Genomic DNA, 46,722 nt, shown 5'->3' on the forward strand with positions numbered 1-46,722 from the left:
ACGCCCGGTTACATTCCGAACCCGGAAGCTAAGCCTTACAGCGCCGATGGTACTGCAGGGGGGACCCTGTGGGAGAGTAGGACGCCGCCGAACAATTATTGATAGGGCTGGTCCCGGAACTTTTGTTCCGGGACCAGCCCTTTTTTGTTTTCTGTCACCTGTCGTTCACGTTCCGCAACAACCATCCATCGCATGGGTACTGCAGCAATGCTCAGGGCCGCCGGTGTCGGAGTCGGTGACGAGGTCGTCGTGCCGGCCTTCGGGAACGCGGAAGTCGCCGAGGCCGTCGCCCTCGCCGGTGCGATGCCGGTCTTCGCGGACATAGATCCGGTGACCTACTGCCTCGATCCCGCCGCCGTCGAGGCGGTCGTGGGACCGCGGACCGCGGCCGTGGTGGCCGTCCATCGATTCGGTCGGTCGGCCGACCTGAAACGGCTGCACGACCTGGGGCAACGGCACGGACTGCTGGTGTTGCAGGCCGGCGAGCCGGGAGCGCCGTCCGACGAGATAGCGCAGCGCAGGCAGCGGGCCGCCTACCTCGATGCGAGGCTTCGGGGTGTGCGCACGCCCGATGGCGGGGACGGGCACACCTACGGCCAGTACGTGGTGCGGGTGCTCGGGAACGGGCGGCCGGACCGGGACGCCTTCGCGCGGGCCGTGCGCAGCCGGGGCGTGGAGTGCCGGGTGCCGGTGAAGACGCCCGTGCACCGACTGCCCGAGTTCCGGCGCTGTGTGCGGCTGCCGGAGACCGAGCGGGCAGCCGACGAGACCCTCGCGTTGCCGGTCGACGCCTCGCTGACCAAGCGGGACATGCAGCGGATCGTCTCCGCGTGCAATGCCCTCGGAGGGCTGCTCCAGACCGCCATGTGAGGCGGTTGGGAGCACGGCTGTGTTCGGGGTATGATCTATTCCGTTGCCGCGAGGGAAACCTCGAAAGCGACAGGCCCCTATAGCTCAGTCGGCAGAGCGTCTCCATGGTAAGGAGAAGGTCAACGGTTCGATTCCGTTTGGGGGCTCAGAGAAGAAAAAGGCCCCGCCCAATCATTTGGGCGGGGCCTTTTCGCATGTCCTGGGCGTTCCTGCCCTAGTCGTTGTGCGGCTCCGGTACACGCATCGCCAGAATCGCCATGTCGTCGGACGGGGCATCCGACGCGAAACGCTCCACCGCGCGCATGATGCGGGCCGCCACCGCGCCGGCCGTCAGGCCCGTGCAGGTGGTGAGGACGTCGGCGAGGCCGTCGTCGCCCAGCATGCGGGTGCCTTCGCGGCGCTCGGTGACGCCGTCCGTGACACAGAGGAGGACGTCGCCCGGGTCGAGGGTGACCGTCTGCTCGTACAGCTCCAGGTCCTCTATGACGCCGAGGAGGGGCTGAGGTTCGGCGGCCGGTTCGACCGTGCCGTCCTGGCGCAGGCGGAGGGGGAGCGGGTGGCCGGCGCAGACCACCTTGAGTTCGGCGCCGCCGGCCGCCAAGGGGCGCATCTCGCCGTAGAGGAGGGTGAGGAAGCGGCTGCGCGCTCCCTCGTCGAGGATGGCGGAGTTCAGCCGCTCCAGGACCGCGGGGCCGCTGAGGCCTTCGCGGGCCAGGAGGCGCAGGGCGTGCCGGGCGAGGCCGGTGACCGCCGCCGCGTTCGGGCCCGTACCGCAGACGTCGCCGATGGCGAAGCCGTAGGCGCCGTCGCTGATGGGGAACAGGTCGTAGAAGTCGCCGCCGACCTCGTTGCCCTCGCCGGCCGCGCGGTAGATGACCTCGACCTCGACGCCGTCGATCTGCGGCAGTTCCGGCGGCAGGAGGCTGCGCTGGAGGGACTGGCTGATGGCCGTGCGCTCCGAGTAGAGGCGGGCGTTGTCCAGGGCCAGGGCGGCGCGGCGGGAGAGGTCCTCGGCCAGTTCCAGGATCTCCTGGCGGAAGTGCTCGTCGGTGGGCTTGCCGAGGGTCAGCATGCCGATGACGCGGTTGCGGGCGACCAGCGGGAGCACCACCGTCTCGCCGCCGACCGCGGAGGCCGTGGCGAGGGTCGGGCCGATGCCCGGGGTGACCTGGCGGGTGGGGGTGCTGCTGAGGCCGAGGCTGCGCATGGAGCTGCGCAGGGCCGCCTGGTGGGCGATCTCGGCGGGGATGGTCCAGACCCGGGCGCCGGGAGTGGGGACCGGGTCGGGCGGCGGGACCTTGGAGAGGAGGGACTTGATGCCGTCGATCAGTTCCTCGTCCTCGTGCAGGACGTAGGAGAGGTACGGCTCCGAGGCCTGGTCGGCGATGGTGTAGACGGCGCACCAGGTGGCCAGCGTGGGGACCGTCATCTGCGCCATGAGGGCGAGGGTCTGGTCGCGGTCCAGGGTGCCGGCGAGCAGGTCGGAGGCCTCGACGAGGAAGCTGAGGGAGCCTCGGCGCAGGCGTTCCAGTTCGCCGAGGCGGGCCGACTCGACGGCCAGGGCGATGCGGTCGGCCGCGAACTGCAGGCGCAGGGCCTCCTCGTTGGTGTAGCGGCCCGGCGCCTCCGCGGCGACGCCGAGGGAGCCGGTGAGGCGGCCCTCGACCTTGAGCGGGACGGTGACGACCGAGCGCATGCCCGTGCCGTTGAGCAGGGGCACGGCGCCCGGTACGGCGGCCAGGTCGTCGTGGACGGCCGGCATGCGGGCCGAGCCGTAGCGGCCGGGGCCCGCCTCCACGGGGACGCGGGCGAAGCGCTGACGGGCCGAGGGCAGGCCGGTGGAGGCGCGGACCTCCAGTTCCGTCTCGTCGTCCGTGGCGAGCAGCAGGAAGGCGGCGTCGCCGTCGAGCATGTCGCGGGCCCGCTCGACCGTGCGCTGGAGCAGGCCGTCGAGGTCGTCCGGGGCGGGGGAGCCGATGAAGACCTCGAAGGGGTCGGTGCTCTGGCCCTCGGAGGTGGTGTTCTTGTCGGAGGCGGGGACCCGCAACGGGGTCTGGAGGACCGCGCGTTCGTGGTCCCGTACGAGGAGGCAGACCGTGGACGGTTCGCCGCCGGTGTCGCGGACCCGCAGGTGGGAGGCGTAGACCGGGGTGACGCGGCCGTTGGCGCCGCGGATGCCGTAGCTGCCCTCCCAGCGGGACAGGCGCAGGGCCTCGGCGATGCCGGTGCTGGTGCCCGGGGTGTGCGGCCAGGCGGCGAAGTCGGTCAGGGGTTTGCCGGTGACCTGCTCGGCCTGGTAGCCGAAGAGCTCCTCGGCGTCCTCGTTCCAGGCGGTGATGGCACCGGCCCGGTCGATCTGGACGACGGCGACCCGGACGCGGCCGTCGGCGAGCGGCAGCAGGGCGGCGGGGAGGGCGGGGCCGGCGGCGCGGGTGCCGACGGGGCGCTCGGGCAGGATGAGGCGGAACCAGACGGTCTTGTGCGTGGGCGTGTAGTCGACGCCCCAGCGGTCGGCCAGGGCGGCGCAGAGCTGGAGGCCGCGCCCGCCCTCGCGGTCGGGGCTGCCCATGTCGGCGGGCGACGACTGGAGCGGGACCTCGCGTTCCGGATAGTGGTCGGCCACCTCGATGCGTACGCCCTCGTCGCTGCGCAGGCAGACGACGTCGGCGGCGGTGCCCGCGTGCACCACGGCGTTGGTGACGAGTTCGCTGGTCAGCACCACGGCGTCGTCGACGATGTCGGAGTGTCCCCAGCCCTGGAGCGTGTCCCGGACGAAGGAACGGGCGCTCGCGACCGATCGCCCGACGGGCTCGAAGCTGGCGGCCGCACGCGCGGTGATCACAGAACTCCTCGACCCTCTCTGTCCCTGCAGGGCTACGCCGCCGGCCGGGTCGTGCCGCTGCTGCGGCAGGCCTCCCGTCGGCTGGGGTTCCGGGGGCTGTCCCCCCGGCATCAGTCCGGTGGTCATGGTTCGGCCGCCCCTCCGATGCCCGCTCGTCTCGTGCCACCGCCCAGGCCGGACGGCACCGGCACGGCTGGACAGCCGCATGCAAGGGTACTTACCTTCGCCGTCCGGGCGGATGCCGGTCCGCTGTGTTTCCGCCCAGAGGGTGTGCGGACGGTGTGCGAAGCTGCCGAACTGTTATGGCCGGGTTCGGCCGGGGTGAAACACTGGGCAGGCTTGCAGTGACGGTTCCGGCGGACCGAGTGCCGGCGGCGCGCGGCGGGCAGCAGCCCTGGAAGCGGCCCCGGTGGAACGGCGGGAGCGTGCGACAGCACAGGAAGTACCAGGCAGTAACCGGTACGCCGAGACGTGTAACCGGGGCACAGCGGTAACGGTCGACCCCTGCGGGAGGGACACAGTGGAGTCTGGCGCAGCGACGCGGGGCACGAAAACGCGCGCGAAAGGCGGACAGTCCCTGGGTAATCAGGGCAAGAGGCGCAATGGGACCACTGTCGTGGACACGGCCTCCCTGAACCGGCTGCTGGCCGCTCTGGTGACCATGCGGGACGGGAACTTCCGACGGCGCCTCACGGTGTCCGGGGACGGCGTGATGGCGGAGATCGCGGCCGTCTTCAACGAGGTGGCCGACCGCAATCTGCATCTGACGGGCGAGCTGGCGCGGGTGCGGCGGATGGTCGGGCGTGAGGGCAAACTCACGGAGCGGCTGGAGACGGGGGCGTGCGAAGGGGCGTGGGCCACCGCGATCGACAACTCCAACGCGCTGGTCGACGACCTCGTGCGCCCCGTCTCCGAGGTCGGCCGGGTGCTGACCGCGGTCGCCGAGGGCGATCTGTCGCCTCGGATGGAACTGCGTACGCAGGCGGCGGAGGGGACGGGGCTTCCGCTGCGCGGCGAGTTCCTGAAGGTCGGGCGGACCGTCAACAACCTGGTCGACCAGCTCTCGACGTTCACCGACGAGGTCACGCGGGTGGCCAGCGAGGTGGGCACCGAGGGGAAGCTGGGCGGGCAGGCCCGGGTGCGCGGCATGTCGGGCTCCTGGAAGGACCTCACGGACTCCGTCAACACGATGGCGTACCGGCTGACCGCGCAGGTGCGGGACATCGCGCTGGTGACCACCGCGGTGGCCAAGGGGGATCTGTCGCGCAAGGTCACGGTCGACGTGGCCGGCGAGATGCTGGAGCTGAAGAACACCGTCAACACGATGGTCGACCAGCTGTCCGCTTTCTCGTCCGAGGTGACGCGCGTCGCGCGGGAGGTCGGTACCGAGGGTGAGCTGGGCGGACAGGCCCGGGTGCCGGGGGTGGCCGGCGTGTGGAAGGAGCTGACCGACTCCGTCAACACGATGGCCGGGAACCTGACCGCACAGGTGCGCGGGATCGCCGAGGTGACGACGGCGGTCGCCAACGGTGATCTGTCGCGGAAGGTGACCGTGCCGGCCCGGGGCGAGGTCGCGCAGCTCGCCGAGACGATCAACCAGATGACCGAGACGCTGCGGATCTTCGCGGACGAGGTCACGCGCGTGGCCAACGAGGTCGGTGCCGAGGGGCAGCTCGGCGGGCAGGCGAACGTGCCGGGCGCGGCGGGGACGTGGAAGGACCTGACGGACTCCGTGAACACGGTGTTCCGGAACCTGACGACCCAGGTGCGGGACATCGCCGCCGTGACGACGGCCGTGGCGAACGGTGATCTGTCGCAGAAGGTCACGGTGGACGTGGCCGGGGAGATGCTGGAGCTGAAGAACACCGTCAACACGATGGTCGACCAGCTCTCGGCGTTCGGTGCCGAGGTGACGCGCGTGGCGCGCGAGGTCGGTGTCGAGGGTGAGCTGGGCGGGCAGGCGCAGGTGCCGGGGGCGGCGGGGACCTGGAAGGACCTCACCGATTCGGTGAACACCGCGTTCCGCAACCTCACCGGGCAGGTGCGCAACATCGCCCAGGTGACGACGGCGGTGGCCAACGGTGATCTGTCGCAGAAGGTCACCGTGGACGTCTCCGGTGAGATGCTCCAGCTGAAGAACACCGTGAACACGATGGTCGACCAGCTCTCCAGTTTCGCCGACCAGGTGACGCGGATGGCGCGGGACGTGGGCACCGAGGGGCGGCTCGGCGGTCAGGCGCGGGTGGACGGGGTGTCCGGGACCTGGAAGGAGCTGACCGACTCGGTCAACTTCATGGCCGGGAACCTGACGTCCCAGGTGCGGCAGATCGCCCAGGTGACGACGGCGGTGGCGCGCGGTGACCTGTCGCAGAAGATCGACGTGGACGCGCGGGGCGAGATCCTGGAGCTGAAGAACACCATCAACACGATGGTCGATCAGCTGTCGTCCTTCGCCGAGCAGGTCACGCGGGTGGCCCGTGAAGTGGGTACGGAAGGGCGGCTGGGCGGGCAGGCGCAGGTGCCCGGCGTGGCCGGTGTCTGGCGGGACCTGACCGACTCGGTGAACGGCATGGCCGGGAACCTCACCGCCCAGGTGCGCAACATCGCGCAGGTCGCGACCGCGGTGGCGCGCGGTGACCTGTCCCAGAAGATCACCGTGGACGCGCGCGGCGAGATCCTGGAGCTGAAGAACACGCTGAACACGATGGTGGACCAGCTGTCGTCGTTCGCCCAGGAAGTCACCCGCGTCGCCCGTGAGGTCGGTACGGAGGGCATTCTCGGCGGCCAGGCCGAGGTGCAGGGCGTCTCCGGCACCTGGAAGGACCTCACCCAGTCGGTGAACGGCATGGCGAACAACCTGACGCTCCAGGTGCGCAACATCGCCGAGGTCACGACCGCGGTCGCCAAGGGCGACCTGTCGAAGAAGATCACCGTCGACGCCAAGGGCGAGATCCTGGAGCTGGTCACCACCGTCAACACGATGGTCGACCAGCTGTCGTCCTTCGCGGAGCAGGTCACGCGCGTGGCCCGCGAGGTGGGCACCGAGGGCATCCTCGGCGGGCAGGCGCACGTGCCGGGCATCACCGGCATCTGGAAGGACCTCAGCGGCAACGTCAACCTGATGGCCAAGAACCTGACGGTCCAGGTGCGGAACATCTCCCAGGTGGCCGCCGCGGTGGCCAACGGCGATCTGACGCGGACGGTGACGATCGAGGCGCGCGGCGAGGTCGCGCAGCTGGCCGACACCTTCAACACGATGGTGAAGACGCTGAGTTCCTTCGCCGACCAGGTCACCAAGGTGGCCCGGGAGGTCGGTACGGACGGCATCCTGGGCGGGCAGGCGCACGTACCGGGCGTGGCCGGCACCTGGAAGGACCTCACCGAGTCGGTGAACCAGATGGCGTCCAACCTGACCGGTCAGGTGCGCAACATCGCCATGGTGACCACGGCCATCGCCAAGGGCGACCTCACCAAGAAGATCGACATCGACGCGCGCGGGGAGATCCTGGAGCTCAAGACGACCATCAACACCATGGTCGACCAGCTCTCGTCGTTCGCCGAGGAGGTCACCCGGGTCGCCCGCGAGGTGGGCACCGAGGGCCAGCTGGGCGGGCAGGCACGCGTGCGTGACGTCGACGGCACCTGGCGGGACCTGACGGAATCCGTGAACGAGATGGCCGGGAACCTCACCCGGCAGGTGCGCGCCATCGCGCGCGTGGCGACCGCGGTGACCCGCGGTGACCTGAACCTGAAGATCGACGTGGACGCCTCGGGGGAGATCTCCGAGCTGCAGGACTACATCAACAAGATGATCGCCAACCTGCGCGACACCACGATCGCCAACAAGGAGCAGGACTGGCTCAAGGGCAACCTGGCGCGCATCTCGGCGCTGATGCAGGGCCGGCGCGACCTCCAGGACGTCGCCTCGCTGATCATGAGCGAGCTGACGCCGGTGGTCTCCGCGCAGCACGGGGCGTTCTTCCTCGCCATGCCGCTCGTCGACGGGCAGGAGCCGACCGCCACGGGGGAGGACCAGTACGAGCTGCGGATGCTCGGCTCGTACGGCTACTCGATGGGGTCGATGCCGACCTCGTTCCGGCCGGGGGAGGCGCTGGTCGGGACGGCCGCGCAGGAGAAGCGCACGATCCTGGTGGAGAACGCGCCCAGCGGCTACCTGAAGATCTCCTCCGGGCTCGGTGAGGCGCCGCCCGCGCAGGTGATCGTGCTGCCGGTGCTGTTCGAGGGCAAGGTGCTCGGGGTCATCGAACTGGCGTCGTTCACGCCGTTCACGCAGATCCAGAAGGACTTCCTCAACCAGATCGCCGAGATGATCGCCACCAGCGTCAACACCATCTCGGTCAACACCAAGACCGAGGTGCTGCTGAAGCAGTCGCAGGAGCTGACCGAGCAACTGCGGGACCGGTCGGAGGAGTTGGAGCAGCGGCAGAAGGCGCTCCAGGCGTCCAACGCCGAACTGGAGGAGAAGGCCGAGCTGCTGGCCCAGCAGAACCGTGACATCGAGGTGAAGAACACCGAGATCGAGGAGGCCCGGCAGGTCCTGGAGGAGCGCGCCGAGCAGCTCGCCGTGTCGATGCGCTACAAGAGCGAGTTCCTGGCCAACATGTCGCACGAGCTGCGTACGCCGCTCAACTCGCTGCTGATCCTGGCCAAGCTGCTCGCCGACAACGCCGAGGGGAACCTCTCCCCGAAGCAGGTCGAGTTCGCCGAGACCATCCACGGGGCCGGGTCCGACCTGCTCCAGCTGATCAACGACATCCTGGACCTGTCCAAGGTCGAGGCGGGCAAGATGGACGTCTCGCCGACGCGGATCGCGCTGGTCCAGCTCGTCGACTACGTGGAGGCCACCTTCCGGCCGCTCACCGCCGAGAAGGGCCTCGACCTGTCGGTGCGGGTCTCGCCGGAGCTGCCCGCCACGCTCCACACCGACGAGCAGCGGCTGCTCCAGGTGCTGCGCAACCTGCTGTCCAACGCGGTGAAGTTCACCGACTCCGGCTCGGTCGAGCTGGTCATCCGGCCCGCCCGGGACGACGTGCCGCAGCGCATCCGGGAGCAGCTCCTGGAGGCCGGTTCGCTGACCGACCCGGGGGCCGCCCTGATCGCCTTCTCGGTGACCGACACCGGGATCGGCATCGCGGCCGGCAAGATGCGGGTGATCTTCGAGGCGTTCAAGCAGGCCGACGGCACCACCAGCCGCAAGTACGGCGGTACGGGCCTCGGGCTGTCGATCTCCCGGGAGATCGCCCAGCTGCTCGGCGGCGAGATCCACGCCCAGAGCGAGCCGGGCCGCGGCTCGACGTTCACGCTGTACCTGCCGCTGCACCTCAGCGAGCTGCCGCCGCAGGGCTACCAGCAGCCGGCGGCCGCGCTGGAGGCCGGTGACCTGGTGTCGGCGGCCGAGCGGGACGAGGAGGCGGAGGCGCCGGTCGAGACGCCCGCCGAGGTGAAGTCGTACCAGGAGACGCAGAACGGTCCCGCCGCGCTGTTCCGGCGCCGCCGCAGGGCGCTGCCGGAGCTGCCCGAGGCCGAGTTGCGGCCCGCGCCGCAGGAGGCCCGGCCGGCCGCGGAGCCGGAGGTGCCGCAGTCGGTGCGGGGCATCCGGTTCGGCGGCGAGAAGGTGCTGATCGTCGACGACGACATCCGCAACGTGTTCGCGCTCACCAGCGTCCTGGAGCAGCACGGCCTGTCCGTGCTGTACGCGGAGAACGGGCGTGAGGGCATCGAGGTACTCGAGCAGCACGAGGACGTCGCCGTGGTGCTGATGGACATCATGATGCCCGAGATGGACGGGTACGCCACGACCACGGCGATCCGCCGGATGCCCCAGTTCGCCGGGCTGCCGATCGTCGCGCTGACCGCCAAGGCGATGAAGGGCGACCGGGAGAAGGCGATCGAGTCCGGCGCCTCCGACTACGTGACCAAGCCGGTCGACCCCGACCATCTGCTGACGGTCATGCAGGAGTGGATGAGGGGGGCCTGAGCGGTAGGGGCGAGTGGTGTCTCGGGGGTGCGCGCGTGCGGGTGAGCAGTGCCTCGGCGGTACGGACCGGGGGTGGCTCGGCGGTGGGTCCGGTGGACGTGCGAACGTAGTACCGACGGACCACCGAGGGGCCGGGCGGGAACCTTCGGGCGGCACGCGGAGTTGCTGACTCAGTGTGCCCGAAGCCGTGTAGAGGCACGGGATTCGGGGAACCTTCTGGTCCCCCGCTGCGTTTCTGCTACGTGCACAGTGACATCTCGGTGACAGGGTGTGGCGACAGGCGGGGTGCGGCTACGATGACCGGCACAAGGACGGGCGGCGCAAGGGAGTCGTTCCCAGGGGCGGCACCGGTCGGTGCTTCCCCAAGTCCTGCGGACAGGGGAGGCCCCACGCCGGGGCGAGGAGGGCGGGCCATGGTGCAGAAGGCCAAGATCCTCCTGGTCGATGACCGGCCGGAGAATCTGCTGGCGCTGGAGGCGATCCTCTCGGCGCTCGATCAGACGCTGGTACGGGCATCGTCCGGGGAGGAAGCGCTCAAAGCACTGCTCACGGATGACTTCGCGGTCATTCTGCTGGACGTCCAGATGCCGGGCATGGACGGTTTCGAGACCGCGGCGCACATCAAGCGGCGGGAGCGGACCCGGGACATCCCGATCATCTTCCTCACCGCGATCAACCACGGACCGCACCACACCTTCCGCGGTTACGCGGCCGGCGCGGTGGACTACATCTCCAAGCCGTTCGATCCGTGGGTGCTGCGGGCGAAGGTCTCCGTCTTCGTCGAGCTGTACATGAAGAACTGCCAGCTGCGGGAGCAGGCCTCCCTGCTGCGCCTCCAGTTGGAGGGTGCGGGCGGCAGGTCCGTGCCCGGTGAGGCCAAGGAGCCCGCGGGGCTGCTCGCCGAGCTGTCGGCGCGGCTGGCGGCCGTCGAGGAGCAGGCCGAGGCGCTCTCCAAACAGCTGGGCGACGAGTCGGCGGACGCCGCGGCGGTGGCCACGGCGGCCCATCTGGAGCGCAAGCTGACCGGGCTGCGGCGGGCGCTGGACGCGCTGGAGCCGGGATCCGGCGGCCAGAGCGCGCCCAACTGAGGTCCGGGCTCCGACGTTCCGGTAAGCGCAGTGTGATGACGACGGCTCCGAGCGGCGCTTTGACAGCGATGTCATGTGAGGCCGCGTCAGGGTGCGTAGCGGACGCGTCAGTTCCGGTGCCCCGCGAGGGCGACACGAACGGGTGAAGCAGGAGGCACACGTGTCCGCTGCCGTCTCCCCCGGTAACCTCACACCCATGGCCTCACGTCCCTCCGCAGCCAAGAAGCAGCCCGCGAAGAAGGCGGCTCCCGCGAAGGCTCCGGCGAAGAAGGCCGCTGCGAAGAAGGCGCCCCCCAGGAACCCGAGGAAGGCGCCCGCCAAGAAGGCCGCGGTGAAGAAGCCCGCGCCCACCCCGGCCCCCAGCCCGACCAGCGGTGTCCTGCGGCTCGTCCGCGCGCTCTGGCTGGGCCTGGCGCACGCCGTCGGCGCCGTCTTCCGCGGCATCGGGCAGGGCGCCAAGAACCTCGACCCGGCCCACCGCAAGGACGGCGTCGCGCTGCTGCTGCTCGCCATCGCGCTGATCGTCGCCGCGGGCACCTGGGCCGACCTGAAGGGCCCGGTCGGCGACCTCGTCGAGATCCTGGTCACCGGCGCCTTCGGCCGGCTCGACCTGCTCGTGCCGCTCCTGGTCGGGACCATCGCCGTGCGCTTCATCCGGCACCCGGAGAAGCCCGAGGCCAACGGCCGTATCGTGATCGGCCTCTCGGCGCTCGTCATCGGCGTGCTCGGCCAGGTCCACATCGCCTGCGGCTCGCCCGCGCGCGGCGACGGCATGCAGGGGATAAGGGACGCCGGCGGGCTGATCGGCTGGGCGGCGGCGACCCCGCTGTCGTACACCATGACCGATGTGCTGGCCGTGCCGCTGCTGGTGCTGCTCACCGTCTTCGGGCTGCTGGTCGTCACCGCCACGCCCGTCAACGCCGTACCGCAGCGGCTGCGGCAGCTGGGCGTGCGGCTCGGTCTGGTCCGCGAACCGGAGGCGGAGGGGTTCAGCGACGACGAGCGGTACGAGGAGCCGTGGCGCGAGGCACCGCCCGCCCGGTCCCGCAGGCGCCCGGCGCCCGCCCCGCAGACGTACGACCCCGACACGGCCGAGGAGGAGGCGCTCACCAGGCGCCGTGGCCGGCCCCGGCGGGCCGCCGCCGCGCAGGCCGGCGGGAACCGCCGGATGGACGCCGTGGACGTCGCCGCCGCGGCCGCCGCCGCGCTGGACGGCGCCGTCCTGCACGGGATGCCGCCGTCGCCGCTGGTCGCCGACCTCACCCAGGGGGTGAGCACGGGGGAACGGGAGCAGACGACGCCCACTCCCGTGCCGGCCCCCGCCCCCGCCGCGGAGCCGGTCCCGGGGGCCCGTCCCGAGCAGGGCAGGACGCGCGGCGGCGCCGTCCCGGACCTCACCAAGGCCCCGCCGGCCCAGGAGCGCGAGCTGCCGCCGCGCGCCGAACAGCTCCAGCTCTCCGGAGACATCACCTACGCCCTGCCGTCGCTGGACCTGCTCACCCGCGGCGGCCCCGGCAAGTCCCGCAGCGCCGCCAACGACGCCATAGTGGAGGCGCTGACCACCGTCTTCACCGAGTTCAAGGTCGACGCCGCGGTCACCGGCTTCACGCGCGGGCCGACGGTCACGCGGTACGTGGTGGAACTCGGCCCGGCCGTCAAGGTCGAGCGGGTCACCGCCCTCACCAAGAACATCGCGTACGCCGTCGCCAGCCCGGACGTGCGGATCATCAGCCCGATCCCCGGCAAGTCCGCGGTCGGCATCGAGATCCCGAACACCGACCGGGAGATGGTCAACCTCGGCGACGTGCTGCGGCTCGCGGAGTCCGCCGAGGACGACGACCCGATGCTGGTCGCCTTCGGCAAGGACGTCGAGGGCGGCTACGTCATGGCCTCGCTGGCCAAGATGCCGCACATGCTGGTCGCCGGCGCCACCGGCTCCGGCAAGTCGTCCTGCATCAACTGCCTGATCACGTCGATCATGATGCGGGCGACCCCCGAGGACGTCCGGCTGATCCTGGTCGACCCCAAGCGCGTCGAGCTGACCGCCTACGAGGGCATCCCGCACCTGATCACGCCGATCATCACCAACCCCAAGCGGGCCGCCGAGGCCCTCCAGTGGGTCGTACGGGAGATGGACCTCAGGTACGACGACCTGGCGGCGTACGGCTACCGGCACATCGACGACTTCAACCGCGCGGTGCGCGAGGGCAAGGTCAAGCCGCCCGAGGGGAGCGAGCGGGAACTCCAGCCGTACCCGTATCTGCTGGTGATCGTGGACGAGTTGGCCGACCTGATGATGGTCGCGCCGCGGGACGTCGAGGACGCGATCGTGCGGATCACACAGCTGGCGCGCGCGGCCGGCATCCACCTGGTGCTCGCCACCCAGCGGCCCTCGGTGGACGTCGTCACGGGGCTGATCAAGGCGAACGTGCCCTCGCGGCTGGCGTTCGCGACCTCGTCGCTGGCGGACTCGCGGGTCATCCTCGACCAGCCCGGTGCCGAGAAGCTGATCGGCAAGGGCGACGGGCTGTTCCTGCCGATGGGCGCCAACAAACCGACGCGTATGCAGGGCGCCTTCGTGACCGAGGAGGAGGTCGCGGCGGTCGTCCAGCACTGCAAGGACCAGATGGCGCCCGTCTTCCGGGACGACGTCACCGTGGGCACCAAGCAGAAGAAGGAGATCGACGAGGACATCGGCGACGACCTGGACCTGCTGTGCCAGGCGGCCGAGCTGGTGGTCTCCACCCAGTTCGGGTCGACGTCCATGCTCCAGCGCAAGCTGCGGGTCGGCTTCGCCAAGGCGGGGCGGCTGATGGACCTCATGGAGTCGCGGAACATCGTCGGGCCGAGCGAAGGCTCGAAGGCTCGTGACGTTCTTGTGAAGCCTGATGAACTGGACGGCGTGCTGGCCGTGATTCGGGGGGAGTCTGAGGGGTAGGGGGTGTCCGCGAAGGCCGGGCGGACGCCGTGACCCATCCGCAATCGATCAGTGGGCAACCGTTTCCCGGCGGTGTACGTCACATTGACGAAAGCGACGAACAACTGCTCCATCATCGGTCTGCCGGGCCAGACCGATGGCCGGACCGCCAGTCCGATGGTCATTCCCATGACCATTCCTATGGCGTACAAAGTACGACTGCCCGGTTGCCCCACCCGTTCGTACCCCCCCTAGACTGAACGTCCAGCACAGGCGGCCAACCGCTCGAAAGGCGCCCCCGTGTCCATCGGCAACTCTCCCGGTAACTCTCCTGAAGACGAGCGTCCGTTCGAGGACGTGTCCGACGACGTTCCTGAGGAAGCCCGCCCCTCCATCGGCCATGTCCTGCGGCAGGCGCGGATCGCCGCCGGGCTGACCGTCGACGACATCAGCAGTGCCACCCGGGTGCGGATCGCCATTGTGCACGCCATCGAGGCCGACGACTTCGCGCCGTGCGGCGGTGACGTCTACGCCCGAGGGCACATCCGTACGCTGGCCAGGGCCGTCGATCTCGACCCGGCGCCCCTGCTCGAACAGTTCGCCGCCGAGCGCGGCGGACGTCCCGCGCCGACCCCCGCGGCCCCCCTGTTCGAGGCGGAGCGCATCCGCCCCGAGCGGCGCGGGCCCAACTGGACCGCGGCCATGGTCGCCGCGATCGTGGCCGTGATCGGCTTCGTCGGGTTCACCATGGTCAAGGGCGGCGGTGACGACGGCGCCTCCGAGGCCAACGTGGCCGAGGGCGCCGAGCCCACCGCCGGCAAGACCGCCTCCGCCTCCGCCGAGCCCGAGAAGCCCGCCGCCCCCGAACCGACCGACAGCGCCATCGCCGCCGTACCGCAGGACAAGGTGACCGTCCAGGTCAGCGCCACCGACGGCCGCAGCTGGATCTCCGCCAAGGACCACAACGGCCGGTCGCTCTTCGACGGGACGCTCGACCAGGGCGAGTCCAAGACGTTCCAGGACAACGAGAAGGTGGACCTCGTCCTCGGTGACGCCGGCGCCATCCAGCTCCATGTGAACGGCAAGGAGATCGAGGACGATTTCCAGCCGGGTGCGGTGGAGCGGCTGACCTACACCAAGGGTGATCCGCAGGCCGGGTGAGGGAGCGGACGAACGGGTCGGAAGAGGGACCCGGCGAGGCGAGTCAGTACGGGGTTGGCCAAGATCGGCCAACCCCGTCGACGTGGGCTGTCGGTGGGACGAAGTAGTCTTGAGCCCATGCCTGAAAGCCGCACCGTCGCACTCGTCACCCTTGGCTGCGCCCGTAACGAGGTGGACTCGGAAGAGCTCGCAGGCCGTCTGGAGGCGGACGGCTGGAAGCTCGTCGAGGATGCCGAGGACGCGGATGTCGCCGTGGTGAACACGTGCGGCTTCGTCGAGGCCGCCAAGAAGGACTCCGTCGACGCCCTCCTGGAGGCCAACGACCTCAAGGGCCATGGAAGAACCCAGGCCGTGGTGGCGGTGGGCTGCATGGCCGAGCGGTACGGCAAGGAACTCGCCGAAGCGCTCCCCGAGGCGGACGGGGTGCTCGGCTTCGACGACTACGCCGACATCTCCGACCGGCTGCGGACCATCCTCGGCGGCGGCATCCACGCCGCCCACACCCCGCGCGACCGGCGCAAGCTGCTGCCGATCAGTCCGGCGGAGCGGCAGGGCGCCGGGGCCGGGGTGGCGCTTCCGGGGCACGGATCGGGTGCGGCTTCGGGCTCGGGTTCGGCTACTGGTCCGGGTTCGGAGGAGGCGGTCGCGTCCGCGCCCGCGGATCTTCCGGAGGGGCTCGCTCCGGCATCCGGGCCCCGCGCGCCGCTGCGCCGCCGCCTGGACGGCGCCCCGGTGGCCTCGGTGAAGCTCGCCTCCGGCTGCGACCGGCGCTGCTCCTTCTGCGCCATCCCCTCCTTCCGCGGCTCCTTCATCTCGCGCCGCCCGAGCGACGTGCTGAACGAGACGCGGTGGCTGGCCGAGCAGGGCGTCAAGGAGGTCATGCTGGTCTCCGAGAACAACACCTCCTACGGCAAGGACCTCGGCGACATCCGCCTGCTGGAGTCCCTGCTGCCGAACCTGGCCGAGGTCGACGGCATCGAGCGGGTCCGCGTCAGCTACCTCCAGCCGGCCGAGATGCGCCCGGGCCTGATCGACGTACTCACCGGCACCCCCAAGGTCGCCCCGTACTTCGACCTCTCCTTCCAGCACTCCGCGCCCGGCGTGCTGCGGGCGATGCGCCGCTTCGGGGACACCGACCGCTTCCTGGAACTGCTCGACACCATCCGGAGCAAGGCGCCCGAGGCGGGCGTGCGCTCCAACTTCATCGTGGGATTCCCCGGTGAGTCCGAGGCCGACCTGGCCGAGCTGGAGCGGTTCCTGAACCACGCGCGGCTGGACGCCATCGGCGTCTTCGGTTACTCCGACGAGGAGGGCACCGAGGCGGCCGGTTACGACGGCAAGCTGGACGAGGACGTGGTCGCCGAGCGGCTGGCGCGGGTCTCCCGGCTGGCGGAGGAACTCGTCTCGCAGCGCGCCGAGGAGCGGGTGGGCTCGACCGTGCGGGTACTCGTGGAGTCCGTGGACTCCTCCGACGGTGGCGAGGGCGTGTACGGGCGGGCCGCGCACCAGGCGCCCGAGACGGACGGCCAGGTGCTGCTCACGAGGGGCGAAGGGCTGGCCGTCGGTCGTATGGTCGACGCGAAGGTGGTCGGCACGGAAGGTGTCGACCTCGTGGCGGAGCCGCTGGAGGGCTCGTTCGGCGACGGTTCGTTCGGTGAGGGCCCTGTCGCGTGTACTGAGGAGGCGGGCAGATGACCGGAGTACCGGCGTCCGCGGCGGGAGGCCCCTCCGGCGCGCGGCGGGCCGGCCCGCGTACGGCGGCACCGGGCGGGGCTGCGGCTGGGGCTTCGGGCGGGGCTTTGGGCGGCGCTTTGGGCGGCGCTTTGGGCGGGGTGCAGCGACCGGGTGTGCTGGAGCGCACCGGGCAGGGGGCAGGAGCCGGCGGGAGCGGTCGCGGTGATGCCCGCCGGGGCGGTGCGCAGCTGAGCGGCTCACAGCGGAGCGGTGCGCAACGGGGCGGTGCGCAGCGGGGCGGTGCCCAGCGGAAGATCGTGGCCGCGGCCGTCGACCAGGCGAGTGTCTGGAACGTGGCCAATCTGCTGACGATGCTGCGTCTGGTCCTGGTGCCGGTCTTCGTCGCGCTGATGCTCGGCAACGGCGGATACGACCCGGCCTGGCGCTCGTTCGCCTGGGCCGCTTTCGCCATCGCCATGATCACCGACCTCTTCGACGGCCATCTGGCGCGTACGTACAACCTGGTCACCGACTTCGGGAAGATCGCCGACCCCATCGCCGACAAGGCGATCATGGGAGCGGCGTTGATCTGTCTTTCCGCCCTGGGGGATCTGCCGTGGTGGGTCACGGCCGTCATCCTGGGCCGGGAACTCGGGATCACCCTGCTGCGTTTCCTGGTCATCCGGTACGGGGTGATCCCCGCCAGCAGGGGCGGCAAGCTCAAGACGCTCACCCAGGGCGTGGCCGTCGGGATGTATGTGCTGGCGTTGACGGGGCCGCTGGCGACCCTGAGGTTCTGGGTGATGGCCGTGGCGGTCGTCCTCACCGTGGCGACCGGTCTTGACTATGTGAAACAGGCCATTGTGCTGCGCAGACAGGGAATCGCCGAGCGCGAGACGGCGTTGAAGGAGACGGAAGTTTGAGTTCCGAGGCCGCCGACGTGGTGCGACTACTGAAGGTGAGCGGTGAGACCGTCGCGGTCGCCGAGTCACTGACCGGTGGCCTGGTCGCGGCGCAGCTCACCTCGGTGCCCGGTGCCTCGAAGGTGTTCCGGGGCTCGGTCACCGCCTACGCCACCGAGCTGAAGCACGAGCTGCTCGGGGTCGACGCTGCTCTGCTGGCGGCGCGTGGCGCGGTGGACCCGCAGGTCGCGCTCGAGATGGCGGCAGGCGTACGGAAGGCTCTGGGCGCGGACTGGGGTGTCGCGACAACGGGCGTCGCCGGTCCGGACCCGCAGGACGGCCAGGCAGTCGGAACCGTCTTCGTGGCCGTCCACGGCCCGGTCGGAGCGGCCACCGGTTCCGCCCCTGGCGGAAAAGTGGAGGCGCTGCGGTTGAACGGTGACCGTGCGGAAATCCGTAGGGAGAGTGTACGGAGCGTACTCGCCCTCTTCTTGAGGGAGCTGGCGGGCGAACAGACCGGGAATGAGCGGGCACAGGATACGGAACAGAACGGGGGGTTTTGATGTTTGCAGCCCTGAGTGAACACGACATCGCTCCCCGCACGGCCGCAGCGCGAGGCGGTACGGTGGGGCGAGAAGGATGCGGCTACGCGGTCCGAGGAGGGAGCCACCGATGATTCTGCTCCGTCGCCTGCTGGGTGACGTGCTGCGTCGGCAGCGCCAGCGCCAGGGCCGTACTCTGCGCGAAGTCTCCTCGTCCGCCCGAGTCTCACTCGGCTATCTCTCCGAGGTGGAGCGGGGGCAGAAGGAGGCTTCCTCCGAGCTGCTCTCCGCCATCTGCGACGCGCTGGACGTACGGATGTCCGAGCTCATGCGAGAAGTGAGCGACGAACTGGCCCTCGCCGAGCTGGCCCAGTCCGCCGCGGCCACTCCCAGCGAAACCGTTCCCACGCCGGTGCGTCCCATGCTGGGCTCCGTGTCGGTGACCGGTGTGCCACCGGAACGGGTCACGATCAAGGCGCCCGCCGAAGCGGTGGACGTCGTCGCCGCCTGAGTCGGCGTCGACAGCGTCGACATGTGAAGAGTTGTGCAAGGCCCCGGCCGGGGCTTCTCCGGAGATCCGGAGAGGCGCGGTCGGGGTTTTCGCATGTCCGGGGGGTGGTGAGCGTGGTGGGTGGTGTGAGCGTGGTGGGTGGTCGGCGTGCGGGTGCGTTGGCCGGCGAGGAGTGCGTTTGCCGGTGAGGGGTGCGTTTGCCGGTAGGGGGTGCTGCCGTCATCGTGGAGGGACATGGCGGGGGCAGTGGACGGGGGCGGCCCACGGAGGTGCGGATGTACGTCGTGAAGAGCCCGTTGTCGGACGCGGACCTGAAGACCGTGTCGGAGGCGCTGCAGGGTGCCCTGGTCGACCTGGTGGATCTGGCCCTGGTGGCGAAGCAGATCCACTGGAACGTGGTGGGGCCGCGCTTCCGGTCCGTGCACCTTCAGCTCGACGAGGTCGTCAGCACCGCCCGTACGCACTCCGACACGGTGGCGGAGCGTGCGGCCGCGCTGGGCGTCCCGCCCGACGGGCGTGCCGCGACCGTGGCCGTCGGCAGCGGGATCGGGGTGACGCCGGAGGGCTGGGTCGACGACTCGGCGGCGGTGGGCGCGATCGTGGTGGCGCTGGGCGCCGTCATCGGACGGATGAGGGAGCGGATCGCGGCCACCGGTGATCCCGATCCCGTGTCGCAGGATCTCTTCATCCAGGTCACCGCCGACCTGGAGAAGCAGCACTGGATGTTCCAGGCCGAGAACGGGTGAGGCGGGTCCTTCCGGGGCGTACACGGGGCCTGGAGGTGACGGAGCATGCCGGGACGGATAGTGCGCCGGGGGGCTGCGCTGGGGCTGGGAGCGGTGTGGTGGTGGGCGGTGCTGCGGCTGACGCTGACGTCCGACGCCGGTGTGCTGGAAGGAGCGGTCGCCGCCTCGGGGTGGGGGCTGAGCGTGCTGCCGGTGCACTGTGTGGCGCGGCGGAGGGCGGAGGGGGCGGTGCCTGCGGGGCGGTGGCGCGGGGCTTGGCGGGAGTGGCGGGAGTGGCCGGAGCGGCCGCAGGGTGGTGGGGGTGGGGACGGGCGCGGCGCTGGGCGTGGTGGTGGGGACGGTGGCGTGGACGGGCGTGGTGGTGGGGGCGGTGGTGGTGGCAATGTCGGTGGCGGGGGCGCGGCGGGGCGTTCGCTTTGACCGGAGCGGCTGTCACCTGCGGGTGCGGGAGCCGAGGCGGCGGGTGGCCGGGGACGTGGGGGACGGGGCCGGGCCCTGCTGGCAGGTGGGGCACCAGTAGGTCGGGCGGTCGCGAGAGCCGTCGTCCTGGTCGGCCACCCGGATCGAGGTGCCGCAGCGCAGGCACGGGCGGGGTGCGCGGCCGTACACGAACAGGTGCGGGCTGCGGCGGCCCGTGGTGTTGCGGACCGGGCGGTCGCGGTTCGCCGCCAGGAGCCGTACGGCGAGGGCGGGCAGGGCGGCGGCGCGGTCGGCGGGCAGGTCGCCGACGGGCAGCCACGGGGTGACGCCGAGCAGGAAGCACAGCTCGCTCTTGTACACGTTGCCGATGCCGGCCAGGTTGCGCTGGTCGAGCAGGGCGTCGCCGAGCGGACGGGCGGGGTCCGCGAGCAGGTTGGCCAGCGCCCGGTCGGCATCCCAGTCGGGGCCCAGCAGGTCGGGGCCCAGGTGACCGACGGCCCGGTCCTCGTCGGCGGTACGGAGGAGTTCCAGGACCGGGAGGCGGTAGCCGACGGCGGTGCGGTCGGCGGTGCCGAGCACCACGCGGATCTGGTGGGCGGGACCGCCGCTCCAGCGCCGGCCGGGGGCGAACACCTTCCAGGCGCCGTCCATCCGCAGGTGCGAGTGCAGGGTCAGACCGCCCTCGATGCGGGTGAGCAGGTGCTTGCCGCGCGGGGTGACGTCCAGGACCGTACGGCCGGTGAGGTCGACGGTGGCGTACTGGGGGACGCGGAAGTCGGTGACGGTGAGCACCTTGCCCGCGAGGGCGTCGTGCAGCCGTTCGGTGGCCTGCCAGACCGTGTCTCCTTCGGGCATGGGTCAAGGGTGGCACGGGGAGCACGGGCGGGGTGTGTGTACCGGGGTGCGCGGAGGCGGATGGGTTGGCCTCATGCGCGGATCCGCAGGCCCCGGGGGGTGGCGATGAACCCCGCTTCTTCCAGGAGGGCGCCGAACGGGGAGGTCAGCGCGGCGGTGCCGTTGATCCGCTCCACGGTGACCGTGCCGACGGAGCCACCGCGCGCGGCGGTCGCGAGCGCCTCGGTGGCCGCCCGCAGCCGGGCGTCGTCGGTGACGGGGGTGTCGTGATCGGCGGGCCAGGCCAGGAGGGTCTTGCCCCCGCGCTCCATGTAGAGGGCCAGATCCCCGTCGACGAGCACCACCAGGGAGCCCGCCTTGCGGCCCGGCTTGTGCCCCGCGCCGGTCGGGGGCTCGGGCCACGCGAGCGCCGCGCCGTACGCGTTGGCCGGGTCGGCGGCGGCCAGGACGACGGCGCGGGAGGCCGGGGCGGCGGGCCGGTCACGGTGACCGGGGTGACCGGGGACGCCGGGATGCCCAGGGTGGCCGGGGCGCGCGGGACCGCGGGAGCCGCGGGGGAATCCGTCGCCGTAGGGGCGGCCGGTACCGCGGGGGCCGTCGGCGCCTGGGGAAGCGGGGTCGCCATAGGCCTCGTAGGCCTCGTAGGCCTCGTAGCCCCCGTGGCCGACTGCCGGGGCCGGGGCGGCGAAGTCGGTGTCGAGGGCGGGGAAGAGGTCGCCGGGGCGCGGGGACGCGCCGTTGGACCAGTCGGGCTCTCCGGCGGCTTCCGGGGTCGTGCGGGGCCCGGCGCTGTCCTGGGGCGGGGAGCCGTCGGGGCGTCCGCCGCCGCGCTCGCGGGCGCTCGCGACCGCGCGGAGCCGGTCCACGGCGCCGTCCATCGCGAACTGGGCCGCGCCCAGCCCCTCCACCACGTAGCCGCGCCTGGCCTGGCCGCTCTCCTCGAAGACCGACAGCACGCGGTACGTCGCCGAGAAACCGCCCTCGACGCCCTCCGCCGCGACGGCACCCCGGGTCACCACACCGTGCCGGTCGAGCAGGGTGCGGGCCAGCGCGTGGGCCCGCACGGTGGGGTCGGCCTCCTGGGCGGGCAGCAGCGACCAGCGGCCCGCGACGGTCGGGGGGCCCGTACGGGAGGCGGGGCGGGCGGCGGCCGTGAGGGAGCCGTAGCGCCCGCGGGGGACTGCGCGTTTGGCGCGGTGCGCCGTGGAGCCCGCCGTGCGGCCCGAGCCGAGGTAGGAGCGCAGGGGAGCGAGCGTGTCGTTGGTCAGCAGGCCGGACCAGGCCAGGTCCCACAGGGCGTCGGCGAGCTGCGGGTCGGTCGCCTCCGGGTGGGTCGTCGCCCGGACCCGGTCGGCGATCTGCCGGAAGAAGAGGCCGTAGCCGCCGGAGAGGGCGTCCAGGACGGACTGGTGGAGGGCCGTCGTCTCCAGGGGGTGCGGTGGGGGCAGGAGGAGCGGGGCCGCGTCCGCGAGGTAGAGGGAGAGCCAGCCGTCCTTGCCGGGGAGCGAGCCCGCCCCGGCCCACACCACCTCGCCGGCGGCGGTCAGCTCGTCGAGCATCGCGGGGCTGTAGTCGGCCACCCGGGACGGAAGGACCAGCTTCTCCAGCGCGGAGGCCGGGACCGAGGCGCCTTGCAGTTGTTCGACCGCGCGCACCAGGCCGTCGATGCCGCGCAGGGTGTGGCCCTTGCCGATGTGCTGCCACTGGGGGAGGAACTGGGCCAGCGCGGGCGGCGGCACCGGCTCCAGTTCGTGCCGCAGCGCGGCCAGGGAGCGGCGGCGCAGGCGGCGCAGTACGGCCGCGTCGCACCACTCCTGGCCGATGCCGGCCGGATGGAACTCGCCTTGGACGACCCGGCCCGCCGCCGTCAGCCGTTGCAGCGCGCCGTCGGTGACGGCCACACCGAGACCGAAGCGGGTGGCGGCCGTGGCTGATGTGAACGGTCCGTGGGTGCGGGCGTAGCGTGCCAGGAGGTCGCCGAGCGGGTCCTTCACCGGCTCGGTGAACGCCTCGGGGACACCGACGGGGAGTGCCGTGCCGAGCGCGTCGCGCAGCCGGCCCGCGTCCTCGATCGCCGCCCAGTGGTCGGCACCCGCGATCCGGACCTTGAGGGCGCGGCGGGCGGCGGCCAGCTCCTGGGCCCACTGCGGTTCGGCGCCGCGCGCGGCCAGTTCGGTGTCCGTGAGCGGGCCGAGGACTCGGAGGAGGTCCGCGACACCCTCCACGTCCTTGATGCGGCGGTCTTCCGTCAGCCATTGCAGCTCTTGTTCCAGCTCGGTTAGCACCTCGGCGTCGAGCAGCTCGCGCAGTTCCGCCTGGCCGAGCAGCTCGGCCAGCAGCCGGGAGTCCAGGGAGAGCGCGGCGGCGCGGCGCTCGGCGAGCGGGGAGTCACCCTCGTAGAGGAACTGGGCCACGTAGCCGAACAGGAGGGAGCGGGCGAAGGGGGAGGGCTCCGGTGTCGTGACCTCGACCAGACGGACCTTGCGGGCTTCCACGTCACCCATCAGTTCGACGAGTCCGGGGACGTCGAACACGTCCTGGAGGCACTCGCGGACCGCCTCCAGCACGATCGGGAACGAGCCGAACTCGCTCGCCACCTCCAGGAGCTGGGACGCCCGCTGGCGCTGCTGCCACAGGGGGGTGCGCTTGCCGGGGTTGCGGCGTGGCAGCAGGAGCGCGCGGGCCGCGCACTCGCGGAACCGGGACGCGAACAGGGCCGAGCCGCCGACCTGGTCGGTGACGATCTGGTCGACCTCGCCCTTGTCGAAGAGGATGTCCGCGGCACCGACGGGGGCCTGGTCGGCGTCGTACTCGGTGCCCGCCTTGCGCGGTTCCTGGTCGAGCAGGTCCAGGCCCATCAGATCGGCGTCCGGCAGGCGCAGCACGATGCCGTCGTCGGCGTGCATGACCTGCGCGTCCATGCCGTACCGCTCGGACAGGCGGGCGCCGAGGGCCAGCGCCCAGGGGGCGTGGACCTGGGCACCGAAGGGGGAGTGGACCACGACCCGCCAGTCGCCCAGCTCGTCGCGGAAGCGTTCGACCACGATGGTGCGGTCGTCGGGGACGTGGCCGCAGGCCTCGCGCTGCTCGCCGAGGTAGGTGAGGACGTTGGCCGCGGCGCGGTCGTCCAGGCCGGCGGCGAGCAGGCGCAGCCGGGCGTCCTCCTCGGTGAGCGAGCCGACCTCGCGGAGGAAGGCGCCCAGGGCCCGGCCCAGCTCCAGCGGGCGGCCCAGCTGGTCGCCCTTCCAGAAGGGCAGTCTGCCCGGTACACCGGGGGCCGGGGAGACCAGCACCCGGTCGCGCGTGATGTCCTCGATGCGCCAGGAACTGGTGCCGAGCGTGAAGACGTCCCCCACCCGGGACTCGTACACCATCTCCTCGTCCAGCTCGCCGACCCGGCCGCCGCCCTTCTTCGGGTCGGCTCCGGCGAGGAACACGCCGAAGAGTCCGCGGTCGGGGATCGTGCCGCCCGAGGTGACGGCGAGGCGCTGGGCGCCGGGGCGGCCCGTGACGGTGCCGGCGACCCGGTCCCAGACCACGCGCGGGCGCAGCTCGGCGAAGGCGTCGGACGGGTAGCGGCCCGCGAGCATGTCCAGGACCGCGGTGAACGCCGACTCCGGCAGCGAGGCGAAGGGGGCGGCCCGGCGGACCGTGGCGAGCAGGTCGTCGACCTGCCAGGTGTCCAGGGCCGTCATCGCCACGAGCTGCTGGGCGAGGACGTCCAGCGGGTTCGCGGGGATCTTGAGGGACTCGATGGAGCCGGTGCGCATCCGCTCGGTGACCACGGCGGCCTGGACGAGGTCGCCGCGGTACTTCGGGAAGACCACGCCCGTGGAGACCGCGCCGACCTGGTGGCCGGCCCGGCCGACGCGCTGGAGGCCGGAGGCGACGGACGGGGGTGACTCGACCTGGATCACCAGGTCGACCGCGCCCATGTCGATGCCGAGCTCCAGACTGGAGGTGGCGACCACGGCGGGCAGCCGTCCGGCCTTGAGGTCCTCCTCGACCTGGGCGCGCTGCTCCTTGGAGACCGAGCCGTGGTGGGCGCGGGCGATCACGGGCGGGGCGCCCTGGGCGGCGCCCGAGCCGCCCATCAGCTCGGCGGGGGAGTGGTGCTCGTCCAGGGGGACGCCGGTGGCGCGTTCGTAGGCGATCTCGTTGAGTCTGTTGCACAGCCGTTCCGCCAGGCGGCGGGAGTTGGCGAAGACGATGGTGGAGCGGTGGGACTGGACGAGGTCCGTGATCCGCTCCTCGACGTGCGGCCAGATCGAGGGGCGTTCCGCGCCGTCGTTGCCGTCTTTGCCGTCGGAGACCGGGGAGCCGCCCAGCTCGCCCAGGTCGTCGACCGGGACGACGACGGAGAGGTCGAACTCCTTGCCGGACGGGGGCTGGACGACTTCGGCCTTGCGGCGCGGGGAGAGGAAGCGGGCGACCTCGTCGACCGGGCGGACCGTGGCGGAGAGGCCGATGCGGCGGGCGGGGCGGGGGAGCAGCTCGTCGAGGCGTTCCAGGGAGAGCGCGAGGTGGGCGCCGCGTTTGGTGCCGGCGACGGCGTGGACCTCGTCGAGGATCACCGTCTCGATGCCGGTCAGGGCGTCGCGGGTGGCCGACGTGAGCATCAGGAAGAGGGACTCGGGGGTGGTGATCAGGATGTCCGGGGGGCGGGTGGACAGCGCGCGGCGTTCGGCGGCCGGGGTGTCGCCGGAGCGGATGCCGACCTTGACCTCGGGTTCGGGCAGGCCCAGGCGGACGGATTCCTGGCGGATGCCGGTCAGCGGGCTGCGGAGGTTGCGTTCCACGTCGACGGCGAGGGCCTTGAGGGGGGAGACGTAGAGGACGCGGCAGCGTTTCTTGGGGTCGGCGGGCGGAGGTGTCGAGGCCAGCTGGTCCAGAGCGGCGAGGAAGGCGGCCAGGGTCTTGCCGGAGCCGGTGGGGGCGACGACCAGCACGTCCGAGTCCTCCGCGATGGCCTTCCACGCGCCTGCCTGGGCGGCTGTGGGCGCGGAGAATGCCCCCGTGAACCAACCGCGGGTCGCGGGGGAGAAGCCGTCCAGGGCTCGGTGTGCGGAGCTGACCATGCGTCCATCGTGCACCCGGGCACTGACAATCGGGCCGGATGCGAGTGCTGCCTGCGGTGCCTGTGCGGGTTCGGCGGGGGCGGGGGAGCGCCCGGGGGGTGGGGGCGTGGCCGCGGGCCGGCGCGTTCCCCGGGCGGGGAGAATGGGCGCATGGAAGACGGCGAGCGGGCGCGGCACTGGCGGTTCGCCGCGTTGCCCGGTGTCGATCTGCTGCGGGCCCGGTACATACGGCAGACGTTCGTGCGGCACACGCACGAGCACTTCGTGATCGCGGCCATCTACGGCGGGGTGGAGGTCTTCCACCACGGCGGGGGCGACGTGTACGCGGGGGCCGGCGATCTCGCGCTGGTCAATCCGGACACCCCGCACACCGGCCGGGCCGGGGTGCCGGAGGGGTGGCGGTACGGGGCCGTGTACCCGTCGCCGGAGGTGGTGGCGGCGATCGCCGGGGAGACCACCACGGTGCGGGGGACGCCCGGGTTCGTCCGGCCGGTGGTGAGTGATCCGTACACCGTGGAGCTGGTGCGGCGGGTGCTGCGGGCCGCCGACGAGGGGGAGGCGCTGGCCGCCGACACGCTGCTGCGGGTGGCCGTGACCCGGTTGCTGCGGCTGAACGGCGGGACGCTGCCCGGGCGGGAAGTACGGTCGGCGGGGGCGCGGGTCGCGGCACGCGCGCGTGGCGTGCTGGAGGAGCGGATGGCCGATCCGCCCGGTCTGGAGGCGCTGGCCGCGGGGCTGGGGACCGGGCCGTTCGCGTTGCTGCGGGCCTTCCGGGACGCCTACGGCATGCCGCCGCACACCTGGCTGACGGATGCCCGGGTACGTCGTGCGCGGCGGCTGCTGGACGCCGGGACGGCCCCGGCCGAGGTCGCGGCCTCGGTGGGGTTCACGGACCAGCCGCATCTGAACCGGCACTTCACGCGGATCGTGGGCGTTCCGCCAGGGGCCTATCAGCGTGAGCGCAAGAACGTACAAGACGCTCGGCGGTGACCGGTCCTACCGTCCGGGGCGTGGCAGCAGAACAGTCGGTGGTTCAAGAGAACGTGAGGAAGCCCGACGCGGCCGTCGTGCGGGACGCGCTGGGTGTCGGTGTCGCGGTGGGTCTGTCCGGGTTCGCCTTCGGGGTGACGTCGGCGGGTGGCGGGCTCAGCCTGGCGCAGACCTGCGCGCTCAGTCTTCTGGTGTTCACCGGGGCGTCCCAGTTCGCGCTCGTGGGGGCGCTCGCGGCCGGCGGGAACCCCTTCACGGCCGCGGCCGGGGCCTTCTTCCTGGGGGTGCGCAACGCCTTCTACGGGCTGCGGCTGTCGCAGTTGCTGGCCCTGCCGCGGGCGGTGCGGCCGTTCGCCGCGCAGTGGGTCATCGACGAGACGGCCGCGGTGGCGCTGGCCCAGCCGACGCGGCGGGCGGTGCGGATCGGGTTCACGGTCACGGGCCTCAGCCTCTACGTGCTGTGGAACCTCACCACGTTGCTGGGCGCCCTTGGCGCGGAGGCCATCGGGGACACCGATGCCTGGGGCCTCGACGCGGCCGGGCCCGCGGTGTTCCTGGCGCTGCTCGCGCCGATGCTGAAGACGTCGGTCGAGCGGGCGGTCGCCGGGCTCGCGGTGGTGCTGGGGCTCGGTCTGCTGCCGGTGCTGCCGGCCGGGACGCCGGTGCTGGTCGCGGCGCTGGCGGCGCCGGCCGTGCTGTGGGCGCGGGGGCGTCGCGGGCGGGAGGACGCGCGATGAGCGTCTGGATCGCGATCGGCCTGACCACGCTGGGGTGCTACGCGGTCAAGCTCGTCGGGCTGCTGGTGCCCGCGGAGGCCCTGGAACGGCCCGTGGTGCGCCGGCTGGCCGCTCTGCTCCCCGTCGCCCTGCTCGCCGCCCTCACGGCGCAGCAGACCTTCGCCGACGGACGGGTGCTCGTGCTGGACGCGCGGGCCGCCGGGGTCGCGGCGGCGGCCGTCGCGCTGATCCTGCGCGCGCCGTTCCTGCTGGTCGTCGGTGTGGCGGTGGCGGTGACCGCCGGGGTGCGGGCCCTGGGCGGGTGAGCGGGTCCGGGTCAGGTGACGGGGCGGCCGTGGGCCTGGAGGGTGCGCAGGGCGCTGATGGTCGCCCCGGGGCGGGCCTCCAGGGCGGCGGCCGGTGTCAGGCCGGGCCGGTGGACCGGCCAGCCGCCGTCGTCCTCCTGCGCGGACGCGAGGAAGTCCAGGGAACGCGCCATCTCGTCGTCGGTGAACCACGCGCGCGCGAGGGAGCGTGGAGTGCGGGCGTAGTCGTGCGGGAGGAGGCGGCCCTCGCCGGACGGGCGGCGGGAGTCCGGGTCCAGTGCCGCCAGGTGGTGCGCGCGCAGCAGGCGGCCCAGGCGGTCGGCGGTCGCCTCCGCGCGCGGGCGGTCGGGTACGGAGTCCAGGAAGGCCACCGCCGCCTGGATCTCGTAGGGGTCCCGGCCGCGCAGTGACTCGGCCCTGAGCCAGCAGAACTCCGTGGCCCGGAAGAGCCAGGCGTGCCACACCCCGCTGCGGTGCAGCAGGCCGACCACCGGTCCGGTGGCGGTCAGCGCGCCGGGGAGGGCGCCGTCCGGGGTGGAGACGGACGTCAGGTAGCGGCACGTGTGCTCGGTGTGCGGTCCGGTGCGGCGTCCGACGGCGTCCAGGACGCGCAACGCGTACACGGTGTGGGGCACTTGGCTGTCCGGACCGCGCAGCGCGGGTTCCAGCGCGTGGCCGTACCCGCCGTCCGGGTTGCGGTAGGCGTCGAGCGCCGTCTCCACCGGGGCCGTGCCGGCGGCCCGGAAGTGGTGCGCGAACAGGTGTCGTTCCAGCACGCGCGCGGTGAGCCACACGAACTGCTCGGCGCGGGCCAGCGGGGAGTGTGCCGTGGGAGTAGGGGGGAGTGGGACTGCGGTTTCGGCCATGCGACAGACCGTAGGGCGCACAGCGGTCCCGGCAGGTGCCGTGGGAAGGGTCCGCACCCGGGGGCGGGATACTGGGGGCATGCGGTTGACGGTCTTCTGGCAGCGGATGGCGGAACACTTCGGTTCGGGCTACGCCGACACCTTCGCGCGCGACCACGTGATGGCGGAGCTGGGCGGGCGCACGGTGAACGAGGCGCTGAACGCCGGCTGGGACGCCAAGGACGTGTGGCAGGTGGTCTGCGAGGTCATGGACGTGCCACAGGAGAAGCGCTGAATCGTCACGAAGATCGCCGGACGGCCCCCGGCTGTCGGTGGCATGGGCGAAACTGGGGCCGTGGCATCCACTGACGAGACCGGGCGGGAATCCCCGCACTCATCCCCGTCCGGCCCGACGCCGCCCGCCGGGCCCCCGGCCGGCCCCGCCGGACCGGCCGCCCGCATGCCGAGCTGGCTGCCCAGGGCCATGGTGCTGGCCCTGACGCTGTACGCCGTCTTCCAGCTGAGCAGTTGGGCCTTCCACCAGCTCACCGGACTGCTGATCAACATCCTCATCGCGTTCTTCCTGGCGTTGGCCATCGAGCCCGCGGTGAGCTGGATGGCCGCGCGCGGCCTGCGCCGGGGACTGGCCACCTTCCTCGTCTTCATCGCGGTACTGATCGCCGCGGCCGGGTTCGTCACCCTGCTCGGTTCCATGCTCGCCGGGCAGATCGTCAAGATGGTCGAGGACTTCCCCGAGTACCTCGACTCCGTCATCAACTGGATCAACGGCCACTTCCACACCGAGCTGAGACGGGTCGACATCCAGGAGGGCCTGCTCCGCTCCGACTGGCTGCGCAACTACGTGCAGAACAGCGCCACCGGGGTCCTGGACGTGTCCGCCCAGGTCCTCGGCGGCCTCTTCCAACTGCTGACGATCACCCTGTTCGCGTTCTACTTCGCCGCCGACGGCCCACGGCTGCGCCGCGCGCTCTGCTCCGTCCTGCCTCCCGCCCGGCAGGCCGAGGTGCTGCGCGCGTGGGAGATCGCCGTGGACAAGACCGGCGGTTATCTGTACTCGCGCGGTCTGATGGCGCTGATCTCCGGCCTGGCGCACTACGTCCTGCTGGAGGTCCTGGAGGTGCCCTACGCGCCCGCGCTCGCGGTGTGGGTGGGGCTGGTGTCGCAGTTCATCCCGACCATCGGCACCTACCTCGCGGGTGCCCTGCCGATGCTGATCGCCTTCACGGTCAATCCCTGGTACGCGCTGTGGGTGCTGGGCTTCGTGGTGATCTACCAGCAGTTCGAGAACTACGTGCTGCAGCCCAAGCTGACCTCGAAGACCGTCGACATCCATCCCGCGGTCGCCTTCGGCTCGGTCGTCGCGGGCACCGCGCTCCTCGGCGCCGTCGGCGCCCTGATCGCCATTCCGGCGGTCGCCACGCTCCAGGCGTTCGTGGGGGCGTACATCAAGCGGTACGACGTCACGGACGACCCCCGTGTCCACGGGCGCCGGAGCCGGGGACCGGGGCCGGGAGCGGTCACGCGCGCGCGACGGCTGTGGGCCAGGTGGTCGGCGGCGGGGCGGTCCGGGAAGGGGTCTTCCTGAGCGGTCGGAGGGGCCCGGAGGGCTGCGGCGCAGCCGTCGTGTGCCTGGCCGTCGCCCTCTCGAAAGGCCGGGCGATTCCGGGTGTGAGACTCGGTCCATGTTCGTCCAGCTCTTTGCCGCCATGGGTGTGCTCGCCGTCCTGACCATGGTTCCCGGCCCTGACATGGCGGTGGTGACGAAACGATCCCTCGCGGCCGGCCGGTCGGACGGCCTGCGCACGGTCGGAGGCATCACGGCGGGGCTGCTCATATGGGGCGCGCTCACCCGCGGCGGGGCTGACCGCGGTCCTGGCGGCGTCCGGCACGGCCTACACCGTCGGCAAGCTGCTGGTGCGGTGTACCGGTGAGCCCGGGGCGGCCGGGGTCCCGGCACCGGCACCGGACGGCAACCCGTGGCGTACGGGACTCGCCGGCAACGTCCTGATCCGAAGATCGCCGTCCTGATCGGATTCGGGATCAAGGTCGCCGCCTCCCGGTCCTGAACCCGGGTACCCGCGGTGTGCGTCCCGCTGGGGCGGCAGCCCCTGGCAGGGGTGCGGGGTGCGCTTGACACAAAAATCGAACATGCATTCTCATGAGAGCGTCGGCGGGCACCCGCGGTGGGTGGTTCGTCTGGCTATGGACGGATATGCACCCGAGTTATCCACAGGTCGGACCTGCGTCGGGGCGCATTGTCAGTGGCAGGCGTTAGCGTCTTTGACGTGAAGCGATCGACTCAAGCAAATCGGGTGGAACCCATGGCAGGAACCGACCGCGAGAAGGCGCTGGACGCCGCTCTCGCACAGATTGAACGGCAATTCGGCAAGGGTGCGGTCATGCGCATGGGCGACCGCACCCAGGAGCCCATCGAGGTCATCCCGACCGGGTCGACCGCGCTCGACGTGGCCCTCGGCGTCGGCGGACTCCCGCGCGGCCGCGTCGTGGAGATCTACGGCCCCGAGTCCTCCGGCAAGACGACCCTGACCCTGCACGCGGTGGCGAACGCGCAGAAGGCCGGCGGCCAGGTCGCCTTCGTGGACGCGGAGCACGCCCTCGACCCCGAGTACGCCAAGAAGCTCGGCGTCGACATCGACAACCTGATCCTCTCCCAGCCGGACAACGGGGAGCAGGCCCTGGAGATCGTGGACATGCTGGTCCGCTCCGGTGCCCTCGACCTCATCGTCATCGACTCCGTCGCCGCGCTCGTCCCGCGTGCGGAGATCGAGGGCGAGATGGGCGACAGCCACGTCGGTCTGCAGGCCCGCCTGATGAGCCAGGCGCTGCGGAAGATCACCAGTGCGCTCAACCAGTCCAAGACCACGGCGATCTTCATCAACCAGCTCCGCGAGAAGATCGGCGTGATGTTCGGCTCCCCGGAGACCACGACGGGTGGCCGCGCGCTGAAGTTCTACGCCTCGGTGCGCATCGACATCCGGCGCATCGAGACGCTGAAGGACGGCACGGAGGCGGTCGGCAACCGCACCCGCTGCAAGGTCGTCAAGAACAAGGTCGCGCCCCCCTTCAAGCAGGCCGAGTTCGACATCCTGTACGGCCAGGGCATCAGCCGCGAGGGCGGCCTGATCGACATGGGCGTGGAGAACGGCTTCGTGCGCAAGGCCGGCGCCTGGTACACGTACGAGGGCGACCAGCTCGGGCAGGGCAAGGAGAACGCCCGTAACTTCCTGAAGGACAACCCCGACCTCGCCAACGAGATCGAGAAGAAGATCAAGGAGAAGCTGGGCGTGGGGGTGCGTCCCGAGGCCCCGGCCGCCGAGCCGGACAAGGACGCCGTGGCCCCCGCCGTTCCGGCCGCGGCCACGCCGGTGACGGCGCCCGCCGCCAAGGCCACCAAGTCCAAGGCCGCGGCTGCCAAGAGCTGACCCGTGACGCGACGAACCGACTGGGCCGAGTACGACGCCTACCCGGCCACCCCGGCGCGTCGGCGCGGCCGCTCGTTTCCGTACGGTGACCCGTCCCCGTACGACGAACCGCCCCCGTACGGCGCCGAGGAGCCGTACGGGGAGTCCAAGTCCGGCGGGGGCCCCGGGCTCGACGGTGGTCACGCACAGGGCGGGCCGTACGGGGAAGGAGTGGAGGGCGGCGGGAGCCACGGCGGCGGTTCAGGCGGAGCCGGCGGTGGGGCGCGTCGGGGCGGTGGCCGCGCACGGGCCCGGGGTACGGGCGGTTCCCGGGGGCGCCGTGCGCGCGACCGTGGTGACGGGCCCGCAGAGGACGGAGGCGCCCCTTCCTCGTCGAGGGCCGAGAAGGGGGAGCCTCCGCGGGACCCGGTCGAGCAGGCACGGGCGATCTGCCTGCGCCTGCTCACCGGGACCCCGCGCACGCGCAAGCAACTCGCCGACGCCCTGCGCAAGAAGGAGATCCCGGAGGACGCTGCGGAGGAGGTGCTGTCCCGGTTCGAGGAGGTCGGCCTGATCAACGACAGTGCCTTCGCGGACGCCTGGGTGGAGTCCCGGCACCACGGCCGGGGGCTGGCCCGGCGCGCGCTCGCCCGTGAGCTGCGGACCAAGGGCGTCGACTCCGCCCTCATCGACGAGGCGGTCTCCCAGCTCGACTCCGAGCAGGAGGAGGAGACCGCGCGGGAACTGGTCGCGCGGAAGCTGCGCTCCACCCGCGGGCTCGACCGGGACAAGCGGCTGCGCCGGCTCGCGGGCATGCTGGCCCGCAAGGGCTACTCCGAGGGCATGGCCCTGAGGGTGGTCCGCCAGGCGCTGGAGGAGGAGGGCGAGGACGCAGAGGTCCTCGGGGACTGGGACGGGGACGCGGACACGACGTCGTTCTGACCGGGGTGGGCCGCAGGCACTTTCGACGCACGATGACCTGGTGGGCCGACCTCGACGCCGAAGGCCGGCCGGCGACGTCCGGGTGGTCGCCGGCCGACCCCGCCTGCGCGACGCCGGAGTCGAGGGCCGGGATGCTGCGGCCGTGACCCGGACACCGCTGATCACCAGGGGCCCGGCGGGCACGGCACCGTTCTAGGGTGAGTCCGGCGCCGGAACCGGTGGGTGCAGCACGGGCAGCCCCGCCGCCCGCCAGGCCTGAAAGCCACCGGTCAGATCGGTGGCCCGGCGCAGCCCCAGGCGGTGCAGGGACTCCGCGGCCAGGCTGGAGGCGTACCCCTCGTCGCAGAGGACGACGATCCGCAGGTCGTGACCAGTGGCCTCGGGGACGCGGTGGCTGCCCCGGGGGTCCAGCCGCCACTCCAGTTCGTTGCGTTCGATGACCAGGGCGCCGGGGATCAGGCCGTCCCGCTCGCGCAGTGCGGCGTACCGGATGTCGACCAGGAGCGCCTCGCCCGCCTCGGCGGCCCGGTGCGCCTCGCGTGGCCCGATACGCTCGTAGCCCTGACGCACCTGCTCCAGCAGAGTGTCGATCCCGACCGGTCCGTTGGCCCCGGCCGGTCCGTCGGTCCCCACCAAGCCCTCGTCCTCCACCGGCCCGCCGTTCCCGGCCGGTCCGTCATCCTCCACCGGCCGCCCCTCGATCCCCTCGCGTCCGTCCAGGCCGCTCACTGCCAGTCCTCCGGGCGTTCGACGTGCTCCAGACGGAGGACGGGGCCGGTGCGGCTGTAGCGGCGCATCAGCGGCAGCGGCGGGTAGTAGGCGTGGACCGAGACGGCGTGCCGGTCCGGGGAGTCGTTGAGCACCTCGTGCACATGGTGCCGGCCGAAGGCACGCCCCTGCCCCGCCGACAGTCGGCGTTCCCGGTCCACGCCGTCGGCCAGTTCCAGGGTGCGCCAGGCGTGGGTGGGCAGCCGGGCGGCGAGCGCGTTCTCCTTGAGCTCGCCGGCCGCGGTCACGAACGCGCCCACCGAGTCGGCATGGTCGTGCCAGCCGGTGCCGGTGCCGGGCGGCCAGCCGATCAGCCACGCCTCGCTGCCGGCCGGCCCCTCCAGCCGTACCCAGGTACGGCCCTCGGGGTCCAGCGGGAGCGAGGCGATGAGCGCGGTGTCGGCGGCGGCGCGCCGTGCGAAGGCGAGGAGATCCGCCTGGGTGGGCGCCGCGACACGGGCGGGCGAAGGGCCGGCGGAGGAGGAAGAAGAGGGGGAAGACGGGAGGGAAGGGAACGAGACAGACACGGTTACCGTCCGGGGAGTTCGCGGGAGCGCGCGGCGGCGTGCGAAACGGCGCGCGCGGGAGAAGGAAGGCGAATTCAGCAGGACGGACGACACACACAGCCCGCGTAGCGGACGAGGTCCATGTGGACCCTCCGCCACAGGCGCACGTCGGTGTCGGTCATGGTCCGGAGTACACCACGACCGCGCGGACCGGTCAACTCACCGTCACCACGCGGACGGTGCGGTGACGGTGAGTGGTGTCTCAGCCGGAGGCCGCCGACGCCTGGGCCGCGGACGCCGAGGCCGATGCCGAGGCCGCAGGCCGTGCCGCCCCGCCCAGCGCCGCCTCGGCCGCCGTGTACAGGTCGGCCGGGCGGACCCCGTTCAACGCCGTGACCAGGTGACCGTCGGGCCGCACCAGCAGCACGGTGTGGGCGCCGGCGCCCGGGTAGCTCTCGGCGACCAGCAGCTCGGCGCGGCCCGGCAGCGCGGTCACCGCCGCCGCCAGCCGGGGCATGATGCCGGCGGTCACCCAGTGCCGGCGCTCCCACACACCGGTACCCGGCGCGACCAGCACCACCAGCAGCGCCCCGCGCCCCAGCCGGTCCCGCAGCCGGACGAAGGTGCCGTCCTCCGCGGTCACCCGTACGTCGCTGACCTGCTCGCCCGGTGCCGTACCGACCGCGATCTCTCCGTCGAGGAGCGGAGGCGTGAGCGGCGAATCGGTGTACGCCCCCGGCGCACCGAGCGTTCCGCGCCCCAAGTGACCGTCCGTGAGCAACGCGTCGTGCCCCCGGGACGAGCCGGGGACGTACCCGCGCAGTCCGCCGCCGCCGCGCAGCAGGGGCAGGGCCTGGTCGGCGGCGCGCAGCCGGGCGGCGACCGCCGTGCGCCGCTCCGCCTGGTAGCTGTCGAGGAGCGCCTCGTGCGGCCCGTGGTGCCAGGCCAGCGCCAGTTTCCAGGCCAGGTTGTCGGCGTCCCGAAGCCCTTCGTCGAGCCCCTGGGTGCCGAGCGCGCCGAGCAGGTGTGCCGCGTCCCCGGCGAGCAGCACGCGGCCGGCCCGCCAGCGGCGGGCCAGACGATGGTGGACGATGTGGACGCCGGTGTCGAGGAGTTCGTACGCCGGCGCGGTCCCGCCGTGCCAGCCGGCGAGGGTCTCCCGGACGCGGGTGACCAGCAGTTCCGGCGTGACCAGGTCCTTGCCCGGCGGCAGCAGCCAGTCCAGGCGCCACACCCCGTCGGGCAGGGGGCGGCCGGTGATCTCGCCGGCCGACGGGCCCGACGTACGCCACGGCGGCGACCGGTGGAGCAACGCTTCTTCACCCCACGGCAGCTCGGTGCGCAGGGCGGCGACGGCGTGCCGTTCCACCGCGGTGCGGCCGGGGAAGCGGATGTCCTGGAGTTTGCGCACCGTGGAGCGGGGGCCGTCGCAGCCGACCAGGTAACTGCCGCGCCACCAGGTGCCCTTGGGGCCGCGGGTGTGGGCGGTGACCCCGGAGGGCTCCTGCTCCACGGCGTCCACGCGGCTGTCCACGGCGATCTTCACGTGGGACTCGCGGGCCAGGGCCGTGCGCAGCGCGCCGGTCAGCAGGTGCTGGGCGATGTGCAGCGGGGCCGGATCGGTGTCGTCGAAGGTGATCTCGCGCGTCACCTGCCTGCGCCGCATCGACCGCCATCCGGCCCAACGGAATCCGGCCCGGCCGAGCGGCGCGCCCGTGAGCCGTTCCAGGAGGGCGACGGTGTCCTCGGGCAGGACGACGGTGCGCGCGGGGCGGGGTTCGTCCTTGCCCGGTCCCTCGTCGAGGACGACGCAGGGCACCTCTTGCCGGGCCAGGGCCAGGGCGAGCGTGAGCCCGACGGGCCCCGCTCCGACGACGATCACCGGGTCCACGGCGCGGCGCCCCCTGCCCGCTGCGGTGTCCGCGGGGACACAGGTGAACAGGACATTGGAGCAGGGTGCACGATCACAGAACGTATGCAACCCATTGCCGGTGTCCCCGTCAAGCGACGGAGGCAGTGGCGATCATGCCACTGCCTCCGTATCGGCCATGCCGATGGTCGTACCGATACTCGCACTGACGGCCGTACTGACGGTCGTACCGGCCGTACTGACGACCGTGCAGACCGCACTGACGGTCGTATCGGCCGTACTGGCGGTCGCACTGTCGGCCGTGCCGGTCGTACTGACGGTCGCGCCGCCGTACTGGTGGTCCGGCGAGGTGACCGGCCGTCAGACCGTCGTGGCCCCGGCGTTCGCCTGGTCGTCGGTCGCCTTGAGGACCGCGCCGGTCGACTTCTTGCCCTGCCGCAGCCGGCGCTCCAGCCAGCTCGCGAAGCTGGTCAGGGCGAAGTTGATCGCGATGTAGATCACGGCCACCACCGTGAAGCTTGCGATGGTGTTGGCGCCGTAGTAGCCGCTCATCGTGTTGGCCGAGGACAGCAGCTCGGGGAAGGTGAGGACGGCGCCGCCGAGGGCGGTGTCCTTCACGATCACGACGAGCTGGCTGACGATGGCCGGCAGCATCGCGGTGACCGCCTGCGGCAGCAGGATCAGCCGCATCAGCTGGCCCTTGCGCAGACCGATCGCCATGGCCGCCTCGGACTGCCCCTTGGGCAGGGTGAGGATGCCCGCCCGGACGATCTCGGCGAGGACCGAGGCGTTGTACAGCACCAGACCCGTGACGACCGCGTACAGCGGACGGTCGTCCGAGCTGACGTCGGTGTACTCGGCGAACAGCGCCAGACCGAAGATCATCAGGACCAGGACGGGGATGGAGCGGAAGAACTCCACCACGATCCCGGCGGGGATCCGCACCCAGGCGTGGTCCGACAGCCGGGCGATGCCGAACACGGCGCCGAGCGGCAGCGCTATCACCACCGCGAGGGCGGCGGCCTTGAGAGTGTTCTCCAGGCCCGGCCAGATGTACGTCGACCAGGCCTCGGTGCCGGTGAAGAACATCTCCCACTTCGCCCACTCCAGCTGGCCCTTGTCCTGGAGAGTGGTGATGACCCACCAGAGCAGGGCGGCGAGGGCGACCACGAAGACCGCGGTGAGGACGACGTTGCGCCGCTTGGCCCGGGGGCCCTGGGCGTCGTAGAGAACGGAGCTCATCGCTTCACCGCCACCTTCTTGCCCACCCAGCCCAGGATCAGGCCGGTCGGCAGCGTCAGAATCACGAAACCGAGGGCGATGACCGCGGAGATCAGCAGCAGCTGGGCCTCGTTCTCGATCATCTCCTTCATCAGCAGCGCCGCCTCGGCGACGCCGATCGCGGCGGCCACCGTGGTGTTCTTGGTGAGTGCGATCAGCACGTTCGCCAGCGGCGTCACCGAGGAACGGAACGCCTGGGGGAGCACCACCAGGCTCAGCACCTGACTGAAGCTGAGGCCGATGGCCCGCGCCGCCTCGGCCTGGCCGACCGGCACCGTGTTGATGCCGGAGCGCAGCGCCTCACAGACGAACGCCGACGTGTAGAGGATCAGGCCGAGGACGGCGAGCCGGAAGTTGAGCGACTCGAAGTTGCCTTCGGCACCGAGGTAGACGCCCAGGGTCTGGCTCAGGCCGAGGGACGAGAACAGGATGATGACGGTGAGCGGAATGTTCCGCACGATGTTGACGTACGCGGTCCCGAAACCGCGCATCAGCGGGACCGGGCTGACGCGCATGGCGGCCAGCAGAGTGCCCCAGATCAGGGAGCCGACGGCCGACAGCAGGGTGAGCTGCACCGTCGTCCAGAAGGCTCCCAGCAGGTCGTAGTCTTCCAAGAAGTCGAACACGATCTCCCGCGCTTCCGCGTGTAGGGGTGCCCGGACAGGGCGCGCCGGCCCCCACCCGGGACGGCGCACCCTGTGTCAGGCGCGGCCTCAGCTCTTGATGTCGCCGATCTTCGGAGCGGGCTCGTTCTTGTAGTTCGCGGGACCGAAGTTGTCCTTCACGGCCTTGTCCCAGGCACCGTCGGAGACCATGTCCTCAAGAGCGGTGTTGATCTTGTCCTTGAGGTCGCTGCCCTTCTTGACGCCGATGCCGTAGTTCTCGTTGGTCATCTTGAAGCCGCCGAGCTTGAACTTGCCCTTGAACTGCGACTGGGCGGCGTAACCGGCGAGGATCGAGTCGTCCGTGGTCAGCGCGTCGATGGCGCCGTTCTGCAGACCGGTCAGACAGGCGGAGTAGGTGGGGTACGGCTGCAGCTGGGCCTTGGGGGCCAGCTTGTCCTTGATGTTCTGCGCGGAGGTCGAGCCGGTGACCGAGCAGAGCTTCTTGCTGTTCAGGTCCTCCTGCGACTTGATGGAGTCGTCGTCGGCACGGACCAGCACGTCCTGGTGCGCGAGCAGGTACGGACCGGCGAAGTCGACCTTCGCGGCGCGCTCGTCGGTGATCGAGTAGGTCGCGGCGATGAAGTCGACGTCACCGCGCTGCAGCATGGTCTCGCGGTCGGCGCTCTTCGACTCCTTCCACTCGATCTGGTCCTCGCTGTAGCCGAGCTTCTTGGCGACGTACGTCGCGACGTCCACGTCGAAGCCCTCGTAGCCGTCCGGCGTCTTCTGGCCGAGGCCCGGCTGGTCGAACTTGATGCCGATGGTGATCTTCTTGCCGCCCCCGGAGGAGCCGCTGTCGTCGCCGTCGTCGGAACCGCAGGCGGTGGCGGACAGAGCGAGGGCGAGCACGGTGGCCGAGGCGGCGGTGACCTTGAGGAGCTTCATGGTGAACATCCTTTGACTGTGTTCAGACGAGCAGATGAGGGCCGTCGAGCGCGGGTGACGTGGACCGGTGACGCGGGGATGCCGGGTGCGTCAGTGGTGCAGGATCTTCGACAGGAAGTCCTTGGCGCGGTCGCTGCGCGGGTTGCTGAAGAACTGGTCCGGCGTGGCCTCTTCGACGATCCGGCCGTCCGCCATGAAGACCACACGGTTGGCCGCCGACCGGGCGAAGCCCATCTCGTGCGTGACCACGATCATCGTCATGCCGTCCCGGGCGAGCTGCTGCATGACCTCGAGGACCTCGTTGATCATCTCCGGGTCGAGCGCCGAGGTCGGCTCGTCGAAGAGCATGACCTTCGGGTCCATGGCCAGCGCCCGGGCGATCGCGACGCGCTGCTGCTGGCCGCCGGAGAGCTGGGCCGGGTACTTCTCCGCCTGGGCGCCCACCCCGACCCGGTCGAGCAGGGCGCGCGCCTTCTCCTCGGCCTTCGCCTTGTCGATCTTGCGGACCTTGACCTGGCCCAGGACGACGTTGTCGAGCACCGTCTTGTGCGCGAAGAGGTTGAAGGACTGGAAGACCATGCCGACGTCGGCCCGCAGCCGCGCCAGCTCCCGGCCCTCCTGGGGCAGCGGCTTGCCGTCGATCGTGATGGCTCCGGAGTCGATCGTCTCCAGGCGGTTGATGGTGCGGCACAGGGTGGACTTACCGGACCCGGAGGGCCCGATCACCACGACGACCTCGCCGCGGGCGATCGTCAGATCGATGTCCTGGAGCACGTGCAACGCGCCGAAGTGCTTGTTGACATCCTTCAGTACGACCAGGTCGCCGGTCTCGGCCACATCCTGCTTGGCCACCGATACTTCGGTCATCGCTCTGAGGCTCCGTCCTCCTCGGTTTTGGAGGACAGTAGTGACGCCGCACGACCTGCGTCATTACATCTGAGGGGAATCTGAGCATCACGATCCGATAGCAATCGGACACGTGTCGTAGCACTTGTCGGCAGGGCGCATATCGGCCGGATAACTTCGGGGTCTCCGCAACCGGAACCCCCTTGACGCCGTCCCTGTCCATCAGCGTGACTGCACGGGTACGCGCGCGTGCCGACGCGTCCGTGATCGTTGTACTCGTGCCGAGCGTACGGCGGGTGAACCGAAGGGGGACCGGATGAGACTGCTGCTCGTCGAGGACGACAACCACGTCGCCGCCGCCCTGTCCGCGATCCTGGCCCGGCACGGCTTCGACGTCACCCACGCGCGCAACGGCGAGGAGGCACTGCGCGCACTGGTCCCCGAGAGCGACGGCTTCGGCGTCGTCCTGCTCGACCTGGGCCTGCCCGACCAGGACGGGTACGAGGTCTGCGGCAAGATCCGCAAGCGCACCGCCACCCCGGTGATCATGGTGACCGCCCGTTCCGACGTCCGCTCCCGCATCCACGGCCTCAACCTGGGCGCCGACGACTACGTGGTCAAGCCGTACGACACCGGGGAACTGCTGGCCCGTATCCACGCCGTCAGCCGGCGCACCGCCCACGAGGACGCGCCGGGCACGGAGCACGAGGTGCGCCTCGGGGCCGTGCACATCGAGCTGGCCACGCGGCAGGTGCGGGTGGACGGTACGGTCGTGCAGCTCACCCGCAAGGAGTTCGACCTGCTCGCCCTGCTTGCCCAGCGCCCCGGGGTGGTCTTCCGCCGGGAACAGATCATCAGCGAGGTGTGGCGCACCAGCTGGGAGGGGACCGGGCGCACCCTGGAGGTGCACGTCGCCTCCCTGCGCTCCAAGCTGCGCAGGCCGGCGCTGATCGAGACCGTACGCGGCGTCGGCTACCGCCTCGTCGCCCCCACCGCGTAGCGGGTCCGGGTGCGCGCTCGTCTGCTCCCGCTGCTGATCGTCCTGATGGCGGCCGTGCTGCTCGCGTTCGGCGTGCCGCTGGCCGTCAGCGTGGCCCGGGCCGAGCAGCAGGAGACGGTCGTCGACCGCATCGACGACACGGCCCGGTTCGCGGCGCTGGCCCAGTTCGTGGGCGACGCGCCCTCCGGGTCGCGGACCACGCCCACCGAGCGCCTGGAGACCCTGCAGAGCGAGCTGATCAGCTACTACGAGGTCTACGACATCCGGGCGGCCGTCTTCTACACCAATCACATCCCCATGGCCAACGCCCCGACGACCTGGTTCCTCCCCCAGCAGGGCGAGGCGCGGGACGCCTTCGACGAGGCGCTGCTCAGCCGTCGCAGCCACGACCCCGAGCAGGTGTGGCCGTGGGAGGACGGCCGGCTGGTGGTCGCCTCACCGGTCATCCGGGACGGCGACGTCGTCGCGGTCGTGGTCACCGACTCGCCCACCGGACCGATGCGGTCGCGGACCCTGGACGGCTGGCTGGTCATCGCCGCCGGCGAGATCGCCGCGATGTTACTGGCCGTCGGCGCCGCCCTCCGGCTCACCGGCTGGGTGCTGCGTCCCGTACGCGTCCTGGACGCCACCACCCACGACATCGCCACCGGCCGTCTCAAGTCCCGGGTCGCCCCCTCCGGGGGACCTCCGGAACTGCGTCGCCTGGCCCGGTCGTTCAACGAGATGGCGGACAACGTCGAGGACGTGCTGGAGCAGCAGCGCGCCTTCGTCGCCGACGCCTCCCACCAGCTGCGCAACCCGCTGGCCGCGCTGCTGCTCCGCATCGAGCTGCTCGCCTTCGAACTGCCCGAGGGCAACGAGGAGATCGCCTCCGTGCAGACCGAGGGCAAGCGCCTGGCCCAGGTACTGGACGACCTGCTCGACCTGGCGCTGGCCGAGCACGCCGCGCCCGACCTGAAGGTGACCGACGTCGGCGCGCTGGCCTCCGAGCGGGTCGCGGCCTGGTCGCCGACTGCCGCCGCCAAGGGCGTGGTACTGGCCGGCGACTGCCCGCCGACCACCGCCTGGGCGGACCCCGTGGCGCTCTCCAGCGCGCTGGACGCGGTGATCGACAACGCGGTGAAGTTCACGCCCGGGGGCGAGACCGTCCAGGTCACGGTCGCCTCCGACGGCACCGCCGCGACCGTCGTCGTCGCCGACCGCGGCCCCGGTCTGACCGACGAGGAACTCGCCCGCGTCGGCGACCGTTTCTGGCGCAGCGGCCGGCACCAGAACATCAAGGGCTCCGGTCTCGGCCTGTCCATCTGCCACGCCCTGCTCGCCGCGGGCGGCGGCACGATGAGCTACGGCCACCACCATCCGCACGGGCTGGAGGTGACGGTGTCGGTGCCTAGGCACCAGCCGTGACGGCCGGGGCTCGGCCGTGACGTTCGGGGCTCGGCCGTGACGGTCCAGGCTCGGCCCTGACGGTCAGGGCTTGACGGAGGCGTAGTAGCGCCGGGCGCCCTCGTGGAGCTGGAGGGGGTCGGTGTAGATCGCCGTACGCAGGTCGACCAGCTGGGCGGAGTGGACGTGCGCGCCGATGCCGTCCCGGCTCTCGATCACCGTCCGGGTCAGCCACTCGGTGATCCGGGGATCGGCGTCGTCCCGGGTGATCAGTACGTTGGCCACCGCCATGGTTGCCACCGGGTAGCCGGTCTGGACCATTGGGTAGGCCGACTCCGGCACGTTGGTGGCCCGGTAGTACCGGGTGGGACCGGGCTGGTCGTGCAGTTCGGCGACGATCTCCTCCTCGATCGGAACGAACCGGAACGACGGCTTCTTGGCGATCCTCTGCAGTCCGTCGGTGGGCAGCCCGCCCGACCAGAAGAACGCGTCCAGCCCCTTCCCCAGCCGCTCCGGCCCCGTGTCGATGCCGTCGGCAGCCGGAGTGATGTCCGTCTCCGGGTCGATACCCGCGGCCTTCAGCACCCGGGTGGCGATCAGCCGCACGCCCGAGTCCGGCAGCCCGATGGCGACCCGCTTGCCGCGCAGGTCGGCGACGGACTGGACCGTCGAATCGGCCGGCACGACGAGCTGTACGTAGTCGTCGTACAGCCGCGCCACACCGCGCAGCCGGTCCGCGCCGGGGCGGTCGTCGAACGCGTACGTCTCCACCGCGTCGGCCGCGGCGATCGCGTAGTCGGCCTTGCCGGTCGCCACGCGCGCGACGTTCTCCTGCGACCCCGCGCTGGTGAGCAGCCGCACCTTCAGTCCCGGCATGTCCTCGCGCAGCTCGGTGCGGAGCAGTTCGCCGTACTCGTGGTAGACACCCGCGCGCGTGCCGGTGCTGAACGTGACCGTGCCCCTCGGCGGCTTCTCGCCCAGCGGCAGCAGCCACCACAGCAGCAGACCGAGCGCGACGACGGCCGCCGCCGCGCCCTGGAGGACACGGCGTGCGCCGACACGGGAGAACAGGGTGGGCATGGCCGCGATCCTGCCAGCCCGCATGCGCGCTGACCAGGGCGGGCGGGAGCGGAGCCGACTGTCACAGGCGGTCGTTACAGTCGGGCGCATGAGTACGTCCCCTGACCACCGCACGAGTCCCTCCGCCACCGGTCGCCCGAGCGGGGCCCCCGCCGGTCGCGCCGGCGGGTCCCCCGCCGACCTGGTCCGTGCCTTCCACCACGCCTGCGGGCTGGACGTCCGCGACACCCCGTCGCGGGTGGCGCCGGCCCTGGCCGCCCACCGCGGCGAACTGCTCGCCGAGGAGGCCGCCGAGGTCGCCGAGGTCTCCGTCGAGGGCCCGCTCGACCGGCTCGCGCACGAACTGGCCGACGTGGTCTACGTCGCCTACGGCACGGCACTGGTCCACGGCATCGACCTGGACGCGGTGATCGCCGAGATCCACCGCTCCAACATGACCAAGCTGGGTCCCGACGGCCAGGTCAGCCGCAGGGCCGACGGCAAGGTCCTCAAGGGCGAGCACTACGAGGCCCCGGACGTGGCGGGGGTGCTGCGCCGGCAGGGGTGGACGCCCGACGGCGAGGAGTGAAGGGCGCGGAGACCGGGCGGCCCCGGCCTCAGTCGGCCACAGACTGAGGCCGGGCGGCCCGCCTCAGTCGGCCACCGACGCCTCCGCGTCCGCCGTCCGCCGCACCTGCTCGGGCACGTCCGGAAGGCGGCCGGCCTTGCCCCGGTCGTCGCGGCGCCGGGCCAGCCGGGTTGCGATGGACTCCGTGTACCGGGCGGTGAGCGGGCCGAGGATGACCAGGATCAGCACGTACGCCGTCGCCAGCGGGCCGAGGGACGGTTCGATGCCGGCCGACACCGCCAGCCCGGCGATGACGATCGAGAACTCGCCGCGGGCGACCAGCGCGCCGCCCGCCCGCCAGCGTCCCTTGACCGAGATCCCGGCCCGCCGCGCCGCCCAGTACCCCGTGGCGATCTTCGTCAGCGCGGTGAGGACGGCCAGTGCCAGGGCGGGCAGCAGCACCGGCGGGATGCTCGCCGGGTCGGTGTGCAGTCCGAAGAAGACGAAGAACACGGCGGCGAACAGGTCCCGCAGCGGGCTCAGCAGCGTGTGCGCGCCCTCCGCGACCTCGCCGGACAGGGCGATGCCCACCAGGAACGCCCCGACCGCCGCCGACACCTGGAGCTGCTGGGCCACGCCCGCGACCAGGATCGTCAGCCCCAGCACGACCAGCAGCAGCTTCTCCGGGTCGTCGCTGGAGACGAACCGGGAGATCAGCCGGCCGTAGCGGACCGCCACGAACAGCACGATCCCGGCCGCGCCCAGCGCGATCGCCAGCGTGACGCTGCCCGTCATCAGCCCGGCACCGGCCACCAGCGCCGTGACGATCGGCAGGTACACCGCCATCGCCAGGTCCTCCAGGACCAGCACACTGAGGATCACCGGGGTCTCCCGGTTGCCGACCCGGCCGAGATCGCCGAGCACCTTGGCGATGACACCGGACGACGAGATCCAGGTGACACCGGCCAGCACCACGGCGGCCACCGGGCCCCAGCCCATCAGCAACGCCGCGACGGCACCGGGCAGGGCGTTGAACGCGCAGTCCACCAGCCCCGCCGGATAGTGGGACTTCAGATTGGTGACCAGGTCACCGGCGGTGTATTCCAGGCCCAGCATCAGCAGCAGCAGGATGACGCCGATCTCGGCGCCGGTCGCGACGAACTCCTCGCTCGCGCCGAGCGGCAGCAGCCCGCCCTCGCCGAAGGCCAGCCCGGCGAGCAGGTAGAGCGGTATGGGGGAGAGACCGAAGCGCCCGGCGAACCGGCCGAGCAGGCCGAGGCCGAGGATGATGGAACCGAACTCGATCAGCAGTACCGCGGAAGAGTGCACCGGATCACTCCCGCCCGAGTATCGCGGCGGCGGCGTCGACGCCCTCGCGGGTGCCGATGACGATCACGATGTCGCCGCCGATCAGGCGGAAGTCCGGCGCCGGGGAGGGGATCGCCTCGGCGTGCCGCAGCACGGCCACGACCGACGCGCCCGTCTCGGTCCGCATCCTGGTGTCGCCCAGCACGCGCCCGTTCCAGTGGGAGGTCGCCGACACCTCGATCCGCTCGGCGACCAGCCCGAGCGAGGAGGTGTGCAGCAGGCTCGCGCTCTGGTGCGACGGCTTCAGCGCGTCGATCAGCGCGCCCGCCTCCGAGCCGGTCAGCTTCAGGGACTGGGCGCAGGAGTCGGGGTCGTCGGCCCGGTACACGTTGACCGTGCGGGCGCCGTCACGGTGGGCCACCACCGACAACTGACGGTGTTCCCGGGTGACCAGGTCGTACTGGACCCCGATGCCCGGCAGCGGCGTCGCCCTCAGGCGTGGAGCGGACACGTGTCTTCCCCTCGTTCGTTCTCGTGCTGTGCTGCGCCCGGGGCACATGGGTGTCCGGTGGCGCGCCGCCATGCTGTCATCCGCGCGTACGGTGGCGATATGGGTGTCGTGACGGATATACGCAACCGGCCGGGGGTCAGGAGACTGCTCCCGGCGGTGCCGCGCGCACGATCCGCCAGATCCGCGAGATCCGGAAGGAGCGGGAAGAAGACCGTGTCGCTGTTCTGGCGCATCTTCTCGCTCAACGCCACCGGCCTGGTCCTGGCCACCGCGCTGCTGCTGGGGCCGGTGACCGTCTCCACCCCCGTGCTGCCGCACGAGGCGCTGATCCTGCTCGGCGGCCTCGCCGCGCTGCTGATCGGCAACGCGGTCGTCCTGCGGCTCGGGCTCACCCCGCTGCGACGGCTGGGCCGCGCCATGTCCACCGCCGACCTGCTGCGCCCCGGAACCCGCCCGGAGGTCTCCGGCCCCGCCGAGGCCGCCGTGCTGATCGCGACGTACAACACCATGCTCGACCGCCTCCAGGCGGAGCGCGCCGCCGGGGCCGCGCACGCGCTGCACGCCCAGGAACGCGAGCGCCACCGCATCGCCCGGGAACTGCACGACGAGGTCGGCCAGACCCTCACCGCCGTCCTGCTCCAGCTCAAACGGGTCGCCGACCGGGTGCCCGACGGGCTGCGCGACGAGGTGACCCAGACCCAGGAGGCGACCCGGGCCGGACTGGACGAGATCCGCCGCATCGCCCGCCGGCTGCGCCCCGGCGTCCTGGAGGAACTGGGCCTGGCCAGCGCCCTGCGCTCACTCGCCGCCGAGTTCACCCACCACGGGCTCACCGTCCGCCACCAGGTCCCCGGCGACCTGCCCCCGCTCACCCCGGAGGCGGAACTCGTGCTCTACCGGGTCGCCCAGGAGGGCCTGACCAACACCGCCCGGCACTCCGCCGCCGACCGCGCCGAACTCACCCTGCGCCGGCTCCCCGACGCCGTCGAACTCCTGATCCGCGACAACGGCACCGGCATCGGCGGCGCCCCCGAGGGCGCCGGCATCAGCGGCATGCGGGAACGCGCCCTGCTGGTGGGAGCCGACCTGGCCGTGGTACCCGGCCCGGGCAGGGGCACGGACGTACGCCTGCGCATACCCACCGGGCCCACCGGAACCGACCCCCACGCGCGCGTACCCACCGCTCCCGCCGACACCGGCCAC

At 71.8% G+C, this 46,722-nt stretch carries 37 protein-coding genes, 1 tRNA gene, 1 rRNA gene and 1 pseudogene; 25 read left to right on the forward strand and 15 right to left on the reverse strand.

The window, feature by feature from the left end; all coding sequences use genetic code 11:
• The 3 genes from rrf to ACIQR3_RS23585 form a co-directional block, all read left to right on the forward strand.
• A 5S ribosomal RNA gene (gene rrf / locus ACIQR3_RS23575) occupies positions 1–93 on the forward strand; the annotation flags it as partial.
• Between the two features lie 114 nt (positions 94–207).
• Positions 208–870 (forward strand): DegT/DnrJ/EryC1/StrS family aminotransferase, encoded by a 663-nt coding sequence (locus tag ACIQR3_RS23580; protein ID WP_403542434.1) that lies wholly within the window; start codon positions 208–210, stop codon positions 868–870.
• Positions 871–943: 73 nt separating this feature from the next.
• Positions 944–1,016: transfer RNA gene (locus ACIQR3_RS23585), tRNA-Thr, on the forward strand.
• A 68-nt stretch (positions 1,017–1,084) separates the two neighbouring features.
• Here the strand turns inward: ACIQR3_RS23585 and ACIQR3_RS23590 are convergent.
• Entirely contained in the window at positions 1,085–3,838 is a 2,754-nt protein-coding gene (locus ACIQR3_RS23590; protein WP_403542028.1) for a SpoIIE family protein phosphatase, read from the reverse strand.
• Between the two features lie 394 nt (positions 3,839–4,232).
• Between ACIQR3_RS23590 and ACIQR3_RS23595 the strand changes: the two genes are divergently transcribed.
• From ACIQR3_RS23595 to ACIQR3_RS23640, 10 genes are all read left to right on the forward strand, one after another.
• Positions 4,233–9,710, forward strand: a complete 5,478-nt coding sequence (locus ACIQR3_RS23595; RefSeq protein ID WP_403542031.1) for a HAMP domain-containing protein — start codon at positions 4,233–4,235, stop codon at positions 9,708–9,710.
• A gap of 413 nt (positions 9,711–10,123) precedes the next feature.
• Complete coding sequence (locus ACIQR3_RS23600; RefSeq protein ID WP_403542033.1) at positions 10,124–10,798, forward strand: two-component system response regulator; 675 nt, start codon at positions 10,124–10,126, stop codon at positions 10,796–10,798.
• 196 nt (positions 10,799–10,994) lie between these two features.
• Entirely contained in the window at positions 10,995–13,736 is a 2,742-nt protein-coding gene (locus tag ACIQR3_RS23605) for a DNA translocase FtsK (protein ID WP_403542036.1), read from the forward strand.
• Between the two features lie 285 nt (positions 13,737–14,021).
• A complete protein-coding gene (locus ACIQR3_RS23610; RefSeq protein WP_403542436.1) occupies positions 14,022–14,876 on the forward strand; it encodes a helix-turn-helix domain-containing protein in 855 nt (284 codons plus the stop codon).
• Between the two features lie 117 nt (positions 14,877–14,993).
• Positions 14,994–16,571 (forward strand): 30S ribosomal protein S12 methylthiotransferase RimO, encoded by a 1,578-nt coding sequence (gene rimO, locus ACIQR3_RS23615; RefSeq protein ID WP_403542039.1) that lies wholly within the window; start codon positions 14,994–14,996, stop codon positions 16,569–16,571.
• Positions 16,568–17,473, forward strand: coding sequence for a CDP-diacylglycerol--glycerol-3-phosphate 3-phosphatidyltransferase (pgsA, locus tag ACIQR3_RS23620; protein ID WP_403542042.1), 906 nt, complete (start codon positions 16,568–16,570; stop codon positions 17,471–17,473). Before rimO ends, pgsA begins: the two co-directional genes overlap by 4 nt.
• Positions 17,470–18,015: a CinA family protein gene (locus tag ACIQR3_RS23625; protein WP_403542045.1), complete on the forward strand. Its 546-nt coding sequence runs from the start codon at positions 17,470–17,472 to the stop codon at positions 18,013–18,015. The genes pgsA and ACIQR3_RS23625 overlap by 4 nt, the downstream gene beginning before the upstream one ends.
• A 109-nt stretch (positions 18,016–18,124) precedes the next feature.
• A complete protein-coding gene (locus ACIQR3_RS23630) occupies positions 18,125–18,505 on the forward strand; it encodes a helix-turn-helix domain-containing protein (RefSeq protein ID WP_399950121.1) in 381 nt (126 codons plus the stop codon).
• A 275-nt stretch (positions 18,506–18,780) separates the two neighbouring features.
• Positions 18,781–19,251 (forward strand): Dps family protein, encoded by a 471-nt coding sequence (locus tag ACIQR3_RS23635; protein WP_403542048.1) that lies wholly within the window; start codon positions 18,781–18,783, stop codon positions 19,249–19,251.
• A gap of 45 nt (positions 19,252–19,296) precedes the next feature.
• A complete protein-coding gene (locus ACIQR3_RS23640; protein ID WP_403542050.1) occupies positions 19,297–19,671 on the forward strand; it encodes a hypothetical protein in 375 nt (124 codons plus the stop codon).
• A gap of 12 nt (positions 19,672–19,683) precedes the next feature.
• Here ACIQR3_RS23640 and ACIQR3_RS23645 read toward each other — a convergent pair whose 3' ends face one another.
• Together ACIQR3_RS23645 and ACIQR3_RS23650 are read right to left on the reverse strand one after the other, a co-directional pair.
• Positions 19,684–20,526, reverse strand: a complete 843-nt coding sequence (locus ACIQR3_RS23645) for an Fpg/Nei family DNA glycosylase (protein ID WP_403542052.1) — start codon at positions 20,524–20,526, stop codon at positions 19,684–19,686.
• A 71-nt stretch (positions 20,527–20,597) separates the two neighbouring features.
• Positions 20,598–25,604 carry an ATP-dependent helicase gene (locus tag ACIQR3_RS23650; protein ID WP_403542055.1) on the reverse strand — a complete coding sequence of 1,669 codons (5,007 nt, stop codon included), beginning with the start codon at positions 25,602–25,604 and terminating at the stop codon, positions 20,598–20,600.
• Between the two features lie 150 nt (positions 25,605–25,754).
• Here ACIQR3_RS23650 and ACIQR3_RS23655 point away from each other — a divergent pair, with 150 nt between their 5' ends.
• From ACIQR3_RS23655 to ACIQR3_RS23665, 3 genes are read left to right on the forward strand one after another with little or no spacing between them, the layout of a single operon-like run.
• Positions 25,755–26,594 (forward strand): AraC family transcriptional regulator, encoded by an 840-nt coding sequence (locus ACIQR3_RS23655; protein ID WP_403542057.1) that lies wholly within the window; start codon positions 25,755–25,757, stop codon positions 26,592–26,594.
• A gap of 20 nt (positions 26,595–26,614) precedes the next feature.
• The gene (locus ACIQR3_RS23660) at positions 26,615–27,331 is read left to right on the forward strand and encodes an AzlC family ABC transporter permease (RefSeq protein WP_403542060.1); all 717 of its coding nucleotides are present in this window, start codon (positions 26,615–26,617) and stop codon (positions 27,329–27,331) included.
• Positions 27,328–27,636, forward strand: coding sequence for an AzlD domain-containing protein (locus ACIQR3_RS23665; RefSeq protein WP_403542062.1), 309 nt, complete (start codon positions 27,328–27,330; stop codon positions 27,634–27,636). Before ACIQR3_RS23660 ends, ACIQR3_RS23665 begins: the two co-directional genes overlap by 4 nt.
• A gap of 11 nt (positions 27,637–27,647) precedes the next feature.
• On the opposite strand, the gene ACIQR3_RS23670 is transcribed toward ACIQR3_RS23665, so the two are convergent.
• Entirely contained in the window at positions 27,648–28,502 is an 855-nt protein-coding gene (locus ACIQR3_RS23670) for a hypothetical protein (RefSeq protein WP_403542065.1), read from the reverse strand.
• Between the two features lie 79 nt (positions 28,503–28,581).
• On the opposite strand from ACIQR3_RS23670, the gene ACIQR3_RS23675 reads away from it, so the two are divergent.
• From ACIQR3_RS23675 to recX, 5 genes and pseudogenes are all read left to right on the forward strand, one after another.
• Entirely contained in the window at positions 28,582–28,776 is a 195-nt protein-coding gene (locus ACIQR3_RS23675; RefSeq protein WP_403542068.1) for a DUF3046 domain-containing protein, read from the forward strand.
• Positions 28,777–28,836: 60 nt separating this feature from the next.
• Complete coding sequence (locus ACIQR3_RS23680; protein ID WP_403542071.1) at positions 28,837–30,087, forward strand: AI-2E family transporter; 1,251 nt, start codon at positions 28,837–28,839, stop codon at positions 30,085–30,087.
• A 97-nt stretch (positions 30,088–30,184) separates the two neighbouring features.
• Positions 30,185–30,401: pseudogene (locus ACIQR3_RS23685) on the forward strand (LysE family transporter); the annotation flags it as partial.
• A gap of 422 nt (positions 30,402–30,823) precedes the next feature.
• Positions 30,824–31,945 carry a recombinase RecA gene (gene recA / locus ACIQR3_RS23690; RefSeq protein ID WP_403542074.1) on the forward strand — a complete coding sequence of 374 codons (1,122 nt, stop codon included), beginning with the start codon at positions 30,824–30,826 and terminating at the stop codon, positions 31,943–31,945.
• 3 nt (positions 31,946–31,948) lie between these two features.
• Positions 31,949–32,866 carry a recombination regulator RecX gene (gene recX / locus ACIQR3_RS23695; RefSeq protein ID WP_403542077.1) on the forward strand — a complete coding sequence of 306 codons (918 nt, stop codon included), beginning with the start codon at positions 31,949–31,951 and terminating at the stop codon, positions 32,864–32,866.
• A gap of 192 nt (positions 32,867–33,058) precedes the next feature.
• On the opposite strand, the gene ACIQR3_RS23700 is transcribed toward recX, so the two are convergent.
• The 8 genes from ACIQR3_RS23700 to ACIQR3_RS23735 all read right to left on the reverse strand — a co-directional run bounded on the left by ACIQR3_RS23700 (position 33,059) and on the right by ACIQR3_RS23735 (position 39,708).
• Positions 33,059–33,502 (reverse strand): rhodanese-like domain-containing protein, encoded by a 444-nt coding sequence (locus tag ACIQR3_RS23700; protein ID WP_403542438.1) that lies wholly within the window; start codon positions 33,500–33,502, stop codon positions 33,059–33,061.
• An 89-nt stretch (positions 33,503–33,591) separates the two neighbouring features.
• Positions 33,592–34,161: a cysteine dioxygenase gene (locus tag ACIQR3_RS23705; RefSeq protein WP_403542080.1), complete on the reverse strand. Its 570-nt coding sequence runs from the start codon at positions 34,159–34,161 to the stop codon at positions 33,592–33,594.
• Positions 34,162–34,235: 74 nt separating this feature from the next.
• The gene (locus tag ACIQR3_RS23710) at positions 34,236–34,322 is read right to left on the reverse strand and encodes a putative leader peptide (protein ID WP_311605579.1); all 87 of its coding nucleotides are present in this window, start codon (positions 34,320–34,322) and stop codon (positions 34,236–34,238) included.
• Between the two features lie 80 nt (positions 34,323–34,402).
• Positions 34,403–36,031, reverse strand: a complete 1,629-nt coding sequence (locus ACIQR3_RS23715; RefSeq protein ID WP_403542082.1) for an FAD-dependent monooxygenase — start codon at positions 36,029–36,031, stop codon at positions 34,403–34,405.
• Between the two features lie 339 nt (positions 36,032–36,370).
• Positions 36,371–37,252: an amino acid ABC transporter permease gene (locus tag ACIQR3_RS23720; RefSeq protein WP_403542085.1), complete on the reverse strand. Its 882-nt coding sequence runs from the start codon at positions 37,250–37,252 to the stop codon at positions 36,371–36,373.
• A complete protein-coding gene (locus ACIQR3_RS23725; RefSeq protein WP_403542088.1) occupies positions 37,249–37,917 on the reverse strand; it encodes an amino acid ABC transporter permease in 669 nt (222 codons plus the stop codon). The genes ACIQR3_RS23720 and ACIQR3_RS23725 overlap by 4 nt, the downstream gene beginning before the upstream one ends.
• 87 nt (positions 37,918–38,004) lie before the next feature.
• Entirely contained in the window at positions 38,005–38,841 is an 837-nt protein-coding gene (locus tag ACIQR3_RS23730) for a glutamate ABC transporter substrate-binding protein (RefSeq protein WP_403542441.1), read from the reverse strand.
• A 90-nt stretch (positions 38,842–38,931) separates the two neighbouring features.
• Complete coding sequence (locus ACIQR3_RS23735; RefSeq protein WP_403542091.1) at positions 38,932–39,708, reverse strand: amino acid ABC transporter ATP-binding protein; 777 nt, start codon at positions 39,706–39,708, stop codon at positions 38,932–38,934.
• Positions 39,709–40,003: 295 nt separating this feature from the next.
• Here ACIQR3_RS23735 and ACIQR3_RS23740 point away from each other — a divergent pair, with 295 nt between their 5' ends.
• Positions 40,004–40,687, forward strand: a complete 684-nt coding sequence (locus tag ACIQR3_RS23740) for a response regulator transcription factor (RefSeq protein ID WP_215172499.1) — start codon at positions 40,004–40,006, stop codon at positions 40,685–40,687.
• Between the two features lie 9 nt (positions 40,688–40,696).
• Positions 40,697–42,094 (forward strand): ATP-binding protein, encoded by a 1,398-nt coding sequence (locus ACIQR3_RS23745; RefSeq protein WP_403542094.1) that lies wholly within the window; start codon positions 40,697–40,699, stop codon positions 42,092–42,094.
• Between the two features lie 63 nt (positions 42,095–42,157).
• On the opposite strand, the gene ACIQR3_RS23750 is transcribed toward ACIQR3_RS23745, so the two are convergent.
• Entirely contained in the window at positions 42,158–43,153 is a 996-nt protein-coding gene (locus ACIQR3_RS23750; protein WP_403542096.1) for a TAXI family TRAP transporter solute-binding subunit, read from the reverse strand.
• Positions 43,154–43,241: 88 nt separating this feature from the next.
• On the opposite strand from ACIQR3_RS23750, the gene ACIQR3_RS23755 reads away from it, so the two are divergent.
• Entirely contained in the window at positions 43,242–43,721 is a 480-nt protein-coding gene (locus ACIQR3_RS23755; RefSeq protein WP_403542098.1) for a MazG nucleotide pyrophosphohydrolase domain-containing protein, read from the forward strand.
• Positions 43,722–43,784: 63 nt separating this feature from the next.
• On the opposite strand, the gene ACIQR3_RS23760 is transcribed toward ACIQR3_RS23755, so the two are convergent.
• Together ACIQR3_RS23760 and ACIQR3_RS23765 are read right to left on the reverse strand one after the other, a co-directional pair.
• Positions 43,785–45,029, reverse strand: a complete 1,245-nt coding sequence (locus tag ACIQR3_RS23760; protein WP_403542101.1) for a cation:proton antiporter — start codon at positions 45,027–45,029, stop codon at positions 43,785–43,787.
• A gap of 4 nt (positions 45,030–45,033) precedes the next feature.
• On the reverse strand, positions 45,034–45,519 hold the full coding sequence (locus ACIQR3_RS23765; RefSeq protein ID WP_403542103.1) for a cation:proton antiporter regulatory subunit: 486 nt from the start codon (positions 45,517–45,519) through the stop codon (positions 45,034–45,036).
• Between the two features lie 213 nt (positions 45,520–45,732).
• Here ACIQR3_RS23765 and ACIQR3_RS23770 point away from each other — a divergent pair.
• Positions 45,733–46,722 (forward strand): HAMP domain-containing sensor histidine kinase (locus ACIQR3_RS23770; protein ID WP_403542105.1); only part of this gene is annotated, 990 nt, incomplete at its 3' end.

It is taken from the genome of Streptomyces sp. NPDC090994 (assembly GCF_044768905.1).
In the GTDB taxonomy this organism is placed as follows: domain Bacteria; phylum Actinomycetota; class Actinomycetes; order Streptomycetales; family Streptomycetaceae; genus Streptomyces.

Bases quoted from the DNA above. Each gene is read 5' to 3' on its own strand.
- ACIQR3_RS23605 (WP_403542036.1), top strand. From the start codon at position 10,995: ATGGCCTCACGTCCCTCCGCAGCCAAGAAGCAGCCCGCGAAGAAGGCG.
- ACIQR3_RS23755 (WP_403542098.1), top strand. From the start codon at position 43,242: ATGAGTACGTCCCCTGACCACCGCACGAGTCCCTCCGCCACCGGTCGC.
- ACIQR3_RS23750 (WP_403542096.1), bottom strand. From the start codon at position 43,153: ATGCCCACCCTGTTCTCCCGTGTCGGCGCACGCCGTGTCCTCCAGGGC.
- ACIQR3_RS23665 (WP_403542062.1), top strand. From the start codon at position 27,328: ATGAGCGTCTGGATCGCGATCGGCCTGACCACGCTGGGGTGCTACGCG.
- ACIQR3_RS23735 (WP_403542091.1), bottom strand. From the start codon at position 39,708: ATGACCGAAGTATCGGTGGCCAAGCAGGATGTGGCCGAGACCGGCGAC.
- ACIQR3_RS23730 (WP_403542441.1), bottom strand. From the start codon at position 38,841: ATGAAGCTCCTCAAGGTCACCGCCGCCTCGGCCACCGTGCTCGCCCTC.
- ACIQR3_RS23655 (WP_403542057.1), top strand. From the start codon at position 25,755: ATGGAAGACGGCGAGCGGGCGCGGCACTGGCGGTTCGCCGCGTTGCCC.
- ACIQR3_RS23710 (WP_311605579.1), bottom strand. From the start codon at position 34,322: ATGACCGACACCGACGTGCGCCTGTGGCGGAGGGTCCACATGGACCTC.
- ACIQR3_RS23590 (WP_403542028.1), bottom strand. From the start codon at position 3,838: ATGACCACCGGACTGATGCCGGGGGGACAGCCCCCGGAACCCCAGCCG.
- ACIQR3_RS23650 (WP_403542055.1), bottom strand. From the start codon at position 25,604: ATGGTCAGCTCCGCACACCGAGCCCTGGACGGCTTCTCCCCCGCGACC.
- ACIQR3_RS23640 (WP_403542050.1), top strand. From the start codon at position 19,297: ATGCCGGGACGGATAGTGCGCCGGGGGGCTGCGCTGGGGCTGGGAGCG.
- ACIQR3_RS23675 (WP_403542068.1), top strand. From the start codon at position 28,582: ATGCGGTTGACGGTCTTCTGGCAGCGGATGGCGGAACACTTCGGTTCG.
- ACIQR3_RS23670 (WP_403542065.1), bottom strand. From the start codon at position 28,502: ATGGCCGAAACCGCAGTCCCACTCCCCCCTACTCCCACGGCACACTCC.
- ACIQR3_RS23645 (WP_403542052.1), bottom strand. From the start codon at position 20,526: ATGCCCGAAGGAGACACGGTCTGGCAGGCCACCGAACGGCTGCACGAC.
- ACIQR3_RS23600 (WP_403542033.1), top strand. From the start codon at position 10,124: ATGGTGCAGAAGGCCAAGATCCTCCTGGTCGATGACCGGCCGGAGAAT.
- recA (WP_403542074.1), top strand. From the start codon at position 30,824: ATGGCAGGAACCGACCGCGAGAAGGCGCTGGACGCCGCTCTCGCACAG.
- rimO (WP_403542039.1), top strand. From the start codon at position 14,994: ATGCCTGAAAGCCGCACCGTCGCACTCGTCACCCTTGGCTGCGCCCGT.
- ACIQR3_RS23630 (WP_399950121.1), top strand. From the start codon at position 18,125: ATGATTCTGCTCCGTCGCCTGCTGGGTGACGTGCTGCGTCGGCAGCGC.
- ACIQR3_RS23740 (WP_215172499.1), top strand. From the start codon at position 40,004: ATGAGACTGCTGCTCGTCGAGGACGACAACCACGTCGCCGCCGCCCTG.
- ACIQR3_RS23580 (WP_403542434.1), top strand. From the start codon at position 208: ATGCTCAGGGCCGCCGGTGTCGGAGTCGGTGACGAGGTCGTCGTGCCG.
- ACIQR3_RS23720 (WP_403542085.1), bottom strand. From the start codon at position 37,252: ATGAGCTCCGTTCTCTACGACGCCCAGGGCCCCCGGGCCAAGCGGCGC.
- pgsA (WP_403542042.1), top strand. From the start codon at position 16,568: ATGACCGGAGTACCGGCGTCCGCGGCGGGAGGCCCCTCCGGCGCGCGG.
- ACIQR3_RS23635 (WP_403542048.1), top strand. From the start codon at position 18,781: ATGTACGTCGTGAAGAGCCCGTTGTCGGACGCGGACCTGAAGACCGTG.